Raw genomic sequence first — 55,698 nt, 5'->3', positions numbered from 1 at the left:
CCCACGCGCCCCGTTCCAACCGCGTTCCTATGGGCGTTACGGTGACGCTTACAGTGTGCCGGGGTTTGGGTTGTTTGATGGGTCCGGTGCCGAGTTCTGGCCTCCGGGGTTTTGCCGATGCCTTGCGGCCCGGCCCGTCTTTTTTGAGCTGCTTATTGCGTGGTGACATATTGTCAGACATCACCCCGCGTTTCCGTGGCTTGCACTGTGCCTGCCAGTCGCCGCATTGGTGAATGCTGGCGACTTCACCACGCCTCTACTTGCTTGGCGAAGGCGGGGCTATTTGATTCAAATCAGCCGGGGCTTGATTTTTCAAGATCAGCGCCCGCGAGGGTGTTCTTTGCAGCGGTGTCTTTTGTCGTGTTTCGCTTTCTACTGACAGCCTGATTCCACAGATAGTCTAGGCGCTGCTTCTGCTTCCAGTGTGGCAAATAGAAACGCTCGTAAAAGTCCCGCGCCAGTTGGAAGCCTGCCCCCTCCATGTGTGTCTTGTGCTTCAAATCGCCAAACTTTTTGACGAATGAACCGCAAGCCAGCTTGATCTCTTTATCGTGAGACCACTCCTCCTGAAGAACGTCGTATAGCGATAATTGCCAGCAATCATTAAAGTTAGTCAGTTGTGCCAAATTTAAGCCATGCGTGCAGAAAGGATGTTTTTCGAGTTCATCCAAAAACTCACCCCAGGAGCCAGAGCGGTTTGGATGTGCGTTGCGCTCCTGAATGAAGAAGCTGTTCCATGACTCCTTGATGTCTCCCATTGGCAGGCGAACGAAGTGATGAACACCGCGTGAATCACGGTCGTCACGATGGAAGAATTTCTTCAGTTCAAAAGTTGAAGCCACTTCAACCGCTTTCTTCCATCGCTCAATGTGCTTCATCATTTTTCGATTCACCCAATGAATCAACTCCTTGGCTGGTGGCTTCTTTGCACCCCATGGGAATGGTATGATTCCCCGCTTAAACTCCTCATTCGCCTCTGAAAGCGAGTCTGCTTTGCTATTCAGCCTTGCTTCGTGATATAGCACCCCAAGCACTCGCCCTGCCTCGCGTTTATGATTTGGGTTTTCTGCCTTGTAGGCCAGTTCATGCAGCCACTTCCAAAGCAGTTCAATGGTCCAGGTGCATGAGTGCATGAGGCCATCAACATCGGAGGAATGATCGCCGAGTTTATGCTCGATCAGTCTCTGCATTCTAGCTTCCCAATCCTCGGGATCAGAGGGGAAGTTGTGAAGCTGCCAATAGTGTTCTGGTGGCATGTCCCAATACTTTGCTTCGTCCCTTACCCGAAAACCTGCTTCGATCACTTGCTTAGCCTGCTCATAGTCCTCTGCTGATTCAGCTTCGATTTTGGCGATTGCGCGCCCCTGATAATGTATCCAGCCATTCTTGTGCTTCGGTTTCGCTGGTTCCTTTGTGCTCGCCGTTGCTTCGGTGCATTGTGGAAAATTTTCCGCTGCTGAATCCATCTTATCAGGGGTCGCTGGCTTTGATGCCTTACCCCCGCCCCCCGGCCTCTTGTTCGTTGGCTTCTTCATCGTGTGGCCTCCTTGGTTTTTGTCGTTCGCTTGATGGTATGCAGTCTGGATTTCCCCGGCATCAGCGCCCACCATGCCCGCGCCGCCTCCGGCTTCACCGATTCCCGATAGTGCCGGAAGAGCATCGCCGTGGATGTGTGGCCTAGCTGCAAGGCCGTCTCATTGATGTCTCGATGCAGCGCCAGATGGTAGGAGGCGAAGCTATGGCGCAAGACATCGTTCGGCCATCGCTCAATGCCCGCCGCCTTCATCGCCATCTGTCTTTTATAGCGGTCCTCCATCCCCTTTGGGCAACTGACCACCCGGCCCGTCTTGCCCGCGTAAGGCTCCAGCCATGCCCGCAGGTTTTTCGAGATCGCCACCAGCCGCCGCCGCTGCCCGCCCTTGGCCTTCCGGGCCGTCACCTCGACAAAGCCCGTATCCAGATGGATTTCCTTCCACTCCAAGCGCCCGATCTCATCGGGCCGCAGTCCGGCAAAGCCAGCGATGGCAAGTGCGGGAAGCCAGTCAGGATGAGCCGCATTCAGCAGCGCCGCCATTTGCTCCGGCGTGAACACCTCCACACTGTCCTTGGCCTCCACGCGGGGTTTCTTCACCTTGCGGAAAGGGTTCTCGCCAATCAGTCCACGGTGGACCGCATAGGCAAAAACTGCGCCCACAGTCCGATGGTAATTCCCCTTTGAGAGATCGCCCACCGCCAGCCCAGCCAGCCAGTTCCGAATCAGTTTCGGGGACACATCACAAGCCAGCGAGTCAGGCCCGAAATGATCTTCAAAAGGTCGCCAGCGTCGTTTGAGATCGTGGCGGTATGCCTCGGATAGCTTGGCGGTTTCCGCGTCCGCCTGGAACTCCTGCCAGATGGCCGCGAGAGTCAGCGCCGCCCGCCTCGATTCAAAAAGCGCTGCCGCCTCCCGTGCCACGGTCACAAAGTCCAGCCCGGTGCCATCCAGCGCCTTCCGGCAGTCCACCCAATCCCGCGCCGCATCCAGCAGCGTGACGCCGTAAGGGGCCAGCAAATCCACCGCCCGGCCCGCGTCTGCCGCTACCTCCGGGTCACGGGCGATACGTTCGGCCAGTGTCCCCGTGTTCGTCCTCGCCGTCGTCAGCATTTGCAGCCGACGCCTGGCCGCGTCCAAATCCGTGAAGTATTCCCGACTGCGCTTCCCATCGACATAATGCCCGGCCAGCATCCAGCGAACTTTGCCCGAAGTCGTGAGCTGCTCCAGCAGATGCGGGCAGGAAAGCCGCTTCTTGCGCTTGATTGGCGGCAGGTGTCCGGTAGTGTCCTTTTCTGGCGTTCCCATGCGCCCAGAATACCTTAACTGTCCCTTATCTGTCCACGTTTTCTATTCTCAATAAGAACGTTTTCACATAAAACGTTGAGGTTCAAGCACTTGCTCCTGTAGCTCAACGGTTAGAGCAGGGGACTCATAATCCCTTGGTTCTCGGTTCGAATCCGGGCGGGAGCACAGGCTTCTAGGCGCTGCGGGACAACCACTGACTCCCCCAACCATGCCCATTCATCTCGGTGTTAATATCGACCACGTCGCCACGCTTCGGCAGGCGCGTTATCGGACCATGCTCGGCGCGCACAATGTCGAGCCCTCCATCCTTCAGGCCGCGCTGGAAGCCGAGGCTGCCGGGGCGCACTCGATCACCATTCATCTGCGCGCGGATCGCCGCCACATCGTGGATGAAGATGTCTATCTGCTGCGCCGTGAGATCGGCACGATGATGAATCTGGAGATGGGCAACACTCCCGAGATCCTCGGCATCGCCCTGAAAGTGAAACCGCACTTCGTCTGCATGGTGCCGGAGAATCGCGAGGAGGTCACCACCGAGGGTGGACTGGATGTCGTCGGGCAAAAGACGGCGCTGAAAGCCAGCGTGAGCCAGCTCGAAGCCAATGGCACGCGCGTGAGCATGTTCATCGACCCGGATCTCGATCAGGTGCGGGCCTCGGCGGAGATCGGCGCGAGCATGATTGAGCTGCACACGGGCACCTTTGCCAATGAACTCGGCGAGAAACGCACGGCTGAAGCGCTGCGACTGAAAGCAGCGGCTGAGCTGGCGCACAGCCTCGGTCTCCAAGTGAATGCAGGTCACGGTCTGACGACGAAGAATCTGCCAGAGCTTTTCATCGTGCCGCATCTCGCGGAACTGAACATCGGCCACACCATTGTGGCGCGTTCGGTCTTTGTCGGACTGCGTGCTGCCATTCAAGAGATGCTGGAAGTGATGAAGGGCTATCCATCAGCATGACACCTCTCGGCCTCGGCATTGATCTCGTGGAAGTGGGACGCATCCGCGACCTGCTTACGCGACATGGCGAGCGCTTCAAAGAGAAGACATTCACCGCTGGCGAGATCTCCTACTGCGACTCCTGCGCTGATCCGGCGATGCATTATGCGGCACGCTTTGCCGTGAAGGAAGCGGCGGCAAAGGCCATCGGCACCGGACTTTGGGCGCAGGGCGTGGACTGGAAGGACATCGAGGTGCTGCGCGAGGAGTCGGGCAAACCAACGCTGGCTCTACATGGCGGCGCAAAGGCTCATGCGGCGCGCATGGGCAGCTCGGGCAGCCTGATTTCCATCACGCACACGAGCGAGCTTGCGATGGCGCAGGTGATCCTGGTTTAATCAGTGATTATGTCAGACATCCCACAGGTCGCCGTGCTCGTGGACACCTCGCGTTCTTATGGGCGCGACATCGTGCGCGGCATCCGGCGCTATGTCGCGGAGCAGGGGCCGTGGTCGCTCTATCTGGAGCCGCGTGATCTACGCTCCAGCTTCCCGGACTGGCTGAAAAAATGGCCGGGCGATGGAATCCTCGCGCGCACCGCAGACTCCGCGCTGCTCCGCCAACTGAAGGCGACGAAGCTCCCCGTGATCGAGTTGCGCACGACCGTGCTGAAGCATCCGTTCCCCTACATTGGGATGGACAACCCCGTCATCGGCGAGCGGGTGGCACGGCATTTCCTGGATCGCGGTTTCCGGCGTTTCGCCTGCTATTTGGACACTGGCGAACTCTTCTTTCGCCAGCGCTGCGAGAGCTTTCTCAAGACGCTGAAGGGGCAGGGGATGCAGTGCTCCGTCTTCGAGGCCAAGGCGGCGGGGCTGCGTTGGGATCAGCATCAGCGTCAACTGGCGGAGTGGCTCACCTCGCTGGAGAAGCCTTGCGGACTCTTTGCCACCAATGATCAACTCGGCTTCTGGGCGCTGGATGCGGCACGGCGTGCGGGCATCTCCGTTCCGGAGCAGATCGCCGTCATCGGCGCGGAGAATGACAAGACCCTGTGTGAGACCGCGTGGCCGCCGCTTTCCAGTGTGCAGCTTCGTGGACAGACGGTGGGATTCACGGCGGCAAAGATGCTGGATGAATGGATGAAAAAGAAGGTCATGCCGCCAAAGGAAACCTTTCTGCCTCCGGGTGACATCGTGGTGCGCCAGTCCTCCGACATCGTGGCCGTGGAGGATGAACGCATCGCGAAGGCATTGCGCTACATCCGCCAACGTGCAGCGAATGGCATTGGAGTCGATGACGTGGCCCGTGAGGTGGCGCTGTCACGCAGTGCGCTGGAGCGGCGGATGAAGACGATGATCGGCCGTAGTCCTGGCGAAGAGTTGATCCGCATTCGCTTCAGCCAGGTCGAGCGACTGCTCGCGCAAACCGATCTCACGCTGGATGCCATCGCTGAGCGTGCAGGCTTCAAGCATCCGCAATACATGGCCGAGGCTTTTCATAAGCGGGCAGGGATGACGCCGGGTGAGTATCGGCGGCGGAATCGGGTTTAGTGGCTCAAGTCATCTGCTGCTCGTGAGATCATCGTCCTTCCCAAGACGTCAGGAATTCTGAGCCTCGGAGAGGCGGCAGGCAATAGCCCACCGCTTCAGCGGTGGGTCAAAAGAAGGCTGGCCATCTCAGAGACAGAGTCCCGGCAGGGACGAAAGAGCTGCTCGGCTGCCCCCTGGGCTTCTCCTGGCCCACCCCATCTCCGGCAGGCGGTGGGGAAGATCGGGATGCGCGCGCGAGTCACGAGTTCTTTCGTCCCTGCCGGGACTAGTGGTGATGGAGGGACGCGTTCACATCCCGACCCACGGATGAATCCGTGGGCTATTGTCTGCCGCCTCTCCGAGGCTCCAAGACAAGAGGGGCGCACGCCAGAATGTTGTGCGGAACACATCTGCAGAGTGCCAGGGCTGCCGATGATTATGCTGCTGACAAAACAATGGGTATGACTACAAATAACGCGTTCGGATAAAAGCAAAGCACCCCATGGCATGAACAAGAGCGCCCACTTCATTGCAGTAGCTGGCATGGCTTCACAGGTTCTGATTCCTGCTGGCTTCGGAGTCTCTCTGTTGCGTCTTCACTCCGCCGTTTCAGAGGTCAATCTGAACCAGACAACGGATGTGCAGCAAATCACGGCGAGCATTGGCACGGCAACGAGCGAGATGGGGAGCGCTTTTGAGCCGCTGCTCTGGGCCTTCAGTTTTGCAATGGCTGGGTTGATTCTGTTCATCATCGCCGTCACTCGATTTCGATACAGACGCCGGTGGGCTTTCTGGTTCTCCTGCATCTATGGAGCTTGTTTGCCATGCCTTTTTCCGCTCGGGTTACCTTTCGGACTATTCCTGTTGATCTACGCTTTGATTCATCGTCATGAGTTTGTGTCAACAAACTCAGCGCCTGCCATGACGCTGGCATGAAACGGCCTCCTCGCAACGGCATGGTCAGCACGCCGCAGCCAAGCCCAAGATGCCTGAGTTCAGTCGCAGGCAGATGAGACTGTGACCGTTTACGCGGAACTTTTCGCCGCCGTGGATGGGGATGATGTCAGCGGCGAAAGACGGATTCGTGGAGGTGTCGAAGACGAGGCTCCAGGTGCAGGCTTTCGTGCCGGGCAGCACAAAGTCTGTGGCGAGTTCTCCTCGGTTGAAAAGAAGTACCATGGGCGGCTTTCCTGAAATCAGGGCGCCGAAGGTCGTGCGGGAGGAGTCGTGCCACTCGTCGTGGCAGAGCAGGCTGCCGTTGCCCTCCAGCCAGGCGACATCGGGCAGGCCGGTGACGGGGCTCCATTGGCCATCAAAGAAATCGGTGCGGCGGAACTCGGGATGCTCGCGACGCAGGGCGAGGATGCTGCGTGTGAAGTTGAGCATCTCGGTGTCGCAGGTGCTCCAGTCCATCCAACTGAGTTCGTTGTCCTGGCAGTAGGCGTTGTTATTGCCTTTTTGAGTTCGGCCACGCTCGTCGCCAGCAGTGATGAAGGGGACGCCGATGGAGGTGACGAGTGTGCCGATGAGGCTGCGCCGGAGCCGGGCGCGGAGTTTGTTCACGCGGGCATCGCTGGTTGGGCCTTCGACGCCGCAACTGATGCTGTGATTCTGGTTGTCGCCATCGCGGTTGTCCTCGCCGTTGGCTTCGTTGTGCTTGCTGGCATAGCTGACGAGGTCCAGCAGCGTGAAGCCATCGTGACTCGTGATGAAATTGACGCTGCTCAAAGCCGGGCGCTGGGCTCCGCCGTAGATGTCCTGGCTGCCGCAGAAGCGCTTGGCGAACTCGGCGGTGCTGCCTTCATCGCCCGCCCAGAATCGGCGGATGGTGTCGCGATACTTGCCATTCAGCTCGCGCCAGGGCTCGGGGAATCCACCGACCTGGTAGCTGTCGAAACGCATGATGTCCCAGGGCTCGGCGATGAGTTTGACCTGTGAGAGGACGGGGTCCTGGGACACTGCCGCGAGGAACTGACACTGCGCGTTGAACTGGTCATGCTCATCACGCGCGACGGTGACGGCGAGGTCGAAGCGGAAGCCATCGACATGCATCTCGGTGACCCAGTAGCGGAGGCTGTCGAGGATGAGGCGGAGCGCGGGCGGGCTGGCGGAGTCCACCGCATTGCCGCAGCCGGTCATGTTGATGTAGTTCGAGCCGTGCTCGTCGAAGTCGTGGCGGTAGTAGAGACGGTCATCGAGACCTCGGAAGGAGACCGTGGCTCCGCGTTCATCGCCTTCGCAGGTATGATTGTACACGACATCGAGGATGACCTCCAAGCCGGCGGCATGGAGTGCTTTGACCATGTCTTTAAACTCACGGATCTGCGCCTCGGGATCGTGGGCGGCGGCGAATTCGTTGTGCGGGGCAAAGAAGCCGACGGCGTTGTAGCCCCAGTAGTTCGTGAGGCCGCGTTCGAGAAGGAATTGATCGTCGAGATGCTGGTGGATGGGCAGCAGCTGCAGCGCGGTGATGCCGAGATCTTTGAGGTAGGCGATCACGCTCGGGTGAGCGAGTCCTGCATAGGTGCCACGCAGCTTCTTCGGCACGTCGGGGTGCATTTGCGTGAAGCCTTTGACGTGCAGTTCATAGAGCACGGTGTCGCGCCAGGCGGTGTGCGGAGGCTTGTCACCGCTCCAGTCGTAGCTGCCATCGATGACGGCGGCCTTCAGGGCTTCGGGGCCGTTGTCATGCGCGCCGGGGAAAAAGCCCGGACCTTGCGGGCCGAGCATGGAGGCGCGGCCTTCGGGTTTGCCGACGATGGCGCGTGCGTAGGGATCGAGGAGGAGCTTGTTCGCGTTGTAGCGCAGGGCGCTTTTCGGCATCCAGGGACCGTGGGCGCGGTAGCCGTAGAGGGCGCCTTTTTTCAGGCCGGGGACAAAGACGTGCCAGAGGTCGCGCTCGCCACGCGTCAGGCGGGCACGGGCGGTTTCGTGGGTTGGCTGAGCGGGGTCGTAGAGACAGAGGTCCAGCGCCGTCGCGTGCCGTGAGAACACGGTGAAATGTACACCTCCGGGCGTGAGGTGGGTGCCCGGCGTGGAGGCAAAGCTGGCTGGATCGGGAGACATGCGGTCTTTCTCCATGAAGCAGGAGACACGCCGATGCACGAACGATTTCAGAGCGCGGCTTGTTCTGTCCTCCGCAGCCGTGAGCTGCTGGCCTCCAGGGATTGCTCAAAGCTGATCAGGCGGCATCAGACTTTGTGAAAGCCGTCGGCTTCTTCCTCGGGGATGTTGAACTTCACGGCGGTCTTGCCGACGTAGAGATTGATCTTGCTCGGGGCGCCGCTAGCCTCAGAATCCATGGAAATGCGTTCCACATTCCTTTTCGCGATGCTACTCATTCTAGCTCAGGGAGAAAGTGTTAGAGCAGACAGTCCCGGCTCGAATTCCGAACATAAAACTGCCTCTCCCGATGGCAATCACCTCATAGTGATGACGCCAAGAGACTTTCGTGGAGATGCTGGTATGGGCAAGGTTTACAAAAGTGGACTGGAAGAGGAAACTCCATTGTGGACAGTCCCGTGGTTCGCCCAGCAGGTGATGCTTTCAAACACTGGGAATGAACTTGTACGCTTTGGTCCATGGGCCAGTGATCAAGAGAAGCACACGGATCTGGCAGTGGCTTTTTATTTCAAAGGAAAGCTTCTAAAGCAGTATCAAGTGAGGGATTTGATAAAGGATTCTGAACGGCTGGACTACTCGGTTAGCCATTATGCATGGAAGGCGTCCCAAAGTACTCAACCGACAGGCTTTTCTCAGGATGGTCGGATGTTTCATCTCGTCCTTTGTGACCGCACGGCATACGACTTCGATGCCAGATCGGGTATGATCGCGAAGACTTCCATCGATCATGAAGCCAAGTCGATGCACGATTTGTGGCAGGAAGAGCGTGATGCGGAGAAACTGCTCGGGACGAGTATATTCGAGAAGAGTCCTCTAATGGCACTCTACGAGCCGCACTTCGAGGTTCAGGGTATGAGCGCTGGGGCTGGCAAGAGCTGCTTTGATTTTAAAGAGAGCGAATGGACCTGCCGAATGACACCCAAAAAGGCCATGTCCATGGAGGTGGAGATCTCGGTGATCTACCCACGCCGAAAAGACAATTCGCTCGCCATGATCATGTCCCCTCAACCGATTCTCTCTGCCGTTGAGGCTGCACTGGCTCATCCGTATGTGATTCGCGCGGCCAAAGCCGATAAGAATGCTTCATTATTGATGCAAGTCAGCGCTGATCATCTTTACCACGAGCGGAGGGATATTGAAGAGCTGATTACCGCTTTTAAGTTTGATGCCCCTGATCTTAAAGATCCCGATGTCTGGGCTGAGTTCTTCCTGAGGACTTCGGATAGCGGAACCTTCTGGCTTAATTTGAAGAATCGCTGGGTGGTAAGGCAAGGTTCAAGCAACGGCTCCTGGCCTTGGCCCCTGTATTTGATGAACGAACGTGGGGATGCCCTCAAAAACACGAACGATGGTAAAACCACAGCGGACCCCGATACAAGTGATCCCTTCGGAGCAGCTCCCAAATCTTTAAAATAGCCATCGTTCATCAGTCTGGCAGGATGAGAACGAAGTGGGTCACGCCGCCACAGGCGCTTCAAACCATCTGCCGTGCTCTTTGATCAGATCGACGAGGCGCTCGACGGCTTCTTCCTCGGGGATGTTGAACTTCACGGCGGTCTTGCCGACGTAGAGATTGATCTTGCTCGGGGCTCCGCCGACGTAGCCGAAGTCCGCGTCGGCCATCTCGCCGGGGCCGTTCACGATGCAGCCCATGACGGCGATGCGGACGCCTTTGAGGTGGCCGGTGGCTTCGCGGATCTTTTGCGTGGTATTTTGCAGGTTGAAGAGCGTGCGGCCACAGCTCGGGCAGGCGACGTAGTCGGTCTTGAAGATGCGGACACCGGCGGCTTGCAGGATGTTGTAGCTGACACGCAGGCTCTGGCCGGGGGCGGACTCGCCCTGAACGATCACCGCATCGCCGATGCCATCGCAGAGCAGGGAGCCGATGTTCGTGGCGGCGCGGAGCAGGTTATTGAGGAAGTCTTCGTTGCCCGTCGAATCGAAGGTGTCTTTGAGCAGGATGGGATGCTTGGCCTCAAGCTTCGCTGCGAGCAGACGATAGGCGTGGATAGGATGCAGCGCGGTGCCATCGGCGATGGTGACGAGCTTCGCTTCAGCGGAAGCATTTACGGATTGCACGGCGGCATCGTCGCGTGGGTCGAGGGCGATGATCGGTGTGTCTTCGATAACGAGCTCGGGCTTGTAGTCGCCGAGCTTGTCCATCTTATGCGCGACGGCGTCCCACTTCGCACGCGAGGTGAAAACGGGAACGGTGGCACCTTGCCCACAGTCGATGCCATTCACGACCAAACGATCCGTGGCGCGGCGGCTGTAGCTGAAGGGATCATAGCTGATCGGCGGCGGCTGGCTGATCACTGAGGACTGTGCACTGAGGACTTGGCTTTGGACCGAAGCGACCAACGCCCGAGCCACGGGGATCTCGTGGATGGCGTCTTCGGTCAAAGAAACGCGGATCGTGTCGCCGATGCCATCGGCGAGCAGTGAGCCGATGCCGATGGCGCTCTTGATGCGGCCATCTTCGCCGTCGCCAGCTTCGGTGACGCCGAGGTGGATCGGATAGTTCCAGTCGCTGCCGAGTGCGTTCAGATGCGCGACGAGCAATCGGTAGGCCTCGATCATGACCTTCGGATTGCTGGCCTTCATCGAGAAGAGGAAGTTATGGAAGTCATGCGCGCGGGCGATGCGGGCAAACTCCAGGGCACTCTCCACCATGCCGTGCGGCGTGTCGCCATGGCGGTTCATGATGCGGTCGCTGAGCGAGCCGTGATTTGTGCCGATGCGCATGGCGCGGTTCAGCGCTTTGCACTGCTGCACGAGAGGGACGAACTGCTCCTCCATGTAGGCGACTTCCTCGGCGTATTCGGTGTCGGTGTATTCCTTCACCGCGAACTTCTTCTTGTCGGCATAGTTGCCGGGATTCACGCGGACTTTCTCCACCCACTTCACGGCTTCCATGGCAGCGTCAGGTTTGAAATGGATGTCAGCGACGAGCGGGACATCACACCCGGCGGCGCGGATGCCATCGCGGATGTGCTGGAGGTTCTCGGCGATGACGCGCGTCTGCGCCGTGACACGGACGATCTCACAACCGACGGCAGCGAGTTCGAGCGCTTCCTTCACACAGGCCTCGGCATCGCGAGTATCGCTCGTTAGCATCGACTGCACACGGATGGGATTGCTGCCGCCGATGCCGACATTCCCGACCATGCAGACCCGCGTCTCGCGGCGCTGGTAATGATAGAGGTCGGGGCAGTAACGGAGGGCTTGAGTGGAGGTCATCGGAGAGGCGCTATGAAACCCGAATGCAGGCGTGGTGCAATGGCGAAGGCGGATTTGGAGGCTTGTCAGAGCCGGGGGAGTCCTTTAATCTGGAGCCATGATCGAGTTGCTCACCAAGCCCAGCATGCAAAAGCGCGCTCTGCCGCTCTCGGTAGCGGCGTGGCATGAAATGATCTCGAAGGGACTGGCACCTGAGCGCGCGGAACTCATCCGGGGGGTAATCATTGAGAAAATGTCGAAATCATACCTGCACGTCCTCATCCTGGATGCCTTGATTGATTCTTTGAAAGCAGTCCTCGCCGGGCGCTTTTGGGTGCGACAGGAGGCTCCGTTGACGCTCGCGGATTCTGAACCAGAACCTGATGTTTCCGTGGTCGAGCTTTCGCTTCGTCGTCCCGGGCCGCATCCCTCGTCAGCTAAACTGGTGGTGGAGATTTCCGTTTCGACTCTCTCCGATGACCGCGACATGGCGCTGCTCTACGCGCAGGCTGGCGTCGAGGAATACTGGGTCATCAATGCCAAGGGCAGGTGTCTGGAAGTGTATGCCCAGCTTCAGAATGGTGGCTACAGCCTCCAGCGCAGCATTCCAGAAGGTGAAGTCTGGCATTGCACCTCGTTGCCGGACTTGAGTCTGGATGTGGCGGCGCTTTTTGCCGGCCTGACGGAAGCCAAGTAACTTACTTTGCCTCAGCGCGCTTCTCTTTCGGCAGCCACTCGAATTCAGTGACGCCGCCAGCTTTCTTGCCACCACCGCCACCGAGGAAGATATCGCCGGTGTCTTTGAGGGTGACGAAGATCATGAAGCCGAAGAGGATGAGCACGCAGGCGGTCTGGAAGACTTCGAGGAAGCGGCCCTGGAGCGGGCGGCGGCGGATGGCCTCGCCAATGGCCATGACGATGTGCCCACCATCCAGCACGGGGAAGGGCAGCATGTTCATGATGGCGAGGTTCACGTTCAGGACGACGCTGAACCAGAGGATCTGAAGCAGCGCGGCGGGGTCCTGGAGGAGATTGTAATACACGCGGCCAATGCCCACGGGGCCGCTCATGTGGGCTGGGCTGATGTCGGAGTTCGAATAGACGAGCTTCTGCACCATGCTGACGAGGGATTTCGCGGCACCTGAGACCTGCTCCCAGACGCCGGGATGGGCGAGCTTCCGCGCGCCGGTGGCGTGCCAGACGATGCCGACCATGGGCTGTGTCCAGTCGGCGGGATGTTTGTCCGGCAGGCGTGGGGTGAGGGTGACGGTGCTCTCCGCGTTATCGCGGCGGATGGTGAGCTGGATGGGCTTGCCTTCACGAGTCTTGATGTAGTCGGAAAGCTGGAGGCGATGCGTGATCGGCAGGTTGTCGGCCTTCAGGAGTTCGTCGTTCGGCTTCAAGCCAGCTTCTTCAGCAGGGCTGTGGGGCTGGAGGGCGCCGACCATGGGCGTTTCTTTGCCGACGATGCCGACTTCACGAAGAGGTGGGCGCTTGAAGATGGCATCACGAGCCGAACCGAGGACAGATTGGGCTTTGGCCTCTTCTTCCTCGGGCCATTCGGAGGCGACGGCGATGGTGGGGATGGCTTTGCCTTCACGTTCGACATCGAACTTGATGGTCTTGTCTTCACTGGAGATCACGGTCCAGCGGACGGTGTCCGTGGTCATGCCTTCGAAGCGATGGATCTCCTGGCCGTCGATGCGGAGGATCTTGTCACCTCCTTTGAGGCCCGCTTTGTCAGCCGGGCTGTCTTTGGCGACATAGCCGATGGTGGTGGTGACGAAGGGCTCCGTCTGGGGTTTGCCCAGCCAGCTCACGAGCAAAGCAAAAACGCAGGCGAGGAGGAAGCTGAAGAGCGGTCCGGCGAAGGCGACGATGATTTTGTCCAGCGGCGAGATCGGGGGCAGGGGCTCGGTGCTGTTGCTTTCGCCTTCGATGGCATCCATCGGGGCCATCTGGGGGAGCTTCACAAAGCCGCCCGCCGGGATGCTGCCGAGGCCGTATTCCACGCCGTTGATGGTTTTCTTCCAGAGTGGCTTTCCGAACCAGATGTAGAAAGCCTCCACACGGAGCCCACGCCAGCGAGCGGCGAGGAAATGACCCCACTCGTGGACGAGGATCATGAGGTTGAAGACGAGCAGAACTTCGAAAACAAGGATGGCGATGCGGAGTGCTTCGCCGACGGGACCGAGAGAGGAGAGCCAGGACATGAAAGGGTGGAAAGGGTCAGATGAGAAACGCGCGGCAGGCGCAGAAGGGCGCAAAGCTACCACCCGGCTCAAACTCGGCAATGGGGGAGATGCCTACTGACAATTTTCTCACGAGCTCGGTTGGGTCACCACACGCACCACCTCGGCGGCGAGGGCGAAGCCGAAGGTGCCGGTGACAAACGTCGCTGCGCCGAAGCCGGCGGAGCAGTCGAGGCGGAGACCGGGCTCGGTGGTTTCGGCGCGGTTGGCGGCGCAGGTGCCGTCGGGCTGGGGGTAGATGGCTTTTTCGGTGGAGAAGACGCAGGGCACGTCCCAGTGCATGGGGCGTCCTTCGGGGCTTTTCGGGAAGCTGTGTGCTTCGCGGAGGCGGCGTCGGACCTGCTGGAGCAGGGGATCTGCCCCGGCCTGGCCGAGGTCGGCGACTTTGACCTGAGTCGGGTCACGCCTGCCACCGGCGCTGCCGGAAACGATGACGGGGATGCCGAGGGCGCGGGCCTTGGCGATGATGAAGGCCTTGATGTTCGTGCTATCGACAGCATCGACGATGACATCGAAACCGGGCGCGAGGAGTCGGTCGGCACTTCTTTCGAGGAAAAACTCGGGCTGGGCGGTGATGCCGCACTCCGGGGCGATCTGGCGGACACGCTCCGCCAGGACTTCGACCTTGGTTTTGCCGAGGGTGCCGGTCAAAGCAGGGAGCTGGCGATTCGTGTTCGTGATGCAGACATCGTCCATGTCGATCAGCGTCAGCGTGCCGATGCCGCTGCGGGCGAGTGCCTCGACGACCCAGGAGCCGACGCCGCCGACACCGATCACGGCCACGCGGGCGGCGTGCAGCCGGGGCAGGGCGGCACTGCCGTAAAGCCGGGCGATGCCGCCGAAGCGCTGGAGGTAGTCTTGTGTCATGAGTTCGGATAGCCGCACCGAGCGCAAAGAGCACAAAGTTTTTACTGACAGAAAACTCTTTGTGCTCCCTGCGCTCTCTGGGGTTAATGGGAGCTTCATGTCGGACTTCTCACTCACCTTTCTGGGCACCGGCACCTCGGTCGGGGTGCCGATGATCGGCTGTGACTGCGAGGTGTGCCGGAGCACGGACCCGCGAGACAAGCGCTTCCGCTCCAGTGTTTGGATCCGCACGCCGGAAATGGCCTGGGTGGTGGACACGGGGCCGGATTTCCGCTCGCAGTGTCTGCGCGCAGGCATCCGGCATCTGGATGCGGCGATCTTCACGCATCCGCACATGGATCACCTCACGGGGTTCGATGAACTCCGCCGCTTCACCATTCCGGCGGATGTTTTCATTCCGGTGTATGCGCTGCCATCCTGCCTGGAGGTGTTGGAGCGAATGTTCCTCTACGCTTTTAATGGAGAGAACCGTTACCGTGGCTACCTGAAGCCTTTTCCGAAGCCGATTCACGGGCCTTTTCACCTCGGTGAGACGCTGGTGACGCCGCTGCCGGTCACGCATGGGAAGGTGGAGTGCATCGGCTACCTCTTCACGCGCCATGGGCGCAAACTGTGCGCCTACATCCCGGATGCGAAGGTGATCTGGCCGGAGTCTCTGGCGCTGATGAAGGGCGTGGACACGCTGATCATCGATGCGCTCCGCCACACGGAGCATCCGACACACATGAATTTCGAGGAGGCACTGGCGGTGCATGAGCAGGTCAAACCGAGGCGCACTTTCTTCACACACATCCAGTGTGAGATCATGCACTCGCGCGAGGAGCCGAAGCTGCCCCCAGGGGCGCGCATCGCCTATGACGAGATGGAACTGAACTGGGAGGTGGAATGACGAAACCCGAATGACGAATGACGAATTTCAGATTCTAAGGTCGCGGCGATGGTTCTTCATCGTGCTGGCTTGCTGCTCGTCATTCGTCATTCAGATTTCGTCATTTGCCCAAGAGCCCCAGGCCTCGCTCGACCTGCCAGGCGAGACGGTCGTCGTCTTCAATTCCGACTATGCACAGTCGCGCGAGCTGGCGGAGTATTACGCCGAGAAGCGCGGCATCCCGAAGGACCGGCTCATCGGTCTGGCGCTGCCGATGGAGGACAGCATCTCGCGGGAGCAGTATGACAAACTGATCCGCAAACCCTTGTTCGAGACCTTTGTCCGCCACGGCTGGTGGAAGCTGGCGCAGGCGGAGGTGACGGACCCGGACACCTCCAAGCCGACCCAGGCCATGATCGTCGGCGAGTCAGGAGTTCGTGTCGTGTGTCTCATGCGCGGCGTGCCTTTTCAGATCCGGCGGGAGCAGGAAAAGCCGATCACCTCCAAAGAGGATGAGGCCAGCGTGGACAGCGAGCTTTGTACGCTCGGGATGCCCCGCGCGGCGCTGGCGGGAGCGGTGCGCAATCCGTATTTCGATCAGGCGGTGCGCTTTCAGATTTACCAGGGCGCGCCAGGGATGCTGCTCGTCGGCAGGCTGGACGCGCCCGATGCGGACACGGTGAAGCGGATGATCGACGATGCCCTTCATGTCGAACAAGAAGGCCTGCGCGGGCGTGCCGTGATCGACTTGGCGTTGAAGACTGGCGCTTATCAGGAAGGGGAGGTCTGGCTCACCCGCAGCGCCATCCTTTTCCGCGAGCACGGCGTGCCCGTCTTTATCGACAAAGAAGAGCCGCTGATCGCCGATCACTGGCCGCTGCCGGACACCGCCTTCTATTTTGGCTGGTACACCGCCACGGTGAGCGGTGCGGTAGGCAGTCCTTCGTTCAAGTTCATGCCTGGAGCCATCGCCTGCCATCTGCACAGCTTCAGCGCTGCGGCCCTGCGTTCGCCGGATCGTCACTGGGTCGGGCCGCTCCTCAAACAGGGCGCTGCGGTGGCCCTCGGCAATGTTTTCGAGCCCTACCTCAGCCTCACGGTTCACTTTGATGTGCTGAACAAACGTTTATTGGAAGGCTACACGGTGGGTGAAGCCGCCTGGTGTGCCACCCCGGTTCTTTCGTGGATGAATGTCGTGTGCGGGGACCCGCTTTACCGACCTTATGCCCGTGGTCCTGGCACCAGTCTGGGCGAGGATGGCCGGGGGCGTGATTATGCACTTTATCAGGGCATCGCCATGAAGCATCAGGATCAGGGCAGTCTGGCGCTCAAGCGGGCGCTCACGGATCTGGCCGAGTCACGCAGCAAGCCGCATCTGCTGGAACTGACGGCACTGCTCTCCGCCAGCGAGGGGAAGAACACCGAGGCCATCGATCTCCTGGAGCACGCCGAGTCTCTTTATGTCATCAACACGGACAAGGCCCGTGCCATGCTTTACCTGACGGAACTTTATCGGAAGGAAGGCCAGCCCGAGCATGCGAAGAAGCTCCTCCAGCGCCTCCTGAATGACAACGCCTTCGCCAATGTGCCAGGCATTCTGGCGGCGAAGGCGTTGCTGGAGAAGTGACCTTTAGAGCAATCTGGCGGCGGCTTCGGCCAGCGGACTGCGCTCTCCTTTGCTGAGTGGCACATGGGCGGCGAAGGGCTGGCCACGCATCCGCTGCCGGGTGTAAACGAGGCCGTTGCTGCGGCTGTCCACATACGGGTTGTCGATCTGCGCGGGATCGCCCACGAGCACGAGCTTGGAGCCGCGTGACATGCGGGTGACCACAGTCTTCGCCTCCAGCGGCGTGAGCTGCTGGGCTTCATCCAGGATGAAGAAGCGATCCGGGATGCTGCGACCACGGATGTAGCACAGCGCCTCGATCTCGATCACGCCCTGCTGGATCAGTGGATCATACGGCGCGGCGACCTCCTGCGTGGCGGGTTTGTCCGGCAGGAAGCGGTTCTTCTTCCGCTGCGGCCCTTGTTGGTTATCCACCGGGCGCATGAGCAGGTCGAGCGCGTCATAGACGGGCTGGAGCCAGGGGCGCATTTTCTCCTGAAGCGACCCCGGCAGGAAGCCCACGGTCTGGCCCATCGCCACGATGGGACGGCTGACGGTGAGCCCATTGTAGGTTCGGCCAAAGACCTGGGAGAGACCCGCCGCCACGGCGAGCAGTGTCTTGCCCGTGCCCGCCTGACCGTAGCAGGTCACCAGGCTGATCTCGGGATCGAGCAGCGCATCCAGGAAGCAGGTCTGGCCGAGGTTCATCGGCTTCACCGCACGTCCCTGGCCCACCTTGATGGACTCGGGTGTGTGCAGCAGCCGGACGAGCTCCCCCTGCGCATTCATCTTGGCGGGCATGGACGCCTTTTCACCCGCGGTGAGCAGGACGTAATCATTCGTCATGAGGTCGCCCAGGCGGTTGGCAGACAGGGTGAGCCGTCCGCTGCTGGCGTAGCGCTGCAACTCGTGCGCACTGACATTGATGCGCGCGATGTCGAAGTTCGACACCTCACGAGGCTCCACCTTGTCGTTGAGGTAGTCCTCGCACTCCAGACCCACGGCGCGGGCCTTGAGCTGCATGTTGATGTCCTTGCTGACGAGGATGACCGGCGGCTGCACGACCTCACGCTGATGCAGCGCGCAGGCGATGATGCGGTGGTCAGTCTTTTCACTGCCGGGAAAGATGCGCTCAAACTCACGCACGCTGGCGTTTTCACGTGCCGCTTCAGGATCGTAGGCCACGAGGCGCAGTTTGCCGCCGCCGGGGGTTTTCACGCCGTCCATCACCGAGGCGTCGGGCGCGGAAAAGATCTTCATCAGCGTGCGATGCACCTCGCGGGCGTTCGCGCCGCGTTCGGTCATCTCGTTTTTGAAGCGGTCCAGCTCGCTCAGCACATCCACCGGGATGCAGACGTTGTGCTCGGCGAACTTGTTGATGCAGCCCGGGTCATGGAGCAGGACGTTCGTGTCTAAAATAAAGGACTTCGTGCCGACGGGGGTGGGAGATTGGCGGTGACTGGTCACGGACTTTCGTTTTCGAGGGGCGGAGGCGGCGCGTATGACAGGAGAGGAACCAATTTCGAGGGGATTGAAAAGCGTGGTGGCTGTGGCGGAGGTGTGGTCGTCTCGGTCCATGGTTGGGTTGGGTGTGTTGATGATGGGGCCGTGGTTGGGCTTTTGATCCGTGACCTGAGGAGGCCTTCCCTCGCTTGGCGCTGATGGCGTGCCAAGTGTGCCGTTCCACGTTCTGATTTTTGTGATGGGCTCACGGATTTGTTAAAGGCTGTCAAAAACATGAGCAGCCGACAAGCCATTTATTCACAATCTTTAACTGTTATGAACAAATTCGCCGTGACGATGCCGACACCCGGCCCTTTCCGTCTTCTCCTGCTCAGAGCTGGTGCATCACCTGGGAAGTTGACCCCTTGATCGAAGATGACCGGGTGCCCTTCAAGCCGGGCATCAGTGCTCATGATTTTCCGTGCTTCATCGTGTTTGCCCCCTGCTCGCTGCTTTGAAAGACTGGGCTAAACGCCAGAGAGTGCTTTCACCACGCTGAGGAGCGGCTCCAGCAGCGAGGTTGTGATCAAATGCGTGCAGGCGATCAGGCAGAGCAAAGTGAAGAGGCCTGCGGTACCCGCCTGAAGCGAACTCCGGCTCTTCAGAATCCCCAATAGAGCGATGCCGGTCAAAGCCCACAGACCGCCCATGATCTGCATGGGGGACTCGAACAGGAATCTCGTGAAGGCAGGCACCTTGGACAAATCTCCCAGCATGTCGGCATAAATGCTCTCGAAGTTCGCCGCCAGTAGAAGGATGCGTGAGACATAAAACAAGCTCACCACCACCAGCACGACCAAGAAACCACGGACGGTCTGGTCCAGGGCTTTGACGTCTCGGCGCAAGTCCGCCAGTTGTTCGGTGAGGTCCGGGTCACTGTTCATGGAAGCCATTATTGGATGGCCGCCACCGACGTGTCACGGACATTCAGTGTGGCAGAGTTTGCCGCAGATTCAGGGAAGACATGGATTTGGATTCCAACTTAGGCCCTCTGTGGCTTTCCTGAATCTGCGGGACCAGTCGGATTATCACAAAAGCTGATCGCGCGAAATGTCGCTCAAGGACTGCTTTCATTCCACCGTCTCCGCCGGGTGCAGGCGGCGTTGCAGGAGCTTCCGGTGCTTCGTCACCCGCCCGGACACCCGCTTCCGCCACAGGCGGAAGCTGGGAGGCTTCAACTCACGGCGCATCACTGTGATCACCTCCTTCTCCGTCAGTCTCGTCCGTTCCTCGATCTCTTCAAAGGTGGTCCGGTCCTCCCAGGCTAGGCGGATGATCAGAGATGGGTCGGTGATTTGCATGATGAAGCCTACGTCTGAGCGAGCTTTCGGAGACAAAAAGGGTTGGCCCGGTGAGCCCTCATCGCTACCGACCTCCTGCCCCGAGTGGCGTCCGGGATAGACACGGGCAGCCTGGGGATCACTGGCGGGCGTATCACGGTCATGAAAAAGATATTTACCTTCATTGCCGTGTCGTTGGTCATCGCCTTCTGCGTCGTTGCCTGCGCCACGTCCCGGGCGGGCTATGAATCGGCACCCTACAAAGTCATCCGCACAGATGGCGACTTCGAGATCCGCGAGTATCCCGAACTGAAGATCGCCACCACGGCACGGCAGGGAGACGACTCGAGCTTCATGAAGCTGTTTCGTTACATCGATGGCGGCAACGTGGCGAAGGAGAAGATCGCCATGACCACACCTGTCTTCATGGTGGACGGAAAAATGGCCTTTGTGGTGCCCGAGAAACACAAGGCCGCCACGCCAGTTCCGGCATCCCCCCAGGTCGTGGTGGATACCATGAAAGCTCAGCGCGTGGCAGTTTATCGCTTCAGCGGCTCACGAACGAAGGACAGCGAACCGCAGGCCCTAACTAAACTGAGAACCTGGCTCCAGCAGAGCAAGCTCCAAGAAGTCGGCGCCCCCTTCAGCGCCTACTACGACCCGCCATGGACTCCGGGTTTCATGCGCCGCAATGAAGTGCTGGTTCCGGTGGAAACGGCCCCCTGAGCCGCATCAGGGCCGGAGGAGAGGTGGACGATGGAGAGGGTGGAAAGGACACGCCGCGCCGGGGGGGGTGGACGGCTTTGGCCTGCCGGCGTGAGCTCGCGGCCACTATTTTTCACAATCGGCGCAAGTTCCGGCCGGGAGTGCATCCAGCAGATGAGATCAGGCACGATGCCAGTCTCTCCACTCATCTGAAACCCACCCCATATCCTCCGCTCATGAAAACCATCCTTCACACCGCCATCGCCGTCGCCGCTTTCGCGCTGGCACTCGTCCCTTCCATCGGAAGCGCCCAAATCTTCAACGGCGACAACAACAACAACTTCGTGCAGCAAAACAGCGGCGATCAGTCCGTCCGTGATTTCACCTTCAACTTTTTGGGCGGCAACGACCGGCTCATTCTCCTGCGCAATGACGACCTCGCCGGTCTGAACAGCGGCTTCGCCAACATGGGAGACGGACGCGACGTCGTCCTCACCTCGTTCAATATGTCCGGCACCTTCAATCTCGGCACCGGCAACGACTTTTTCCTTTCGGAAGGCGATGTGAATTTCAATGCCAATGGTCCTGACATCCTCGTGCAGGCTGGTCTGGGCAATGATCTCATCCTCGTCACCACGGACTTCTGCATCTACCGCGGTGAGCAGGGCAACGACATCTTTGTCAGCGACGGCAGCAGGAACACCTTTGACGGCGGCGCAGACAACGACACCTACAGCGCCGAGGCCGCAGAACTCGCTGCCCACATTGACCTCGGTCAGGGTTTCGCGCAGGCCCGTTTCACCACTGGGGAAAGCCTCATCAGCATCGAAAACGCCCGTGGATCGGCCTTCAACGACACCTTGTTCGGCGACAACAACGCCAACCGCCTCGACGGGCTCGCGGGGAATGACGGCATCGACGGCGATCCAGGCAACGACACCATCTCCGGCGGCACAGGCACCAACATCCTCGAGGGCAATACCGGCACCGACACCTTGGTGGTTCAGGGTAGCATCACCTCAAAGAGGCGTATCTCTGCAAGCGTCATCCAGGTGAAAGGCATATTCAACGGGCTCGCCTTTGATCACACCGCCTCCAACTTTGAGCAGGTGCTCGAGAACGATGTGCTCAAGTCCATCACTTCCTTCATGGGAGAAGGCGGCAGCATCGCTGTGCAGCAAACCCAGATCCCCGAATCACCGGTCGAGGCCGCGATCAATGGCTTCATCTCCGGTCAGACGCTCAACGGCACCGCCGCTGGGAACGTCATCAGCGGTGCTGCTGGCTTTGACGACATCGCTGGTCTCGCCGGGAACGACACCCTCAATGGCAACGACGGCGACGATGCTCTCTTCGGTGGCGCTGGCGTTGACACGATCAATGGCGGCAATGGCAGCGACACCCTGGACGGCGGCACCCAAAACGACACGCTCAACGGCGGCCTGGGCAAGGACATCCTGACAGGTGGTGCCAACAACGACATCTTTGCTTTCACCACCGCCCTGGCTGGAAACGCGGACACCATCACCGACTACAATGTAGCTCAGGACACCATCCACATCACCCGCAGCCTGGTTGGCAATCTGCCCGCTGGAGCCCTGGCCGCCATCCGCTTCAAGAGAACGTCGCTGGGAGCCATCGATGCCGATGACCGCATCATCTACAACAGTGCCAACGGCCAACTCCTCTTCGACAGCGACGGTTCTGGACCTGCAGCCGGTGTGCTCATCGCCACCTTGCCTGCGAATCTCGCCATGGTGGCCGGCGAAATCGTCCTCCGCTAAAGAGGGCATGGCGGCGAAGGTGGGGTGGAGTGTGGCAGGAGGAAGCCCGGTGCCGACGGGGGCACCGGGAGGGGGATAAGGTCTGAAAATGCGGCCCGCTCCTAAGTTGGGAAGGTCGGGCGAGGGGGCGTATCGAAAGTGCTCACGAGGACTTCGCCCGACTTCCCGACTTGGGCGGCGTCCACGGGCTGCCAACGCCTCCAAACCGTCGGGAAGTTTGGCGAAGTGATGGGCTCGTGTTGGCGATGCGTTCGACGCCCAACCTTCCCAACCTACGACCGGCCAGTCGCCTGAATACGACGACAGGAAGCTGGCAAAAGCTCGGAAGAGCCGGGAAGACCGGGCTAGGAGCTGCAAAAACCATCGCCGGAAATGAAAAAACAGGCCCCTGTCTTTGCAAAACCTTCGGCGGAAATAGAAAAACCATCCCCTGTTTTTACAGAACCTTCGGCGGAAACGAAAAAACCTTCCCCGGTTCTAACAAAACCTTCCCCTGTTTTTACAGAACCCTCGGCGGAAACGAAAAAACCTTCCCCGGTTCTAAAAATACCCTCCCCTGTTTTTGCAGAACCCTCGGCGGAAATGGAAAAACCTTCCCTTGTTCTGAAAATACCTTCCCCTGTTTTTTCAAAACCTTCGGCGGAAATGCCAATGCCTTCCCCGGTTTTGAAATTTCCGGCGATCTTTTCCCGCGCGGGTTCGGGAGTTGTTTGAAGTGGAGGCGGAGTGCGGTGGGAACCTGCTCTGGAGACGCGTTTTCCTGTCCGCCTTTTCAGAGAAATCCCGCCCTTGGGCCCCAGAACGGCCCCTGAAACCCAAGACCCATCCACCCTACGTCTGAGCGTTCCCCGGCGGCAAGGCAGGCAGGGTAGTCATCAGCGTCATGTGAGCGTCCTATCAGCGGCAGGCATCTGCCTTCATCGGCGACGGGAGTCATCGCATGAAAATGTCTTGAGGTCGGTGAGGCAGGCGGGTGATGATGCCTCACCCTTGATGAAAAGACTCTTCCTCCTCCTCGCCGTGTTTGGCGTCTGTTCAGCCGCCATCCAGGCTGAACCTGTGGCAGATCTCAAAAACGAACTCAAAGCCAGGCAAAAGGTGGTGGATGACTGGTTTAAGGCGGGACTCATTAAAATCGCTCAGCGGGCGAAAACCGATGAGGAGCGTCAGAAGGTCCTCACGGCTTGTGACTGGATCTGGGACGCGGGAGATGCAGGGGTCACCTCGATCACCTTGAAGGAAGGCGGCAGCGGCATTCACCACTACCAGGGTTCGGCCTTCGCCTGGACCCACGAGGGATGGGTGGTGAAAATCGTCAACTCGACGGGTGCCATCGCGAACCTCAAATTTGATCCCGACACCCTCAAATACTCGGGCAAAGACTTCGACGGCCAACGAACGATCAAGGGAAGCCTGAAGCTCACGCCGTAACGGAGTTCACGCCGGGAAGGAACTCAGCGAGACGCCAACGAGGTTTGGCAACGGCTTGAAGGTGGAAGCCGGTGTGACTTCCGTCGCATGTGGGTGTCTCACAAACACGGCGGCGCAGCCTGACTGTTGATTTTTGTAGCCTGACCCCGTTCTCCTCTGTTCATCCTGCGAATCATGTAAATCCTGTCATTGAGGTCATGATCTACCATCAGCTCCCGATTTGATGCGTAAGCTCTGGTGAGACTTCCGTCGCGGCAGCGTCCTGGAGTGCTCCAGTCCTCTGGAGCTTTCGGGCGTCGTTTGGCCCACGCAAGCGCCGGGATAGAATGCCAGGCATCAGCCTTTCCATCGATTTTGAACCGCTGATGAGACGCTGATAAGACGCTAATGGCCCAGGATGAGCGTCGCGTCAGCGTGCTATCAGCGGCTGGAGTGTTCAGAAGAAACCTGAATGATCTGGGAAGTGCTGCCGGGCAGGCGTTGGCAGGGCTGGAGGCCAAATCCCATTCTCCAGGGGATTCATCCTTTTTCCCAGAGTACGGTCACTTTTCCGTGGAGTACAGTAACTCTGCCGCAGAGTACGGTAACTTTTTCGTGGAGTACGATAACTCTACCGCAGAGTATGGTCACTTTTTCGTGGAGTACTATAACTCTGCTGCGGAGTACGGTAACTTTTCCGTGGAGTACAATAACTCTGCCGCAGAGTACGGTAACTTTTCCGTGGAGTACGATAACTCTGCTGCGGAGTACGGTAACTTTTCCGTGGAGTACGATAACTCTGCCGCAGAGTACGGTAACTTTTCCGTGGAGCACAATAACTCTGCCGCGGAGTACGGTAACTTTTTCGTGGAGTATCCATACTTTGGGAAAATGTATTCCGGGTTTTGAGCCTGGAAGAGGTGGTGCTGGAAATGGTCCTGGAAGCCAAGGCGGCGAGGAAGGAAGTTCAGGCGTGGGCTGACAGCCGATGGGGGCAGAAAAAGGGGAGCTTGGGAGGGGCTGCCCTCCTTTTTCGGTCAGCAGGGTGAGCAGGCATCTGCGCCTCGCTGCCGCCCTTTCTTGGGTCGAAGGATGGCGGGTCAAAGGAGGGGGCAGCAGAGGGGCTTGGACATCTTTGACCCTCCATCATTTTACCCGAGTTCGAGGTCAGCAGGTGCGTGTCTCACAAAAACACGGCGGCACAGGCTGCCTGTTGATTTTTGTACCCTGAACCCATTCTCTCGATGTATCGGTGAGGGTATGGACACAAATGCAGCAGAGCCGCGAATGATCACCAACATGCATTTCAAGATCATGTCAGCGGTTCATGGCAATCATGCAATCCCTGAGGGAAAAGGTGTCGTGCATACAATGACGCAGGCAGGCTTTATTCAGTTGGATAGCCAGTGGGACACTTGGGTGCCCTTGGAGGACGAAAATCTCCATGATCAAGTTTTACGAGTGTCATTCACACAGCAATTCTTGGAGCGCAGAGAGAGAAGGCGGCAAGAGCAAATCGCTCTCTACATGCAGATTGATATATGGCGCGCGCGCTGGGAGAAAAACCCTCGATATTTTGATAACTGGGAGCCTCCTGGAGTATGGTGGATGGACGATGAATGATTTCTGCAGCTGTAGAGGGACAGGCACTTGTACCTCACACACGAGCAGGTGAGTGTCTCAAAAACACGGCGGCACAACCTGCCTGTTGATTTTTTCACCCTGACGTCGCTCTCCCTCTTTTATGCTTCGCCGTTCGATTCTTCTAATTCACGGCGAGTGACACGCAGTGGCATAGCCCACAATAAAATAACACCTACCGAAACGAAGCTGATACCGATCAATATTAAGATCAATCGCAAAACCATCGTAATGATCGGAGACCAACTAATTTGAGAGATGAAAAGAGTAAATGTGCCTTTGGATGGTTGCGCAAATTTGTACTCTTTGGGGTTACTGGAAAAGTAAACCACAGGTCGCTTACTTCCAATTGCTGCCAACTCGTTCACGACTGCCGTGTGTTCGTCGAAACTCCAAACAGAACGCGGTTCTTCAACAAGCTTTACCCTGCCGCGTTTTCCGGAGCTGTGGCTAACTCTCACGTAATATTGTTTCGTCAATATAGCCTCGGAATGAACTCCTTCTGCAGCAAGCTTTTGAAGTAAGCCGACTTCTTGAGCTATCATAGATCCAGAGAACCAGCACAGAGCTAGGCCTATTCCGAATACGCCAACTAAAAACGCAACTGCGCCTGCGCTAATTACTTTCTGCGATTGCGAACGACGTTGGAGGCGCAGTTTAAGAAGGATTTTTCTGCGCTCTGACTTGTCCATAGGAATATGCAGATGATCTGCAGTGCTAAGTTGTCTGCGATTTCATTCTCAATATATTCCCATCAGGATCAGAAGCTCTTATCTCATTATTAGCTACACACTCAAAGTGAATTTTCTTGTCCACTAAGTGGCGTTTGAAAGCTTCGATATTCGTCAATTTAAAGTCGATTACTTGAGTAATTTGGATGTCGTCACGGTTGGCTCTTTCAAGAGTGAATTCTGCGCCATAACCAGAAAACCACGAAATTTGCACATCATGGCCGCCGGCCTCAGCCATGACTAACTTGTTTAAGTAGAAAAACCTGAGGGCATCCCAATTATGAGTTTGGATAGTCTGCGACATACTGATGTGCGTTAATGCCAATTCACTGACAAGCCTCGCACGTCCCACCATTCCGCATCGCTTCGATGCTGCAGGCTTGGGCTTCTTCGGCGGTGAACTCGCGTTTGGCGGCGATGGTTTGGCCGACGATGCCGCGCATTTCTTTTTCCACTTCGGCGGTGCTCTTTTCGATGTTGGAGGCGCTGCGGGTGCGGAGGTAGTAGGTGGTTTTGAGGCCTTTTCTCCAGGCTCCGCGATACATGTGGCTGAGGGTGCTCATTTCGGTGCCGCCGAAGAAGAGGTTCACGCTCTGGCTCTGATCAATCCACTTCTGACGACGGGCGGCGGCATCCACCAGCCAGGCCCAGTCGATGCTGAAGGCGGTGGCGTAGCGGCGCTTGAGATCGACGGGGATCTCTTCGATGGCGTCGATCTCGCCGTCCATGTACTTGAGCTTGTTTTGGATCTCGTCGGTCCACAGGCCGCGCTTTTTGAGGTCGCGGATGAGGTAGGGATTGAGGACCATGAAGTCGCCGGAGAGGTTGGACTTCACGAGCATGTTGCTCATGAGAGGCTCGATGCAGGGGCTGGAGCCCATGATGTTGGAAATGGTGGCGGTGGGGGCGATGGCGATGACGTTGCTGTTTCTCATGCCTTGTTTGGCGATCTTGGCGCGAAGGCCGGACCAGTCCATTTTGCCACCGCGGGGGACGTCGATCTCGAGGCCGCGCTCCTGGGCGAGGAGGTCGAGGGTGTCCTGGGGGAGGAGGCCGCGATCCCATTTGCTGCCTTTATAAGTGGAGTAGGTGCCACGCTCGGCGGCGAGGTCGGAGGAGGCCTCGTAGGCGTAGTAGGCGACGGCTTCCATGATCTCGTCATTGAACTCGACGGCTTCCTTGGACGCGAAGGCGATGCCTTTGCGGTAGAGGGCGTATTGGAGCCCCATGACGCCGAGGCCGATGGGGCGGTGACGGCTGTTGGCGGTCTTGGCGGCGTCGGTGGGGTAGAAGTTGATGTCGATGACGTTGTCCAACATGCGGACGGCGACGCGGATGGTCTCGCGGAGCTTGGCGTGATCAATGCCGCCGGAGTCGTCGAGGTGGCTGTCGATGAGGATGGAGCCGAGATTGCAGACGGCGGTTTCGTCAGCGGAGGTGTTCAGGGTGATCTCGGTGCAGAGATTGGAGCTGTGGATGACGCCGACGTGGTCCTGCGGGCTGCGGACGTTGCAGGGATCTTTGAAGGTGACCCAGGGATGACCGGTCTCGAAGATGGACTTGAGCATCTTTTTCCAGAGGTCGATGGCGGGGATCTCGCGGCCGAAGATTTTGCCGGTCTTGGCGAGGGCTTCGTACTCGACGTAGCGCTTTTCAAAGGCGGAGCCGTAGAGCTCGTGGAGGTCGGCGACTTCGTTGGCGCGGAAGAGGGTCCAGCCTTCGCGGGACTCCATGCGCTTCATGAAGAGGTCGGGAATCCAGTTGGCGGTATTGAGGTCGTGGGTGCGGCGGCGTTCGTCGCCGGTGTTCACGCGGAGCTGGAGGAAGTCTTCGATGTCGTTGTGCCAGACTTCGAGGTAGGCGCAGCCGGAGCCACGGCGTTTGCCGCCCTGATTGACGGCGATGAGCTGGTCATTGTGCAGCTTCAGGAAGGGGATGACGCCCTGGGATTCGCCATTGGTGCCTTTGATGTAACCGCCGGTGCCGCGGACGCTGGTCCAGGAGCCGCCGAGGCCGCCCGCCCATTTGGAAAGGAAGGCATTTTCGGCGATGCCACGGATCATGATGGACTCGATGCTGTCGTCCACTTTGTAGAGGTAGCAGGAGGAGAGCTGGCTGTGATGGGTGCCGCTATTAAAGAGAGTGGGCGTGCTGGAGCAGAAGCGGCGGCCTTTGTACATCTTATAGATGCCGATGATCTTGTCTTCGGGGTTGCCGTCTTTTTCGCCGACATTGAGGCCCATGGCGACGCGCATCCAGAAGAGCTGGGGTGTTTCGAGGCGCTTGGCGGGTTTGACCTTCTTATCGACGATGAGGTAGCGGTCGTAGAGGGTCTGGATGCCGAGGAAGTCGAAGTCCATGTCGGCGGCGGGATCGAGAGCGTCGGCGAGTTTGTCGAGGTCGAATTCGAGGAGGCGGGGATTGTAGCGGTCGATCTCGACACCACGGGTGAGATTGCGGCGGAAGGCGCGGCGGTGGAAGTCGCGGAGGGCTTCGATGCCGTCGCGGACGATGTCCCAGCCGAGGACTTCTTCATAAATGTAGCTGAGGCGGATGCGGGCGGCGAACTTGGCGAAGTCGGCGTCCTTTTGCATGAGGGTCTTCGCATTCAGAATGACGGTCTGGCGGAGGTTCTCGATGCTGATGTCGCTGTTCAAAGAGCGGCGGAGTTCCATCTCGATCTCATTGCGAGGGATGCAGAGGTCGAGGCCGAGGATGGCGAAGTCGATGCGCTTTTTGAGGTCGGCACCATCCCAGAGGAAGGATTTGCCGTCGGGAGTTTTGACGAGGATGAGGGCCTGCTGCTGCTCGCTGTCCTGCTCATTCATGATGGCGGCCTGCTCTTCTTCGGCCTCGCGCATTTTGGAACGGAGGGCGCGGTACTGGATGTAGGCGCGGGCGACTTTGAAGAAGCCCTGCTTCATGAGTTCCTCTTCGACGAGGTTCTGGACGTCTTCGATGTGAACGAACTGTTTGTTTTCGGAAACGATGGCGCTGCTGACGGTCTCGGCGACCTGGACGGCGGGGGAGGAATCAAGTTCGAGGGAGAGGAAGGCCTTGCGGACGGCGATCTCGATCTTGTTGTGGTTCCAGGGGACGAGCTGGCCGCTGCGGCGGATGACTTTGGTATTCACGATAAGGGGCTGCGGGGTGGCGCTGTCGGCAAAGGGGTCGTATTCGGCGTTGTGTTTGCGCTTTTCAGCGAGGGTGCGGGCGACGTCGTGGGCGTTGTTTTTTACCAAGGCACGCTCGATGCAATGATGGATGTCCCGCGCGCTGAGGGCGGCTGCTTTGCCACTCCCGTCGGCAAGCTGCGTGGTGCGCTGGTGGAGTTCCTCGGCGACGGCGCGCGCGATGGTCTGCACGAGCTGGCGGTTGGTGTCATTGTAGATGTCGCCTTCCTTTTTGCGGGCCAGGAAGAGGTCGGTCAGGGTGCTGCCGATGGTGTCGGCGATCTCACCCATGTCGAAGTCACGCTCGGCGCCGCCGACGTTGACTTTGATGGCGCTGGGGGTGGGAGTGGTGGTGACTCCGGCGGCCTGGGCGCTCCAGTCGAAACGGGGCTTTTGGTCTTTCGGAGTTTTAGTGACGGTGCGGAGGACTTTGTCTTCTTGGAGAAGGTTGGCGATCATGGCGGGAGCGGGCTTGGGAGTGACGTTAATTAACGGATGCGGGGTATTTTAGAGGATAGAAAACCCGCACCGCTGGGGGGAGCGTCGGCGCAGACTTTCGGGAGCGGAAATTTACAGGTCGTCGTCGGAGCTTTGGACGAGGGCGGAAGACTTTTGGTAATCCGTGACCTTGCCCTCGAAGAAATTCTGTTCCTTGCGGAGATCCATCATCTCGGCCAGCCAGGGGAGCGGATTGGTGGCACCAGGACTCAGAGCAGGCAGACCACAGCCGGCGAGGCGGCGGTCGGCGATGAAGTCGATGTATTGGCAGAATTCATCGGCGCTGAGGCCGACGGCATTCACGGGCAGGCAGTCGCGGATGAACTCTTTTTCCAGCGTGACGGCCTCGCGCATGGTGTTGACGAGTTCTTCACGGAACTCCGGGGTCCAGAGGTCGGGGTTTTCCTCGACGAGGTCCATGAAGAGATTGCGGAAGACTTCGATGTGATTGGATTCGTCCCGCAGGGTGTAGCGGAACATCTGGCCGATGCCGGGGAACTTGTTCTGGCGATAGAGGGCCAGGATCATGCCGAAGAGTCCGTAGAACTGGGTGCCCTCCATGCACTGGCCGAACATGAAGATGTTGCGGGCGAGGAGCTGCTTGTTTTCCAGCTTCGTGAGATCGAGGTCGCGGCGCATGTTGCCGGAGATGCCGGTGACGAACTCGTTCTTCTTCACGATGGTCGGGATCTGCTCGAACATGGCCTCGCACTCATGCGGGTTGATTCCCAAAGATGAGATCATGTAGAGCAACGAGTCCGCATGGATGTTTTCTTCGTGCGCATGGCGTCCGAGGACGAGTTTCAGCTCAGGAGCGGTGACGAGCTCGCGGACGACGTGCTGGATGTTGTCCCCGACGATGCCTTCCGCCGCGCTGAAATAACCGATGCCCATCATGATGATCCAGCGCTCGTTCTGGCTGATCTCGTTGGAGCGCCACTGCTCCACGTCCTTTTGCATCTGGATGTCCTCAGGCTCCCAATGGTTGGCCTTCATCGTGCGATAGAGATCGTAGGCCCACTGATATTTGAGCGGCAGCAGATTGAAGCACATGCTCTTGCGTCCATTGATGACCATCTTGGAGGAGAAGGCGGCTTCAGCTTTGTCTTGATCGAGCGGGAACTCGCGGTTGCCAATCTTGTAGGTCTTTTCCATGTCGTTCGGGAGAGCAGTTTTTGAGCGATGTTTCGAGAAAGTTAATGGTTCGTTCAAATTGGTAATAAACACCATATGTTGCGCGAGCCGGTCGTGAGGATGCACAATATCTTGTGTGTGGTCGAGATGTTTTTACCCTACCCATTGTGTCGGGAACGTTTCACATCGCATTCACGGGTGTTCCACGGCCAAAACTTTTTTTGGAGGCCAAAGTGGCAGTTCTTGGCTATAATTTTGAGAATGGTTTCAACTCTGAGGGAAGTAGTTCAAAACCAGCGGTTTGTGAATAAAGGGGGCATTTATTGGCCTTACCGAGCCAGATATGCGGAAAAATATCAGACTTGTTCACAAAAAGCCGAGTTGCTGCACTTGTGCTGATATTCGGCGAATAATCCCGAAAATACCCCTCCAAGGCGTTTTTTCGCACTTGTAGAACATTTTATCAGCCGGTGGAGATAATCAGCGCTGTTTTAACCAATGTTGGGCTGCCAACCAAAGCAGAACAGGCACGACAGCACTCAACAAGATCGCGGTTGTAGGGCTGGTTTTTCCTAGCGCGCCAATGGCGGCAAAGGCGAAGCCCACGGGCAGCGAACCACAAGCGAGTGAGATGAGGTAGGTGCGGAGGTTCATTTTCACCAAACCCGCGAGGCAGGCGATGGCCTCCGGCAGCACAGGCATCCAGCGTGAGAGTGCCACCAGCCAGCCGCCACGCCGGGCGAAAAGCTCCTCACCGCGACGAAGCCCCTTCTCACCTGCGAGCCAGAGTGCGGCGGGCCGTCCTAACCAACGGCAGGCAAAGTAGGCGGTGAGACCCGCCAAAAACGAGCCCAACGAAGCGAGCAGACCGCCAATGAACCAGCCATACATCAAGCCGAGAGCAGACATGATGATGGTGCTGGGCACCGGCAATAGAATGTCGCTAACGAGCAGCAAGATCCCAGCGAGCCAGGCCCATTCACCGTGGGCAGACATCCAAGTCCGAGATCCTTCCAGACTCAGGACGGCATCAAAGCGCTCACCCCAAACAGCAAAGGGCACCAAGATCCCGGCAAGAATCAGAGCGATGGCAATAATGAGGACACGAGGCATGAGCGGCAAAGAGTCGGCAGTTCCTGACCGGAGTCAAAGGGCACCAAGTCCGCTTCCGCACCATGCACCAACCATGAAGGGCACTAAAGGGTCTGCTCAATTGACTCCAAAATGGGCAGGGCAGGCCCAAATCGCGCATCAAATGCCGCCGATATTCCATTTTCCACAAAATTCATGCTTTCCTAAATGCTCGCCGCCTGTACTCTCCGCCCCGTGATTTCTCAACGCATGTATCTCAGTATCTGGTTTGGCATCCTCATGGGCAGCGCTGGCTGCTCCTCTACCGACAAGCAGCCCTCGGCAGCCGAACTCGCAGCGGCCAGGCGGGCCACGCCTGCCGAAGATGCTGTGCTTCAGGACAATCCGCTCTCGAAGCGTCTGAACAAACCCTCCTCCATGCCGAGCGTACCGCCGGCCGGGGCGCGCATCAGCTACTCGTCCGTGAATATCACCCAGCCAGTGGTGGCGATGACCTTCGATGACGGCCCGCATCCTTCCCTGACTCCGAAGCTGCTCGACATCCTCAAGGAGCGGAACATCAAATGTACCTTTTTCCTCATCGGGCAGAATGTGAAGGCCTACCCGCAGATCGTCCGGCGTATCATCGCCGAAGGGCATGAGATCGGAGCCCACACCTACACCCACTGCAGCCTCACCAGCCGCAGCGATGCGCAGATCCGCTCCGAGCTTCAGCGCAGCGAAGAGGTCTTGATGACTGCGGCCAACTACCGCCCCCAGCTCATCCGCCCCCCCTACGGAGCCATCAATACCCGCATCAAGCAGCTCATGTTCTCCGAGTTCGGTTACAGCACCATCATGTGGTCTGTTGATCCGCAGGACTGGCGCCGCCCTGGCGTCTCCGTCGTCACCAGCCGCCTCGTCAGCGGTGCCCGCCCCGGTGCCATCATGCTGGCTCATGACATCCACCCGCCGACGATCCAGGCCGTGCCCGCCATGTTTGATCAATTGCTCGCCAAAGGCTACCAGTTCGTCACCGTCAGTCAGCTCATGAACATGGAAAAGGCCAACATGCCCGTCGGCGTCGTCATCCGCCCCGCTGTGCCGCTTGGCGAAAAAGACCCCACACCGCTCCCGCAGTGAGCTTGGCGGGCCGGGCATGAGCCGGGCAGGGATCGGAGATACCAGATCCCACAGGTTGAGTCAGCAAGCACCCACGATCTCTGCTAGTGATTTGAGGCTCGTCATGTTTTCGTCATTCGTGCTTACCCATTCGTCATTCCTGAAATGATCGGCGACTCCTATTTCCGCCTCCGCAGCCAGCTTGATGCCAGGCTGCAGTCAATGGGCACCGTCCTGCGCGAGCTGGGAGGTGACGCAGAATCCGTGGCGATTTCCGACAATCTCGCCGCCAGTCTGAAGGAGCCTTTCGTCTTCGTCGTCGTCGGTGAAGTAAATGTGGGCAAGTCCACCTTCCTCAATGCCCTCTTCGGCCAGGACTTTTCCCGTACGGGCATCATGCCCACCACGGACAAGATCCTCTTTTTCAAGCACGGGCCACAGCATCTCGTCGCGCCCATCACCCCCACCCTGGATGAAGTCCAGGTTCCCGCTGAATTCCTGCGCGATTTCCACATCGTCGATACCCCCGGCACGAACAGCATCGAAAACGAGCATCAGGAGATCACCGAGCGCTTCGTGCCCATCGCCGACCTCGTCATTTTCGTCTTCAGCGCCATGAATCCCTGGGGCGCCAGCGCCTGGCAGTTCCTCGACAAAGTTCACAAGCACTGGATGCGCAATGTCATCTTCGTCATCCAACAGTGTGACCTGCGCACTCCCGAGGAGATGACCGTCATCATCGACTACATGGGCCAGCTCGTGCGTCAGCGCTATGGACGCGACTTCCCCATCTTCCCCGTCTCCGCGAAGAAAGCCTACCTCGCGCGCAGTTCCGGCATCGACCGCGAAGCACTCATGGAGCAAAGCGGCTTCCATGCCCTGGAGACCTACATTTCCCAGCTCGTCGGGCAAAACGCCACCCGCCTGAACAAGCTGGTCAACTCCACCCGCATCTCGCGCCAGATGCTCGGCCAGCTCAATGACCGCCTCAGCGCCATCGCCGATCACGCCCAGCGTGCCGCCGCCCTCGTGCAGGAACTTCAGACCGAGCGCGAACTCCAGATCGATCGCACATTAAAGAAGGTCCTTCCCGCCCTCGATGCCACCGGGCGCGATTATCAAGAGTCCTGCCTCCGTGTCGCCGGACTCGCCGAAGACGCCCTGACGACGAAGCACGCTTTTGAAAAAATCGATATCGAGGATGTGTCCCTCTCCAACTATGGCAACAAGGCCCAGAGTCTCGACCACCGCCTCTTTCAGGATCTCCAGCAGCGCACCGGTGACCGCTGGCGTCAGGTCGGTATCATCCTCGAAGAAGACTGCCTCCAATACGAGCGCTACCTGCACGCTCAGGGGCGCGGCAGCCTCTTTCCCGCCGATGACCGTCTGCCCACCGAGGGCGACCCTGAAATCCGCCGACTCTTCAGCGCCCACATCGACTCCACCATCCGCCGTTTCGTTCTCAGCCTGAAGCTTGATGAGGCCATCGAGCCCGGCCTGAACGCCGCGCGCCGTCGTGCCCGCTGGGTGCCGTGGCTGACCCTCCCCGCACTGCTCAGCATCACCGCTGCCTGGTATTTCGAAGGCCCCCTCGGAGCCGCCATCGCCTTCAGTGGCGGGTTGTTGCTCGTCGGAGCCGCTGTCCTCATCACCCATGCCGCATTGAATACTGCCCGCCGCACTCTCATTGACCGCTTGGAGCAGTCCTCCGCAGCTTTGCGACAGATGTTGACCGAGCAGGTCCAGCTAGATGTCGAGACACTTTTTGGACGTTTCCATGAGATGCTCCAGCCAGCCCGCGAAAAAGCGAACCAGCGCGAAAATCAAATGCACACGCAAACGGAGCGCCTGCGTGTGCTGATCGGAGAATTCGAAAGCTTGGAAGCTGAAATTGTGACCTCCGGCAGATAGTTGCCGGATTTAGATCAATGCTCCTGCAGCCACTTCATGGTGCGGGGATTGAAGTCGCTCAGGCACTCCCAGTGGAAGGCGTGGCCCGCGTTATCATACAGATGAAGCTCCGCACCAGGAATGGCGGCAGCCACTTCCTCGCCCATCCACTTCGGCGTGAAGGTGTCGTTCTTGCCGCCGATCACGAGGGTGGGGCATTTCACGTTCTTCAGCTCGCTGATCGTGTTGTGGCTGATGGCGGCGGCGCTCTGCGCTTCCGTGGCGTGCAACGGCTGAGGCGCGGGGTTGATGGCTGCATCCTTCAGGCCCTGCTGCATGTTGTTCCAGCAGTCATCGTTATCGAACCAGGGCTTCGTGAAGATAAGCATCTGAATCCACTGCATGAAGTCCTCGGGCCGCATGTCCGCCTTCGCCTTCATCAGATGCTGCCAGGTGTAGAGGCCGAAGCGATCCTGCCGTGCCCAGGTACACATGAGGATCATGCTCTTCACCTTCTCCGGGTGACGCAAAGCCAACTGCTGGGCAATGACGGAGCCGAGGGAGCAGCCGACGACTCGGGCCTGCTTGATGCCGAGCTGATCCATCAACCCCGCGTAGTCATCCGCCATCATCGCCGTAGTGTAGGGGCCTTCGGGTTTGTCCGTCTGCCCCACGCCGCGGTTGTCACCCAGGATGCAGCGGAAGCCCTTCGACCACTCCGCCGCGTGTGCTTCCCAGACTCCGCCGGGAGCAGTGACCCCCATGATGCAGACCAGCGGTTCGCCGCTGCCGCGTTCTTCATAATACATCTGGATTCCGTTGGTGCTGACGTGGGGCATGGTCTTGGTGGGTTGGGTTTGGGTAAAAAACGAAGGCCGTCAGAGCTAGCCAAGTGCGCCGTTTTTGCCAAGTAAAATGACACAGCTCAGTTGGATCTAAATCTGAGGATCGATCTACGGGTGTTGCTTCTGACTTCGGGAGGTTAGATGCGGCCAGACGTGTGGGGGAAACCATCCCGGCCAGCTCGTTTTCATCACTTTAAGAACAGAAATGGCGACTTTGCCTAGTCAGGTTGTGGAAAAGCCGGTTGCCAGTGCAACGCCACCCGCTAGAATCGGCGGCCCCATTTCCGACCCAACCAACCGCCTCGTTTCCCTCTCGTGAATTCGCACTTCCTTCTCACCCAAGGCATTCCCACCTCCCTCGTCCTCGCCATCGTAGGGCTGGCTTTTGCCCTGCTCCTGATCCGAGTGATCATGAAATGCTCCCCTGGAAATGAAAGGATGGCCGAGATCGGCGATGCCATCCAGCAGGGAGCCAAGGCCTATCTGAACCGCCAGATCCGCGCTATCTCCATCATCGCCTTTGTGATCTTCATCGCTGTCTGGTACACGCGCGGTGGTGTCTCCAGCATTGGCTTCGTCGTCGGTGCGGTTTGCTCACTGCTCGCGGGTTACATCGGCATGAACGTCGCGGTGCGTGCAAACGTCCGCACGGCCTGGGCGGCCAGTGTCGGCGCGCATCCGGCGCTGAAGGTGGCCTTCAACGGTGGTGCGGTCACTGGACTTCTCGTCGTCGTGCTCGGCCTGCTCTCCGTGGGTGTGTTCTTCATCGTGGCTGATAAAATGTATGGCACCAAGGTCGCCATCGACTCGCTCATCGGCCTCGCACTTGGCAGCTCGCTGATCTCCGTCTTCGCCCGTCTCGGCGGTGGTATTTATACCAAGGCAGCAGACGTGGGCGCTGACCTCGTCGGTAAAATCGAGCAAAACCTCAACGAAGACGATCCACGCAACCCAGCCACCATTGCCGACAACGTGGGCGACAACGTGGGTGACTGCGCAGGCATGGCAGCGGACGTTTTTGAAACCTATGCCGTGAGCCTCATCGGTGCCCTGCTCGTGGGTCACCTCACCGCTCCTGGCAATCATGAAGTGCTCGTCTATCCCTTCGTGCTCTGCGGTCTGGCCATCCTGGCTTCCCTGCTCGGCATCGGCTTTGTGAACTTCATCAAGCTCAAGGCCACGCCTGCCCTCGTCGGCGGTGTCGCCGTCTCCGGTCTTGCCGCTGCGGCTCTCTTCAAATGGGCCACCGCAGCGATCTTCACCGCCCCGGTCGTCATGGCGGGCAAGACCATCACGCCGACAGACATCTTCTACTGCTCGCTCATCGGCCTCGCGCTCACCTTCGCCGTCGTCTGGATCACGAACTACTTCACCAGCACCGCCCACAACCCGGTGCGCCGCATTGCCAAGGCTTCGGAAACCGGCCACGCCACGAACATCATCGCTGGCATCAGCGTCGGCCACCACGCCACCCTTCTTCCTGTGCTCAGCATCGCGGCTTCCATCTGGTTTAGCTGGGATCTCGGCGGCCTCTACGGCATCGCCATCGCCGTTGTTTCCATGCTCAGCCTCAGCGGCATCATCGTCTCCCTCGACGCCTTCGGCCCGATCACCGACAACGCGGGCGGCATCGCCGTCATGTCCGGTCTGCCTGAAGAAGTCCGCAAGATCACCGACGAACTCGATGCCGTGGGCAACACCATGAAAGCCGTGACCAAAGGTTACGCCATCGCCTCCGCCGGACTCGCCGCCATGGTGCTCTTCGGCAGTTATGTGGAGGAAGTGAAAGCCTTCCTGCACCTCGACAAGCTCGTCTTCGACCTCATGGATCCACGGGTCATCATCGGCATGTTCATCGGTGGCCTTCTGCCCTACCTCTTCACCGCCTTTGGCATGGACGCCGTGGGCAATGCCGCCGGCGCGGTCGTGCGTGAAGTGCGCCGCCAGATCGCGCTCAAGCCAGGCATCCTCACCGGCCAGGACGTTCCTGAATACGGCCAGTGCGTGGACATCGTGACGAAGGCCGCCCTCCGCCAGATGATCGTTCCCGCCCTGCTCCCCATCGTCTTCGTCATCGGCGTGGCTTTCCTGGGTAAAGAAGCCCTCGGCGGCCTGCTCATCGGCACCATCATCACCGGCCTCTTCGTTGGCATCGCCATGACCAGCTCCGGTGGAGCCTGGGACAACGCCAAGAAGTACGTCGAAGAAGGCAACCACGGTGGCAAAGGCAGCTTCGCCCACGCAGCAGCCGTGACCGGTGACACTGTCGGTGATCCTTATAAAGACACCTCCGGCCCCGCCGTGAACCCGATGATCAAAGTGGTGAACGTGCTGGCGATCCTCGTGATCCCGCTCTTCTTCAAATAAGCCCCGCGCTTCCCAATCCAAGGCACCGACTCTTCAAAGGTCGGTGCCTTTTTCTTGCTCCGCTACTCCGCCAGACTGCGCACATACTCGCGCAACGCGTCACCGATGTCCTCGCGCTGGAGCCCGAAGTGCAGGTTCGCCTTGATGAAGTCGAGCTTGTTCCCGATGTCATGGCGCTGGCCGTCGTAGCGCAGGCCGTGCAGCGGCTCGGCATTCATCAGCGAGGCCATGGCATCCGTCAGTTGAAGCTCACCGCCCTTGCCCTTCGGTGTCTTTTCCAGATGCTCGAAGATGAGCGGAGATAAAACATAACGCGCACTGACGGCGAGCCGCGATGGCGCGGCCTCGGGTTTCGGCTTCTCCACAAACTGCCGTGCGCGGATCAGCCCTGGCGCGATCTCCTCGCCGCCGAGGATGCCGTAGCGGCTGACCTTCTCCGCCGAAACTTCCTGGAGCGCGACAGCCGAGCCGCCATGCTGCTCCACCACATCGGCGAGCTGACGTGTGACCGGGCGCGCGGCATCCCGCGTCGTCACCACGGTGTCACCGAGCAGCACCGCGAAGGGCTCATCGCCCACATGATCACGCGCATAGAGGATGGCATCGCCGAGGCCGCCCATCTTGGGTTGCCAGATGAAATGAATGCGCGCCATGCTTTGCAGGCGGCGCAGGGATTCCAGATCCTCCGTGCGGCCCTTGGCCTCCAGCTCGCTTTCCAGCTCGAAGATCGGATGGAAGTGCTCCTCGATGGCGCGCTTGCTGCGGCTGATGACGATGAGGATGTCCGTGATGCCCGAGTCCACGGCCTCTTCCACGACATATTGAATGACCGGCTTGTCCACGAGGGGCAGCATCTCCTTCGGCACAGCCTTGGAGATGGGCAGGAAGCGGGTGCCGAAACCGGCGGCGGGAATGACAGCTTTACGAACTTTGAGCGACATGGGCGCAGAGGCTAGACGATGCCTCCGCGCTGGCAAGCCGTCCGTTCACTTCGCCGCCGTCTTCTTCACCGTCTTCCTGGCCGCGCGCTTTTTCACGGGCAGATCATCATCGAGTTCCTTCTGAAGCTCCATCGCACGCTGTTCCAGCGCAGCGATCTTCTTTTCCTTCTCCGCACGCTTTTCCAGAATGCGTCCGAGGCGCTTCCAGTATTTGCGATCGACGATGTAGCCCACGCAGTTCGGCTTCCCGCAGCGGCAGGGATGATCCTCCCAGGTGTCGAGCTCGAAGCCGTAGTTGTAGGTCAGCTCCTCGCCCTTCTTGATCTCACGCAGCGAGTAGATCCAGATGCGGCCCTTCATGATGTAGGCCTCGCAGTTGGCATCGCAGGAGTGATTGATCAGACGGGCCGGGTTGCCAGGGTAGCCGCCGTCGATGTCGTAGCGGGCATTCAGGGTGAAAATGTACACGGCTGCACCACCAGTCTTCTTCGCCTTCGCCTCCAGGGCCAGACCACGGCGGGTGCTTTCCGCCTTGGTGATCTTCTCGCCGACATATTCGATGATGGGCACATCATTGGGCACATCGATGCGGGCAAAGATGCCACGGTTGTGAATGGTGGAGCCGCGGACGACCCAGTACTTTTTCTCGGGAGCTTCAGGCATGAGGGGAAGGGGAGCGGATGTCATGCCGTCAGCCGCTGCAAAGTCAAGGCAACCCCCATTTTCATTTCAGGGCCATGCCTCGGCTCTTGACCCACCCGCGCCCCCTGCGCACACTCGCGGCCCATTCCTCCAACCCTGAACCTAGAACCCTGAACACTTGTTTATGAGCCGGAAAATTCGTTATGGCATGATCGGCGGCGGACGCGGAGCCTTCATCGGCGGCGTTCATCGCATCGCAGCGGCAATCGACCAGCAGATCGAGCTCGTCTGCGGCGCTTTCTCCTCCAACCCGCAAAAGTCCAAGGACAGCGGCGCCGATTTCTTCCTGCCAGCGGATCGCTGCTACGGCACCTTTGAAGAGATGATCAAAGCAGAGGCCGCGCTGCCTGCGGACAAGCGCATGGACTTCGTCTCCATCGTCACGCCGAACCACATGCATTTCCCGGCGGCAAAGCTCGCGTTGGAGAGCGGCTTCCACGTGCTCTCTGACAAGCCAGCCACCTTCAATCTCGCCCAGGCCAAGGAGCTGGCGGAGATCGTGAAGAAGTCCGGCAAGCTCTATGGCGTGACTTATAATTACACCGGCTATCCTTTGATGCGTCAGGCCCGCCAGATGATCGAGCAGGGCAAGCTGGGTGAGATCCGCAAAGTCGTCGTCGAGTATCCGCAGGGCTGGCTCGCCACCATGCTGGAAAACACCGGGCAGAAGCAGGCCTCCTGGCGCGTCGATCCCGCTATCTGCGGAGCCGCCGGTTGCATGGGCGACATCGGCACCCACGCCATCAACCTCGCCGAATACGTCACCGGCCTGCACATCAAGGAACTCGCCGCTGACCTCACCATCTTCCTCGGCAAAGAAGGCCGCCGCCTTGAAGACGATGGCAACGTGCTGCTGCGCTTCACCAACGGCGCGAAGGGCGTCCTGCACTCCAGCCAGATCAGCGTCGGCTGCGAAAACAACCTCAGCCTCCGCGTCTATGGCGAGCTGGGTGGCATCGAATGGAGCCAGCTCGATCCAAACACCATGATCGTCACCTGGCTCGACCAGCCGAAACAAATCTATCGCACCAGCATGGGTTACCTCGGCAGTGCTGCCGCAGCGGCCACCCGCACGCCTGCCGGTCATCCCGAAGGTTACCTCGAAGGCTTCGCGAACCTCTACAAAAACTTCACCAACCACATCCGCGCCATCGAAGCCGGCACCACGCCGAACCCGCTCGACATGGATTACCCGTCGATCGAGGAAGGCGTCGCCGGCATGGCCTTCATCGAAGCCGTGGTGGCCTCCTCCGCGAACAACGCCGCTTGGACCCCGCTCGACTTCACGCCGACCACACGCGCCAAGTATGGCGATGCTTCGCTGAACTCGGATCGCGGTGGCCTCAGTTAGTCATTGGGGATCACAGACGGGAGGACAGGCGAAAGCCTGTTCTCCCACATCCAGATTGGGGCACATTGGTGCGTCCGTAAAAAATGCAAAACCAGGCATGAATGGCACTCGGTTAAGCTGGGAGATCGTCCCAGAAGCGAGAGCGCCGCGCCGGTCGTAGGTTGGGAAGGTTTGGCGTCGGACGCGCTGCCTGCACGAGCCCATCTCTCCGCCAAACCAGAGCGCGGCGTTTTTTAAACCCTCCTTGCCAGCGGGCCATCACCGCCTAGCCTCCGCGCCCTCTTCTTTTCCTATGCTCGACATCCGCCTCATCCGTGAGAACCCCGATCTGGTCAAACAGCGCCTCGCCCATCGCGGCGGGGATCACTCTGCCACCGTGGATGAGATCCTCTCCATCGACACCGCCCGCCGCGCCGCCGAGACTGAGCGCCAGAAGCTCCAGGGCGACCGCAACCGCCTGAGCAAAGACATCGGCATCGGCAAAAAGAACGGCCAGGACACCAGCGCCATCGAAGCCGAGGTGAAGGGCATCAATGCCCGCATCGAAGAGATCGGCCGCGAAGCCGATGACGCCGATGTCCGCCAGCGTGACCTGATGCTCGGCATCCCGAACCTGCCGCACGAGGCCTGCCCCGTGGGCCACAGCGCGGAGGAAAACCCCGAGGTCCGCGTCTGGGGCGAGGTGCCGAAGTATGACTTCGAACCGAAGGACCACACGATTCTCGGCACGAGCCTGGGCATCCTGGACTTTGAAGCTGGCACGCGCATCACGGGGAGCGCCTTCACCGTGTATCGCGGTGCGGGTGCCCGACTGGAGCGCGCTCTGATCAATTTCCTGCTCGACCTGCACAGCACCCAGCACGGCTACACGGAAGTGAACGTGCCGCATTTGGTGAAAGCGGAGTGTCTCGTCGGCACCGGCCAGCTGCCGAAGTTCGGCGATCAGGTGTATCACAGCCCCACGGACGACCTTTACCTCATCCCGACGGCCGAGGTGCCAGTGACGAATCTGCACCGCGAGGAGATCGTGAAGCTGGAGCAACTGCCCATCAACTACGTCGGCTACACGCCCTGCTTCCGCCGCGAGGCAGGCAGCGCCGGGCTGGGCACGCGCGGGCTCATCCGCATGCATCAGTTTGATAAAGTGGAGCTGGTGAAGATCACCACGCCCGAGACGAGCATGTCGGAGCTGGAAAGCCTGACCGGCAATGCCGAGAAGGTGCTACAACTCCTCGGCCTGCACTACCGCGTGATCGAACTCTGCACGGGCGACATCGGTTTTGGTTCGGCCAAGACCTACGACATCGAAGTCTGGGCTCCTGGACAAGGCAGCTACCTGGAAGTGTCGAGCTGCTCGAACTTTGGCGACTATCAGGCCCGCCGCATGAACCTCCGCTTCAAGGGCGAGGACGGCAAAAACCGCTTCTGCCACACCCTGAACGGCTCCGGCACCGCACTCGCCCGCCTCTTCGTCGCCCTCGTGGAAACCTACCAGCAGGCCGATGGCACCATCGTCATTCCCGAGGCCCTTCGCGGGCATTTTGGTTCGGCGAAGATTGGGTGAAGGGAAGGAGTGCTCAGTTCGCAGTGCTCAGAAACTGAGAACTGAGAACTGAGAACTTTCCCCCTACCCCACCATCTCCAAAAAGATCTCCTCCAGATTAAGCCCCTGCTTTTCCTGGGCGGCGCGGAGTTCAGCCAGGGTGCCGACGAAGAGGAGCTTGCCGTGATGCAGGATGCCGATGCGGTCGGCGACCTCTTCGGCGATGTTCAGCAGGTGGGTGCTCATCAGTACGGTGGCTCCAGCGCGGCTCTGGCGCTTGAGTTCGGCTTTGACGATGCGGGCATGGATGGGGTCTAGCCCGACCATGGGTTCGTCGATCACGAAGACCTTTGGCTCATGCAGCAGCGCGCTGGCGATGCCGAGCCGCTGGCGGGTGCCGTGGCTGAGGTTTTCGATGCGCTGGGAGCAGTGCTCGTGCAGTCCGAATTGGGTGAACAGCGCCTCCGTCCGCTCCGCCGCGTGCGCCGGGTTCATCTCGAAAAGCTCGGAGATGAAGTGCATGAACTCGGGAGCGGTGAGCTTTTCATAAAACACGGCCACGTCCGGCACATAGCCGAGCAGGGCCTTGGCCTTCAGTGGTTCCACCTGCATGTCGATCCCGCAGAGCTTCACGCTGCCCTGCATGGGTTTCATGAGGCCGGTGAGCAGCTTGATCGCCGTCGTTTTGCCAGCTCCATTGGGCCCGAGAAAGGCGAAGAGTTCCCCAGGCTGAATTTTCAGCGACAGTCCGTCGAGCGCCTTCAGCGCGCCGTAATGCATGGTCAGGTTCTCGATCTCGATCATTGCGGCGATCTTGGCGTGAAAAGCGCAGGCCAAAAGCAGAAAGCAGAATTTCAGCTTGCCCGTGCTGCGGTCTGCGCCCTTTGCTTTTCGCCTCATGGTCCTCGCCGCTGCTGAACTTCCACCCCTTTTCATCCTGCTCGCGCTGATGCTGGTGGGCGTGGTGCTGATCTCGCTGCTGCTGCTGCGGCTCCAGCAGTCGCTGCTCGCGGGGTATTTTATTTGTGGGGTGGTGATCGCGAACAGCGGAATCATCGAGGCGCTCGGAGGCGGCAGCACACATGCAGCGATCTCCCAGATGTCGGAGTTCGGGGTGATGCTGCTGATGTTTACCCTGGGGCTGGAGTTTTCCCTGAGTGATCTGAAATACGTCCGCCGTCTGGCCTTTGTGGGCGGGGGCTGGCAGATGGGGCTCTGTGCGCTGGTGGCCGGTGCGGCGGCCTCGCTGTCTGGCATGGGCGGCACGGCGGCGATCCTGGTGGCGGTGGCGCTGGCGATGAGCTCGACGGCGGTGAGCCTGAAGTCGTTTCAGGATCTCGGGCACGAGTCCAGCCCCGGCGCGCGCATGGCCCTGGCGGTGGCGATTTTTCAGGACCTCTTCATCATCCTTTTCTTCCTCGTGCTGCCTCTGCTGCTGCCTGATGGCAAAGAAACGGGCAGCCTGCTGGCGCGGCTCGGGTCGCTGGCCGGACGTGGCGGGCTCTTTGTGGTGCTGGCGGGCGTCTGTGCGCGCTTGCTGATCCCGATGCTGCTGAATGCGGTGACGAAGACGCGCAACCGGGAGCTTTTCACCCTGAGTGTCGTCGGCTGCTGCATCGGCCTGGCTTTCATCGGCGGGATGCTGGAACTGGGGCTGGCGTTGGGAGCCTTCGTGGCCGGGCTGGCGGTGAGTGAGTCGATCTACAAGCCGCGCATCCTGGCAGATGTGATGCCCATCAAGGATCTCTTTTTGACTCTCTTCTTCGTCTCTGTGGGCCTGATGGTGGATGTGCGTCTGGCGGCGCAGCACTGGCAGGCGGTGCTCGGGCTGACCGTGGCGCTGATGCTGCTCAAAGCGGTGATCATCACCACCATCGCCCGTCGGCTCGGGCTGGTGCATCGTCAGGCGCTGATGGCGGGCATCGGCCTGAGCAGTGCAGGGGAGTTCTCCCTCGTGCTGCTGCAAAAGGCCGGCCCTGCCGGAGTCTGGAGTGCGGACACTCAGCAGATCCTCATCGGCAGCGCGGCGCTGAGCATGGGCCTGCTGCCAGCGCTGATGCGTGCGGGCGAGCCGCTGGGAGCCTGGATGGAAAAACGCGGCTGGGGCAGGGGAAAGCCACGTCTGCCGGACTCGGACATCCTGCGGCAGCGGATCAAAGGGCTGTCCGATCACGCCATCATCGTGGGGCACGGCCCGGTGGGCGAGAAGCTGAACAAGGCGCTGCTAGATCAAGGAATTGCGACCCTCGTGATCGACCTGAACGCCGAAACGGTGCGCACGCTGAAACGGCACGGGCAGCCGGTGCTCTTCGCCGATGCCGGGCATGAGGAAACCTGGGCGCTCTCTCGATTGAGCGAGGCCCGCCTCGTGGCCTTCACCTTTCCAGATGCGCCGATCATCGCCGAGGGGCTCTCGCTGGTGCGCCATCAGCGGAAAGACATCCCCATCCTCGCCCGAGCCCGCTTTGCCTCCGATGTGGAGCGCCTGAAGCGTCTCGGAGCCACCGTGGTGGTGAATGACGAGCTCGAAGCCGGGCGCTCCATCGTGGAGCAGGCGCTGGTGATGCAGGGCTAAAGAGCGGTCTCCTGATAGACATCCCTTCGCGGTGCCGTATCTCCAACCCCCCCAAATTCCTGCCCGCCGCTGCCACCAACCCCGCAGACGGCACGGCCTTTATCCATCTCATCTCTCGAACCATGCCTTGCCCTCGTCATTACCGCTCAGTCCTGCCCTTGGTCGCGCTGAGTGTGGTTCTGGCGGGTTGCACCCAGGGCTTTTACAAGAAGTGGGCCGACAAGGAAGTCTTCGGCATTTTGAAGAAGAAGTCCGCCGTCGTGTCCGGGGCGGATGACGATGTGCTTCAGAACATCACCCCACCGCCGCCGGTAGATCTGGCCACGCTAACGAAACAGGCGGAAACCACTGATTTCCTGGGTGAGCGCGCCTTCATCGAAAAAGGTGCACGTGTTGTGACTCTGCCAGATGCTCTGAATTTCGCCGTGCATCGGAATCGCATTTACCTCGGAAGGAAAGAGCGCGTCTATCTGAGTGCCCTCACGCTCACGGAGACCCGGCAGCAGTTCGGTCCTATTGTTGGAGGCGCTGGAGCTTCCACCATCCGTGAGACTCAGGTTCACAATCGGGTGAATGACTTTGTCCGCACCTCATCGCTAAACACGGATGGCATTCTTGGACTTGATCTCCTGATGAAAACGGGCGCGCGGCTTGCCATGGATCTCACCACGGACTTCACCCGTTTTTTCACAGGAGGAGTCCGGAGTGTCAGTGACTCACGAGCCGCAGTCGCCCTTAGCCAACCGCTCTTGCGTGGCGCTGGCGTACTTGTCGCCGCCGAGCCGCTGCGCCAGGACGAGCGTGATGTGCTCTACGAGATCCGCGATTTCACTCAGTTCAGGAAGATCTTTGCGGTGGACGTGACCCGCCAGTATCTGCGTGCGATCCAGGCCCGTGAGCAGGTGCGCAACCGCTTCATCGCCTACAAAGCATCACTCGACTCATTGGAAAGAGATCGTGCCCTTGCCGAGGCCAATTTGCGCTCCCAATCCCAGCTCAAGCAGATCGAGCAGGGGGGTATCACCTATGAGCGCCAGTGGATTACAGCCATCCGCACGTATGAAGAGGCATTGGATGATCTGAAGATCGTCCTCGGACTGCCGGTCACGGAAAAAATCATGCTCGACAACAACGAGATGAAGAAGCTCGAAGTGATCGATCCTAAGGGCACTGTGGAGCAGATGATCGACACCGCTTTGATCACCCGGCTGGACCTCTTTAACCAGCGTGATCGAGTTTATGACAACGAGCGCCAGGTGAAGATCGCCCACCAGAGCACCCTGCCCACGGTCAATGCCCTGGCGGGGTATAATATCGGCACACCGACGGGTGGAAGCACGACGGGCATCGGTGTGAATCACCGCCAGCGCCAGACATTTGCTGGACTCGACTTTGATCTGAACCTGAACACACTTCCCGAACGCAACGACCTCCGTGCTGCTCAGATTTCCGAGCAGGCGGCCCGCCGAACCTTGGAACTCGTCGAGGAGGAGCTGCGCAGCACCATCCGCACGGACTGGCGCGCTTTGCAGGTGGCCCGCCGCCAATATGACCTCGCCGTGAAAGGCCTGGAGCTTTCCCAAAAGCGACTCGAGATCGAGGAAGCGCTCATGGCCGAGGGCCAGGGCACCGCGCGTGACATCGTGGAGTCTCAGGACCGTCTGATCACCGCCCGCGACCTTGTCATTTCCACCTTGATCGACCACAACCTCGCCCGCCTCCAGCTCTGGACGGACATGGGCGTGCTGTTCATTCGGAAAGATGCCCGCTGGGCAGACGTATTGAAACAAGAGAAGCCCCAAGGAGACTCATGATGAAGAAGACGGCCAATTGGAAAACATGGACTTTGATCGGCACTGCCTTTGCAGGCACGGCTGGTTGGTTCATTCTGTCTCCCGGAGGCGAGGAGACCGCCGCCGTGCCCACCTTTTCTGCCACTCGTGGCCCGCTCCAGGTGGCGGTGCTCCAGGGCGGTGAGATCCGCGCTTTGCAGAACTACGAGGTCAAATCTGAGATCGAGACCCCGACAAAAATCCTCAGCATCATCCCCGAAGGCTACCTCATCACTGAGGAAGATGTGAAGGAGGGCAAAGTGCTCATCGAACTCGACAGCACGGACATCAAGACACGCATCCAAACACACGAGATCGAGTTTCAGACCACCGTCTCAAACTACATCGATGCCGATGAAGGCCGCGAGATCCAGCGCAGTGAAAACCAAAGCCTCGTCCGCGACATGAAGGAGGCCAGCACCTTCGCCCTCATGGACTTCGAGAAATATCTCGGACGCGACCTCACCACCAAGATCCTCGACGATGCCAGCCTGCCGAGCACGGTGGCTGCTCTCGACAAATACGTCGTCATGCTCGACACCCAGGCCAATACGCCAGTCGATCCAGCCGTCGCCAAAGCCACATCCGTGGGCGGCAAGCCTGTCGCGCCACCCGCCGCGAAAAAGATCACCGCCAAGCCAGTTCAGAGTCGCATCGACTTTTCCCCCTTCCTCGAAGGATCCGCCAGTGGAGACGGCGAAGCGCAGCAGAAGCTACGTCAGCTCGAAGACAAGATGCTGCTTAGCAAATCCGAACTCGCCGTGGCCAAACAGAAGGTCGAATCCTCCGAGCGTCTCGCCGCCCGCAGCTTCATCTCGAAGACGCAGCTCGAAAATGATCAGGTGACCTATGAAAAAGTCACCCTCGCCGTGAAGACGGCCACCACGGAGCTCGACCTTTTCAAGAAATACGAGTTCTCCAAGCAGTGTGCCCTTCTCCTCTCCGCCTACCGCGAAAGCCTCACACGCCTAGAGCGCACCGTCCGTGCGAACCGCTCCAAGATGGCCACCGCCGAAACTCGCTTTACGACCTCAAAGCGCCGTTACGAGATGGAACTTGCCCAGCGTGAAGATTTGGAGCGCCAGCTAAAGGCCTGCAACATCAAGGCTGTGCAGCCCGGCCTCGTCGCCTATGGTGATCTCGATGCAGGTGCCTCCTACAACTACAGCAACAGCATCGAAGAAGGGGCCACTGTCCGTCTCCGCCAGACCTTGCTCACCATTCCTGACATGTCGCAGATGGGAGTGAACGTGAAGGTCCATGAATCCCAGGTGAAGAAGGTGAAGATAGGCCAGACCGCCCTCATCAGAGTCGATGCCGAGCCCGGCATCGTCCTCGAAGGCCGCGTCGCCGAACTGGCCCTCATGCCAGACTCCTCCAGCAGCCGCTACACGCCGAACCTCAAGGTCTATCCCTCGAACATCCACATCACCGGCACGCATCCTTGGCTCCGTCCAGGCATGAATGCCAAGGTCGAGATCGTCGTCGATCAGCTCTCCGATGTCGTCTTCGTCCCCGTCCAGTCCGTTGAGGTCGAGCAGGATCAGCACTACTGCTACATCCGCAGCGGAGCCAAGCTGGAGCGCCGCTTCATCAAGACCGGCGTCTTCAATGACGAGTTCATCGAGGTCCGTGATGGCGTTCGTGCGGGTGAAGAGGTCGCACTTGCCCTGCCGAAGAAAGCCAACACCGAAGACGCCACCAAGCCTGCCTCTGGCACTCCTGACCAGCTGACCAAACCCAAAGGCAAGACCAAGGACAAAGCCAAAGACGTGGCCGCCATTCCCGCTGACAAGACATCCGCCAACTGATTTTGCCGATGCCCGAGCCGCTCATCAGCTTGAGGGACATTCGCAAGTCCTACCAGATGGGAGACGTCGTCAGTCAGGTGCTTCAGGGCATCTCGTTCGACATCTTCCCCGGCGAATACGTCTGCATCATGGGCCCCTCCGGCTGTGGTAAGTCCACGCTGCTGAACCTCCTCGGCTGTCTCGATCAGCCCACTTCGGGTGACTACTTCCTCGGCGGGCAAAACGTCGCTACCCTGGATGACGACGACCTCTCCGAGGCCCGCAATCGCAATCTCGGGTTCATCTTCCAGAGCTACAATCTGATCCAGCAGCTCACCGTCATGGAAAACATCGCCGTCCCCATGTACTATGGCGGAGCCGAGGACAGCAAGATGCGCGAAGTCGCCGAAAAGCTCGCCAACCAGGTCGGACTCGGTCATCGCCTTGGCCACAAGCCCAACGAACTCTCAGGCGGCCAGCAGCAGCGCGTCGCCATTGCCCGCGCGTTGTCAAACAACCCCATCGTCATCCTCGCCGACGAAGCCACTGGCAATCTCGACAGCAAGTCCGGCCAGGAAATCCTCGGCCTCTTCGACGATCTCAACGCTCAGGGCCGCACCCTCATCTTCGTGACCCACGACGAACGCATGGTCGAGCGCTGCACCCGCATCATCCGCCTCCGCGATGGATTCCTCGACCGTGACGAGCCCGGTGCCCGCGCGAAGAAGTGATCAAAACTCCCCGCGAAACACGCAGCGCGCGCTCGGGGTTTCGTAGATCGTGATCTCCGCCAGGCCGGGGAGCTGCGGCGCCAGCTTCTTCCACAGCCAGGCCGCCATGTATTCGATGGTCGGGTTCTCCAGGCCTTCGATCTCGTTCAGGTAGCTGTGATCCAGCAGCTCCAGCAGCGGCTTCATCGCCCGGCTGATCTCGGCGTGATCATAGACCCAGCCGATGGCGGGATTCACCTCCCCATCGACCGCGATCTCCACCTTGAAGCTGTGCCCGTGCATCTTCGTGCATTTGTGCGTTTCGGGGAGATTCGGCAGCGTTTGAGCGGCTTCAAAACGGAAGTCTTTGATGATGCGGGCGCGCATGGGGAGGCGGGATTAATTCGTGGCGGGCAGTGGCTTGGCGATCTGCTCTTTCGGCGGGAGGATGGTGACGCGCAAGCGATGAACCACGCCATCAAACGGCGTGCTGTTCGGGTACTCCTTCGGGCTCAGCGGACCGAAGCTCTGGCCCACGGTCAGCCCGGCTTTCGGCTGTTCCGGGAACCCGGCGGCGTAGGGCGCATTCGCCAGCATCTCGCTGCGGCTGGGGACGGCCAGAGACATCAGCCCATCGGCATCCATGCCTGCGCGGACATGGCAGGGACCGGCCTGGAGGCCATCACCGACGACCGTGGTGGCCACGCCGTCCTTGAACACACTCAGCGTCGGTTTCCCCGCCACGAGATGGAGCGCATAGCCGACCCTGGCATCGCCCTGGCTCACCAGACTGCTGTCCGCATCCACACGCGGATCATAGTCAAAAGAGGTCTCGATGAAGATGCCACGCCCAGTGATCTCCGGTGCCTCGGCGGCATTCAGCTCATCTCCCGGCTGGAGTTTGAGATGAATGGACCCGTCCGGGCTGGGGGCGATGGCGATGTCGTCCACCGGGCGTGCCGCACGCTGAAAATCCTCGGGGAAGAATTTCGCGATGTCCTTCTTCAGCAGCTCGTTCGTCGGAACTGCCGCCACATTCGTCCACTCATTTGGATCAGTTTGATGATCGTACAGCTCCTCGCTGCCATCCGCGTAGCGGATGTAGCGCCACTGCTCCGTGCGCGCCGCATAGCTCACCTCCGCACCGCCGCCCATGACCGTGATGGCCGGGCGCGGGCTCTTCGCCGCAGGATCACGCAGCAGCGGGACGAGACTGGTGCCGTCCAGATGCTCGGGAGACTTCGTCTTCGTTAGCTCGCACAGCGTGGGGTAGAGATCGATCAGCGAGACCGGCTGCGAGCTCACCGTGTCCGGCTGCGTCACGCCGGGAGCCAGGATGCTCAGGGGCACGCGCGTGGTTTCCTCCCAAAGCTTGCCTTTGTGCCACAGGTGCTTCTCTCCGAGATACCAGCCATGGTCGGAGGTGAAGACCACGATCGTGTTCTTCGCGTTTGGCCCCGCCTCCAGCGCCTCGATCACGCGCCCCAGCATGGCATCGCAAAAGGCCACGTTGGCCAGATACGCCTGCACCGCCTCCTTCCACTTGCCGCGCTTCACGATCTCATCGTGATGGCTGCCCGGCTTGTCGTGGCTTTTGGCAAAGGCGGGCACATCCGCCAGATCATCCGCCTTCACCTCCGGGAGCTGGATGGTCTCGATGGGAAACATATCGAAGTAAGCCTTCGGCACATACCAGGGCGGGTGCGGGCGGTAGAGCCCCACGGCCAGAAAGAAAGGCTTGCTGCTCTTCTTGCGCAGTTGATCCGAGGCCCAGGACACCACCGCGCCGTCATCCGTCAGCTCGTCCGGCACATCGATCTGGCCCCAGTCCCAGTGCCAGATGTCCAGGCCGTTAAAATTCTGCCCCGTATGCACCGGCAGATCCGGGATCTGCGTGCCCGCCTCCGGGAAGCGCACGTCCCAGGCCGCATCCTGCTCAAAGCCGCGCCGCCCGCCATGCCAGCCCGCCAGTTTGCCCTCAGGCCCGCCGTGGTTCGCGTGGAAGATCTTCCCCCCCGCCGCCGTCGCATAGCCCAGCCCCTTGAAGTGCTCCGGCAGCGTCGCTTTCCCCGCGATCTGCAGACTCCGCCGCCAGTCCTGCTCATTGCCGAAAACGCCGCTGCTGGAGGGCATCATCCCCGTCAGCAGAGATGTGCGGGAGGGATTGCACAGCGCGTAATTGCAGTGCGCATTCGTGAAGCGCATCCCCAGCTTCGCCAGCCGGTCCATGTTTGGCGTCTGCGCCTGCGGATGCCCGCCCATCCAGCCCACATAGTCCCGCAGATCATCCGCGATGATGAAGAGCACGTTCGGCTTCCCCGAGGCGCTGGAGCTGCGTTTCTTCGAGGACTTCGTGGCCGCATGGAGCGGCGCAGTCAGCAGACAGAGAAGCAGGAGAGGAATAAAACAGCGCGGGGGAGGCATCACCTGTACTGGAGCATCCGCCTGCCTTCCGTGCAAACTTTGAAAACAAGGGAGCTTGGGGGGGGGTTAACCATAATCTAAAGTTTTCTCGTAACGTTTGGGGGCCAAACCGGTAAATAAGGGTTGGATGTGTCGTGCGCGTCCTCCTTGCAGTCCTTGATGCCATGTCTCTCACTCTGCCATCTGACCTCGCCGGACAGGAGCCCGACCCGCTCGCCCTGGCCCTGCATCCCGGTAAAACCGCTGCCCACCTTGGCAAAGTGGCGGCCCACCTCAGCAAAGTGGGTGCTCACCTTTGGAATATCCCCGCCCAACTTTGGAAAGTGGGTGCTCACCCCGAAAAAGTCCCCTCCCACCTTCCAAAAGTGGGCGCCCACCTTTCAAAGTTCCCTGCCCACCTCGGCAAAGTGGGCGCTCACTTTTCAAAGTTCCCCACCCACCTTTCAAAAGTGGGTGCCCACTTTTGGAATATTCCCGCCCACCTTTTCAAGGTGACAGCCCACTTTTGGAAAGTGGGCGGCCATTTCGGTGGGGTGAGACTGCCCTTTCTCCGCCTCGCCGCCGCTCCCCAGCCTTTCGCCCGGAGGTTCCCCTAGATGGCTAGATTCGATCAACCGGGCGTCACCTACGACAGCCACATTTTTTATGACCAGCCAGATCCAGCCCCAAATCCACCCATCAAACCCCGCAAAACCATGAAACGTCAGGACTACTTCCCCCTCCGCATCGGCGACCAGGTCATCTGGCTGCGTAATTTTAAACTCAAGCTCCCTCTCCACGTCGCCTCCCTCGGCCTCGTGCCCGCAGACGTCACCGACGTCCTCCTGGAGGTCGATAATGCCATCTACGGCCTCGATGACTTCCGGGGTGCCCTGGAGACCGCCACCGCCGCCGGGTACACCTGCATCGACAAAGCGCTCTACGACGAAGCCATCCCCGGCAACATCGCCTAGATGGGCTTTACCCCGCCTGCCGGAGCTCCCGCCGCCGTTGCCCACGGCTGCCTGAAGCGTGTCTTCACCTACATCGCCGACAAGATCAAAAAATCTACCGGCTACAACGACGTCATCGGCGCTGACCTCGGCACCGAAGGCCCTGAAGAGGCTGCGCCCAGCCCCACCATCACCCCTGAGTTCACCCTGCGCGCCACCAGCGGCGGCAAGCTCGAAGTCGTTTGGGTTAAAAAAGAGTTTTATGGCATTAAACTTGCGTTTGATCTCGGCACCGTCGGCATGCAGACCGATACCGACCTCCGCCCCCACTACACCCTAAACTGGCTGCCCGGCCCCGGCCAGAGCGCCGTCATCAAAGTTCGTATTCGTTACCTTTACAAAGGCGAAGAATTCGGCAACTGGAGCGAGTGGCACACTTGGACCCTCACCGGGGCCTGATGATCTGCGCTCCCCGCCCGCTTCGCTCCCGTCTCCTGTCTCTCCTCCGCTAGCACTCCCATGAAAACACCCTCCCTCATCAAGACGACGCTGCTAATCCTGTCAGCCTTGATCATAGCCCCCTTGACACAAGCCGCCGTCATCCCCGGCCCTGCTTTTGCTTATAATCTGAGTGGCTGGGGCAACTCCGGTCTGCAAATCACCGCGGTGCAGAACACGAAACTCGTCAGTGTCGTGTTCAATAGCCAGGGGCAGGCGGACACCGTGCAAGTCCTGGACAATGCCAATTCCATCATCGCCAGCGTCTCCGTTCCCGCAGGTGGTCCTGCCGCCCAGCCATCACCCTGAACGCCCCCCTTCAGTCCGGCATGACCTACCGGCTCATCAATGTCACTGCATCCAATGGCCGCTGGGTTGATTTCACCAGCTTCCCCGTCGCCAATGCCGACATCCGCGTGGACGGTGCCTGGGGAAATGGCGTCAGCGTGCTGGCAATTGGCATACTAGAGCCCACCTATTGGTTCACCTACACCAACCTCACCACGGAAAGTCAGATCAAAGTCGCCGTGATTGGCCAAGGAGCGGGGTGGGATAACACAGGCTATCAGGCCATTGTGGACCAATTGAACAACGACACCTTTTACAATTTCACGGCGACACTGGTCGATCCGACGGATGTCGATACCGTGGGTGAACTAAATGCCTACAATGCCGTCGTCATCGGCAATAACGGCAATGGCGGCTCAACAGACACGATCTATGCAGCGGCGTTGAAGACCTGGGTGCAGGCCGGGGGCGGTGTGGTCATGACGGGCTGGGGTATCTATGGTTCTGATGCCACGGAGATCAATGACATCATTCCGGTCAACACGCAGGCTACCTATGACTATACTGTTAGTGGCACGCTGACTCTCAATGGCACCGTCCATCCTGTGACAACGGGGGTCTCCAACTTCCCAGTAAGCTCCTTCATTGAGTTTTCGTTCGGCGGCGTGGCGGACAGCGGATCGACCGTGCTGGCTGCCAACGCCAGTGTGGTCGTGGCTTCCAGCGGCAGTGGCAAAGCCGCCTACCTCGGTCCTATTTATTCGGGCAACACTGGCTATGGTAACAGTGATCTCCGGTCGGGCAATGCAGATCGCTTGCTCGAGCAAGCTGTGGCCTGGGTGGCAAGTGGGGCCTCCGCCCCTCCCGCCGTCCCTGAGATCGCCATCGCCGACTCGCTGGCGGTGAACATCCCGGATGCGGGCAGCAAGGCTTTTGGCACCACGGAGGTGGGCCTGAATCTCTCGCAGACCTTCACGGTGAACAACACGGGCACGGGCGCCCTGAGCGTCGGCGCGATCTCCTTTGATGGCACCAATCCGGGTGACTTCACCGTCACCACCTCCCCGGCGGCCTCGGTGGCGGCGGCGGGTAACACGACTCTTACCGTGAGGTTTGCTCCCCTGGGCGCTGGCGCGCGCTCGGCCGTGATGCACATCGTCAATGGTGACGCGGATGAGAATCCCTTCGACATCACCCTCTCCGGCACGGGCCTGGCTCCTGAGGTCGTCGTCCACAATGGCAGCCACAGCCTGGCTCCTGAGTTGAGCGACGGGCAAGTTACGGCGGTGAGCTTTGGTGGCACGGCTCAGAATGTGGCCAGCATCCGCAACTTCCTGGTGCGCAACACGGGTGACGCGCCGCTGGACATCACCACGATCACGGTTCCCTCCGGCTACACCACCAATGGTGCCGCTGCGGTGATAGCCCCCGGTGCTGACTACGGCTTCCAGGTGTCTCTGGAAAGCGCCACCCCGAACACCTACGCGGGCAGCATCACCATCAATAGCGATGACCTCAACGAGGCTGCCTTTGACTTCCCTGTGACGGGCTCCGTCGTCGCTCCAGGCAGTTCGCCTGTCGTCAATGTGGGTGGTGACATCGCCGTCCAGGGCACCACGGGCAGCGCCGTGCTCGGCGGCCCGGTCGGCTCCACGCTTTACAGCTTCATAGGCTCCCCTGCGCTGAACTCTAGCGGCGTGCTCGCCAGTGCGGTG

At 59.7% G+C, this 55,698-nt stretch carries 47 protein-coding genes and 1 tRNA gene; 28 read left to right on the top strand and 20 right to left on the bottom strand.

The window, feature by feature from the left end; genetic code table 11:
- Positions 1-293 precede the first annotated feature (293 nt).
- Together AC6FTP_RS07240 and AC6FTP_RS07235 are read right to left on the bottom strand one after the other, a co-directional pair.
- The gene (locus AC6FTP_RS07240; protein ID WP_497206240.1) at positions 294-1,535 is read right to left on the bottom strand and encodes a hypothetical protein; all 1,242 of its coding nucleotides are present in this window, start codon (positions 1,533-1,535) and stop codon (positions 294-296) included.
- The gene (locus tag AC6FTP_RS07235; protein ID WP_497206239.1) at positions 1,532-2,839 is read right to left on the bottom strand and encodes a tyrosine-type recombinase/integrase; all 1,308 of its coding nucleotides are present in this window, start codon (positions 2,837-2,839) and stop codon (positions 1,532-1,534) included. The genes AC6FTP_RS07240 and AC6FTP_RS07235 overlap by 4 nt, the downstream gene beginning before the upstream one ends.
- 92 nt (positions 2,840-2,931) lie before the next feature.
- Here AC6FTP_RS07235 and AC6FTP_RS07230 point away from each other — a divergent pair.
- The 5 genes from AC6FTP_RS07230 to AC6FTP_RS07210 all read left to right on the top strand — a co-directional run bounded on the left by AC6FTP_RS07230 (position 2,932) and on the right by AC6FTP_RS07210 (position 6,244).
- Positions 2,932-3,004: transfer RNA gene (locus AC6FTP_RS07230), tRNA-Ile, on the top strand.
- A gap of 43 nt (positions 3,005-3,047) precedes the next feature.
- Positions 3,048-3,797 (top strand): pyridoxine 5'-phosphate synthase, encoded by a 750-nt coding sequence (locus AC6FTP_RS07225; RefSeq protein ID WP_497206238.1) that lies wholly within the window; start codon positions 3,048-3,050, stop codon positions 3,795-3,797.
- Positions 3,794-4,174 carry a holo-ACP synthase gene (gene acpS, locus AC6FTP_RS07220; protein ID WP_497206237.1) on the top strand — a complete coding sequence of 127 codons (381 nt, stop codon included), beginning with the start codon at positions 3,794-3,796 and terminating at the stop codon, positions 4,172-4,174. The genes AC6FTP_RS07225 and acpS overlap by 4 nt, the downstream gene beginning before the upstream one ends.
- A 9-nt stretch (positions 4,175-4,183) precedes the next feature.
- Positions 4,184-5,329, top strand: a complete 1,146-nt coding sequence (locus AC6FTP_RS07215; protein WP_497206236.1) for a XylR family transcriptional regulator — start codon at positions 4,184-4,186, stop codon at positions 5,327-5,329.
- Positions 5,330-5,815: 486 nt separating this feature from the next.
- Positions 5,816-6,244 carry a hypothetical protein gene (locus AC6FTP_RS07210; RefSeq protein WP_497206235.1) on the top strand — a complete coding sequence of 143 codons (429 nt, stop codon included), beginning with the start codon at positions 5,816-5,818 and terminating at the stop codon, positions 6,242-6,244.
- Positions 6,245-6,268: 24 nt separating this feature from the next.
- Here the strand turns inward: AC6FTP_RS07210 and glgX are convergent, their stop codons facing one another.
- Complete coding sequence (gene glgX, locus AC6FTP_RS07205; protein WP_497206234.1) at positions 6,269-8,374, bottom strand: glycogen debranching protein GlgX; 2,106 nt, start codon at positions 8,372-8,374, stop codon at positions 6,269-6,271.
- A 240-nt stretch (positions 8,375-8,614) separates the two neighbouring features.
- Here glgX and AC6FTP_RS07200 point away from each other — a divergent pair, with 240 nt between their 5' ends.
- Entirely contained in the window at positions 8,615-9,847 is a 1,233-nt protein-coding gene (locus tag AC6FTP_RS07200; protein WP_497206233.1) for a hypothetical protein, read from the top strand.
- Between the two features lie 39 nt (positions 9,848-9,886).
- Here AC6FTP_RS07200 and ispG read toward each other — a convergent pair whose 3' ends face one another.
- A complete protein-coding gene (ispG, locus tag AC6FTP_RS07195; RefSeq protein WP_497206232.1) occupies positions 9,887-11,671 on the bottom strand; it encodes a (E)-4-hydroxy-3-methylbut-2-enyl-diphosphate synthase in 1,785 nt (594 codons plus the stop codon).
- Between the two features lie 97 nt (positions 11,672-11,768).
- Between ispG and AC6FTP_RS07190 the strand changes: the two genes are divergently transcribed.
- Positions 11,769-12,347: a Uma2 family endonuclease gene (locus tag AC6FTP_RS07190; RefSeq protein ID WP_497206231.1), complete on the top strand. Its 579-nt coding sequence runs from the start codon at positions 11,769-11,771 to the stop codon at positions 12,345-12,347.
- A 1-nt stretch (position 12,348) separates the two neighbouring features.
- Here AC6FTP_RS07190 and rseP read toward each other — a convergent pair whose 3' ends face one another.
- Positions 12,349-13,863, bottom strand: a complete 1,515-nt coding sequence (gene rseP, locus AC6FTP_RS07185; protein ID WP_497206230.1) for an RIP metalloprotease RseP — start codon at positions 13,861-13,863, stop codon at positions 12,349-12,351.
- A 108-nt stretch (positions 13,864-13,971) separates the two neighbouring features.
- A complete protein-coding gene (locus AC6FTP_RS07180) occupies positions 13,972-14,769 on the bottom strand; it encodes a tRNA threonylcarbamoyladenosine dehydratase (protein ID WP_497206229.1) in 798 nt (265 codons plus the stop codon).
- Between the two features lie 97 nt (positions 14,770-14,866).
- On the opposite strand from AC6FTP_RS07180, the gene AC6FTP_RS07175 reads away from it, so the two are divergent.
- Both AC6FTP_RS07175 and AC6FTP_RS07170 read left to right on the top strand, forming a co-directional pair.
- A complete protein-coding gene (locus AC6FTP_RS07175) occupies positions 14,867-15,658 on the top strand; it encodes an MBL fold metallo-hydrolase (protein WP_497206228.1) in 792 nt (263 codons plus the stop codon).
- A 10-nt stretch (positions 15,659-15,668) separates the two neighbouring features.
- Entirely contained in the window at positions 15,669-17,264 is a 1,596-nt protein-coding gene (locus AC6FTP_RS07170) for a TIGR03790 family protein (protein WP_497206227.1), read from the top strand.
- Positions 17,265-17,267: 3 nt separating this feature from the next.
- On the opposite strand, the gene AC6FTP_RS07165 is transcribed toward AC6FTP_RS07170, so the two are convergent.
- The 3 genes from AC6FTP_RS07165 to AC6FTP_RS07155 all read right to left on the bottom strand — a co-directional run bounded on the left by AC6FTP_RS07165 (position 17,268) and on the right by AC6FTP_RS07155 (position 20,047).
- Positions 17,268-18,821, bottom strand: coding sequence for a PhoH family protein (locus AC6FTP_RS07165; RefSeq protein ID WP_497206226.1), 1,554 nt, complete (start codon positions 18,819-18,821; stop codon positions 17,268-17,270).
- Between the two features lie 392 nt (positions 18,822-19,213).
- Positions 19,214-19,630 (bottom strand): hypothetical protein, encoded by a 417-nt coding sequence (locus AC6FTP_RS07160; protein WP_497206225.1) that lies wholly within the window; start codon positions 19,628-19,630, stop codon positions 19,214-19,216.
- 186 nt (positions 19,631-19,816) lie between these two features.
- A complete protein-coding gene (locus AC6FTP_RS07155) occupies positions 19,817-20,047 on the bottom strand; it encodes a TIGR03643 family protein (protein ID WP_497206224.1) in 231 nt (76 codons plus the stop codon).
- Positions 20,048-20,188: 141 nt separating this feature from the next.
- Here AC6FTP_RS07155 and AC6FTP_RS07150 point away from each other — a divergent pair, with 141 nt between their 5' ends.
- The 6 genes from AC6FTP_RS07150 to AC6FTP_RS07125 all read left to right on the top strand — a co-directional run bounded on the left by AC6FTP_RS07150 (position 20,189) and on the right by AC6FTP_RS07125 (position 25,548).
- Positions 20,189-20,752, top strand: coding sequence for an SOUL family heme-binding protein (locus AC6FTP_RS07150; protein WP_497206223.1), 564 nt, complete (start codon positions 20,189-20,191; stop codon positions 20,750-20,752).
- A gap of 215 nt (positions 20,753-20,967) precedes the next feature.
- Positions 20,968-22,515, top strand: coding sequence for a calcium-binding protein (locus AC6FTP_RS07145; protein WP_497206222.1), 1,548 nt, complete (start codon positions 20,968-20,970; stop codon positions 22,513-22,515).
- Between the two features lie 372 nt (positions 22,516-22,887).
- Positions 22,888-23,229, top strand: coding sequence for a hypothetical protein (locus AC6FTP_RS07140; RefSeq protein ID WP_497206221.1), 342 nt, complete (start codon positions 22,888-22,890; stop codon positions 23,227-23,229).
- Between the two features lie 279 nt (positions 23,230-23,508).
- A complete protein-coding gene (locus AC6FTP_RS07135; protein WP_497206220.1) occupies positions 23,509-23,946 on the top strand; it encodes a hypothetical protein in 438 nt (145 codons plus the stop codon).
- 387 nt (positions 23,947-24,333) lie between these two features.
- Positions 24,334-24,834: a hypothetical protein gene (locus AC6FTP_RS07130; protein ID WP_497206219.1), complete on the top strand. Its 501-nt coding sequence runs from the start codon at positions 24,334-24,336 to the stop codon at positions 24,832-24,834.
- Positions 24,835-25,224: 390 nt separating this feature from the next.
- Complete coding sequence (locus AC6FTP_RS07125) at positions 25,225-25,548, top strand: hypothetical protein (RefSeq protein WP_497206218.1); 324 nt, start codon at positions 25,225-25,227, stop codon at positions 25,546-25,548.
- A 119-nt stretch (positions 25,549-25,667) separates the two neighbouring features.
- Here the strand turns inward: AC6FTP_RS07125 and AC6FTP_RS07120 are convergent, their stop codons facing one another.
- The 5 genes from AC6FTP_RS07120 to AC6FTP_RS07100 all read right to left on the bottom strand — a co-directional run bounded on the left by AC6FTP_RS07120 (position 25,668) and on the right by AC6FTP_RS07100 (position 32,215).
- Positions 25,668-26,258, bottom strand: coding sequence for a hypothetical protein (locus tag AC6FTP_RS07120; protein WP_497206217.1), 591 nt, complete (start codon positions 26,256-26,258; stop codon positions 25,668-25,670).
- A 25-nt stretch (positions 26,259-26,283) separates the two neighbouring features.
- The gene (locus AC6FTP_RS07115; RefSeq protein WP_497206216.1) at positions 26,284-26,601 is read right to left on the bottom strand and encodes a hypothetical protein; all 318 of its coding nucleotides are present in this window, start codon (positions 26,599-26,601) and stop codon (positions 26,284-26,286) included.
- A 22-nt stretch (positions 26,602-26,623) separates the two neighbouring features.
- Positions 26,624-29,929 carry a ribonucleoside-diphosphate reductase subunit alpha gene (locus tag AC6FTP_RS07110; protein WP_497206215.1) on the bottom strand — a complete coding sequence of 1,102 codons (3,306 nt, stop codon included), beginning with the start codon at positions 29,927-29,929 and terminating at the stop codon, positions 26,624-26,626.
- A gap of 111 nt (positions 29,930-30,040) precedes the next feature.
- On the bottom strand, positions 30,041-31,123 hold the full coding sequence (locus tag AC6FTP_RS07105; protein ID WP_497206214.1) for a ribonucleotide-diphosphate reductase subunit beta: 1,083 nt from the start codon (positions 31,121-31,123) through the stop codon (positions 30,041-30,043).
- Positions 31,124-31,582: 459 nt separating this feature from the next.
- A complete protein-coding gene (locus tag AC6FTP_RS07100; RefSeq protein WP_497206213.1) occupies positions 31,583-32,215 on the bottom strand; it encodes a TVP38/TMEM64 family protein in 633 nt (210 codons plus the stop codon).
- 213 nt (positions 32,216-32,428) lie between these two features.
- Between AC6FTP_RS07100 and AC6FTP_RS07095 the strand changes: the two genes are divergently transcribed.
- Both AC6FTP_RS07095 and AC6FTP_RS07090 read left to right on the top strand, forming a co-directional pair.
- A complete protein-coding gene (locus tag AC6FTP_RS07095; protein WP_497206212.1) occupies positions 32,429-33,316 on the top strand; it encodes a polysaccharide deacetylase family protein in 888 nt (295 codons plus the stop codon).
- 144 nt (positions 33,317-33,460) lie between these two features.
- Complete coding sequence (locus tag AC6FTP_RS07090) at positions 33,461-35,206, top strand: dynamin family protein (protein ID WP_497206211.1); 1,746 nt, start codon at positions 33,461-33,463, stop codon at positions 35,204-35,206.
- 14 nt (positions 35,207-35,220) lie between these two features.
- On the opposite strand, the gene AC6FTP_RS07085 is transcribed toward AC6FTP_RS07090, so the two are convergent.
- On the bottom strand, positions 35,221-36,024 hold the full coding sequence (locus AC6FTP_RS07085) for an alpha/beta fold hydrolase (protein WP_497206210.1): 804 nt from the start codon (positions 36,022-36,024) through the stop codon (positions 35,221-35,223).
- Positions 36,025-36,345: 321 nt separating this feature from the next.
- Here AC6FTP_RS07085 and AC6FTP_RS07080 point away from each other — a divergent pair, with 321 nt between their 5' ends.
- Complete coding sequence (locus AC6FTP_RS07080) at positions 36,346-38,397, top strand: sodium-translocating pyrophosphatase (protein ID WP_497206209.1); 2,052 nt, start codon at positions 36,346-36,348, stop codon at positions 38,395-38,397.
- A 62-nt stretch (positions 38,398-38,459) separates the two neighbouring features.
- Here AC6FTP_RS07080 and galU read toward each other — a convergent pair whose 3' ends face one another.
- Both galU and AC6FTP_RS07070 read right to left on the bottom strand, forming a co-directional pair.
- Positions 38,460-39,338, bottom strand: coding sequence for a UTP--glucose-1-phosphate uridylyltransferase GalU (gene galU, locus AC6FTP_RS07075; protein WP_497206208.1), 879 nt, complete (start codon positions 39,336-39,338; stop codon positions 38,460-38,462).
- Positions 39,339-39,383: 45 nt separating this feature from the next.
- Positions 39,384-40,001 (bottom strand): SET domain-containing protein, encoded by a 618-nt coding sequence (locus AC6FTP_RS07070; protein WP_497206207.1) that lies wholly within the window; start codon positions 39,999-40,001, stop codon positions 39,384-39,386.
- 163 nt (positions 40,002-40,164) lie between these two features.
- Between AC6FTP_RS07070 and AC6FTP_RS07065 the strand changes: the two genes are divergently transcribed.
- Positions 40,165-41,391, top strand: a complete 1,227-nt coding sequence (locus AC6FTP_RS07065; protein ID WP_497206206.1) for a Gfo/Idh/MocA family protein — start codon at positions 40,165-40,167, stop codon at positions 41,389-41,391.
- Between the two features lie 292 nt (positions 41,392-41,683).
- The gene (serS, locus tag AC6FTP_RS07060; RefSeq protein ID WP_497206205.1) at positions 41,684-42,955 is read left to right on the top strand and encodes a serine--tRNA ligase; all 1,272 of its coding nucleotides are present in this window, start codon (positions 41,684-41,686) and stop codon (positions 42,953-42,955) included.
- A 63-nt stretch (positions 42,956-43,018) separates the two neighbouring features.
- Here serS and AC6FTP_RS07055 read toward each other — a convergent pair whose 3' ends face one another.
- A complete protein-coding gene (locus AC6FTP_RS07055) occupies positions 43,019-43,834 on the bottom strand; it encodes an ABC transporter ATP-binding protein (protein ID WP_497206204.1) in 816 nt (271 codons plus the stop codon).
- On the opposite strand from AC6FTP_RS07055, the gene AC6FTP_RS07050 reads away from it, so the two are divergent.
- From AC6FTP_RS07050 to AC6FTP_RS07035, 4 genes are all read left to right on the top strand, one after another.
- A complete protein-coding gene (locus tag AC6FTP_RS07050; RefSeq protein WP_497206203.1) occupies positions 43,833-45,509 on the top strand; it encodes a cation:proton antiporter domain-containing protein in 1,677 nt (558 codons plus the stop codon). The two genes, AC6FTP_RS07055 and AC6FTP_RS07050, sit on opposite strands and share 2 nt — an antisense overlap.
- A gap of 122 nt (positions 45,510-45,631) precedes the next feature.
- Complete coding sequence (locus AC6FTP_RS07045; RefSeq protein ID WP_497206202.1) at positions 45,632-47,323, top strand: TolC family protein; 1,692 nt, start codon at positions 45,632-45,634, stop codon at positions 47,321-47,323.
- Positions 47,320-49,152: an efflux RND transporter periplasmic adaptor subunit gene (locus AC6FTP_RS07040; protein WP_497206201.1), complete on the top strand. Its 1,833-nt coding sequence runs from the start codon at positions 47,320-47,322 to the stop codon at positions 49,150-49,152. The genes AC6FTP_RS07045 and AC6FTP_RS07040 overlap by 4 nt, the downstream gene beginning before the upstream one ends.
- Before the next feature lie 8 nt (positions 49,153-49,160).
- Positions 49,161-49,862 carry an ABC transporter ATP-binding protein gene (locus tag AC6FTP_RS07035; RefSeq protein ID WP_497206200.1) on the top strand — a complete coding sequence of 234 codons (702 nt, stop codon included), beginning with the start codon at positions 49,161-49,163 and terminating at the stop codon, positions 49,860-49,862.
- On the opposite strand, the gene queD is transcribed toward AC6FTP_RS07035, so the two are convergent.
- The gene (queD, locus tag AC6FTP_RS07030) at positions 49,863-50,228 is read right to left on the bottom strand and encodes a 6-carboxytetrahydropterin synthase QueD (protein WP_497206199.1); all 366 of its coding nucleotides are present in this window, start codon (positions 50,226-50,228) and stop codon (positions 49,863-49,865) included.
- Between the two features lie 12 nt (positions 50,229-50,240).
- Positions 50,241-52,265 carry a sulfatase gene (locus AC6FTP_RS07025; protein ID WP_497206198.1) on the bottom strand — a complete coding sequence of 675 codons (2,025 nt, stop codon included), beginning with the start codon at positions 52,263-52,265 and terminating at the stop codon, positions 50,241-50,243.
- Positions 52,266-52,960: 695 nt separating this feature from the next.
- On the opposite strand from AC6FTP_RS07025, the gene AC6FTP_RS07020 reads away from it, so the two are divergent.
- From AC6FTP_RS07020 to AC6FTP_RS07005, 4 genes are all read left to right on the top strand, one after another.
- Positions 52,961-53,218, top strand: a complete 258-nt coding sequence (locus AC6FTP_RS07020) for a hypothetical protein (protein ID WP_497206197.1) — start codon at positions 52,961-52,963, stop codon at positions 53,216-53,218.
- Positions 53,219-53,656, top strand: a complete 438-nt coding sequence (locus AC6FTP_RS07015) for a hypothetical protein (RefSeq protein ID WP_497206196.1) — start codon at positions 53,219-53,221, stop codon at positions 53,654-53,656.
- A 60-nt stretch (positions 53,657-53,716) separates the two neighbouring features.
- A complete protein-coding gene (locus tag AC6FTP_RS07010) occupies positions 53,717-54,004 on the top strand; it encodes a hypothetical protein (RefSeq protein ID WP_497206195.1) in 288 nt (95 codons plus the stop codon).
- A 20-nt stretch (positions 54,005-54,024) separates the two neighbouring features.
- The coding region (locus AC6FTP_RS07005) for a choice-of-anchor D domain-containing protein (protein ID WP_497206194.1) at positions 54,025-55,698 on the top strand (1,674 nt) is incomplete at its 3' end.

Origin of the sequence: Prosthecobacter sp. (assembly GCF_044378005.1) — a bacterium.
Taxonomy (GTDB): Bacteria; Verrucomicrobiota; Verrucomicrobiia; order Verrucomicrobiales; family Verrucomicrobiaceae; genus Prosthecobacter.
Note: the sequence above shows the minus strand (reverse complement) of the source record. Positions and strands in the feature narration are given on the sequence as shown.

Bases quoted from the DNA above. Each gene is read 5' to 3' on its own strand.
- AC6FTP_RS07240 (WP_497206240.1), bottom strand. From the start codon at position 1,535: ATGAAGAAGCCAACGAACAAGAGGCCGGGGGGCGGGGGTAAGGCATCA.
- AC6FTP_RS07235 (WP_497206239.1), bottom strand. From the start codon at position 2,839: ATGGGAACGCCAGAAAAGGACACTACCGGACACCTGCCGCCAATCAAG.
- AC6FTP_RS07225 (WP_497206238.1), top strand. From the start codon at position 3,048: ATGCCCATTCATCTCGGTGTTAATATCGACCACGTCGCCACGCTTCGG.
- acpS (WP_497206237.1), top strand. From the start codon at position 3,794: ATGACACCTCTCGGCCTCGGCATTGATCTCGTGGAAGTGGGACGCATC.
- AC6FTP_RS07215 (WP_497206236.1), top strand. From the start codon at position 4,184: ATGTCAGACATCCCACAGGTCGCCGTGCTCGTGGACACCTCGCGTTCT.
- AC6FTP_RS07210 (WP_497206235.1), top strand. From the start codon at position 5,816: ATGAACAAGAGCGCCCACTTCATTGCAGTAGCTGGCATGGCTTCACAG.
- glgX (WP_497206234.1), bottom strand. From the start codon at position 8,374: ATGTCTCCCGATCCAGCCAGCTTTGCCTCCACGCCGGGCACCCACCTC.
- AC6FTP_RS07200 (WP_497206233.1), top strand. From the start codon at position 8,615: ATGCGTTCCACATTCCTTTTCGCGATGCTACTCATTCTAGCTCAGGGA.
- ispG (WP_497206232.1), bottom strand. From the start codon at position 11,671: ATGACCTCCACTCAAGCCCTCCGTTACTGCCCCGACCTCTATCATTAC.
- AC6FTP_RS07190 (WP_497206231.1), top strand. From the start codon at position 11,769: ATGATCGAGTTGCTCACCAAGCCCAGCATGCAAAAGCGCGCTCTGCCG.
- rseP (WP_497206230.1), bottom strand. From the start codon at position 13,863: ATGTCCTGGCTCTCCTCTCTCGGTCCCGTCGGCGAAGCACTCCGCATC.
- AC6FTP_RS07180 (WP_497206229.1), bottom strand. From the start codon at position 14,769: ATGACACAAGACTACCTCCAGCGCTTCGGCGGCATCGCCCGGCTTTAC.
- AC6FTP_RS07175 (WP_497206228.1), top strand. From the start codon at position 14,867: ATGTCGGACTTCTCACTCACCTTTCTGGGCACCGGCACCTCGGTCGGG.
- AC6FTP_RS07170 (WP_497206227.1), top strand. From the start codon at position 15,669: ATGACGAATGACGAATTTCAGATTCTAAGGTCGCGGCGATGGTTCTTC.
- AC6FTP_RS07165 (WP_497206226.1), bottom strand. From the start codon at position 18,821: ATGGACCGAGACGACCACACCTCCGCCACAGCCACCACGCTTTTCAAT.
- AC6FTP_RS07160 (WP_497206225.1), bottom strand. From the start codon at position 19,630: ATGAACAGTGACCCGGACCTCACCGAACAACTGGCGGACTTGCGCCGA.
- AC6FTP_RS07155 (WP_497206224.1), bottom strand. From the start codon at position 20,047: ATGCAAATCACCGACCCATCTCTGATCATCCGCCTAGCCTGGGAGGAC.
- AC6FTP_RS07150 (WP_497206223.1), top strand. From the start codon at position 20,189: ATGAAAAAGATATTTACCTTCATTGCCGTGTCGTTGGTCATCGCCTTC.
- AC6FTP_RS07145 (WP_497206222.1), top strand. From the start codon at position 20,968: ATGAAAACCATCCTTCACACCGCCATCGCCGTCGCCGCTTTCGCGCTG.
- AC6FTP_RS07140 (WP_497206221.1), top strand. From the start codon at position 22,888: ATGAAAAAACAGGCCCCTGTCTTTGCAAAACCTTCGGCGGAAATAGAA.
- AC6FTP_RS07135 (WP_497206220.1), top strand. From the start codon at position 23,509: ATGAAAAGACTCTTCCTCCTCCTCGCCGTGTTTGGCGTCTGTTCAGCC.
- AC6FTP_RS07130 (WP_497206219.1), top strand. From the start codon at position 24,334: ATGGCCCAGGATGAGCGTCGCGTCAGCGTGCTATCAGCGGCTGGAGTG.
- AC6FTP_RS07125 (WP_497206218.1), top strand. From the start codon at position 25,225: ATGCATTTCAAGATCATGTCAGCGGTTCATGGCAATCATGCAATCCCT.
- AC6FTP_RS07120 (WP_497206217.1), bottom strand. From the start codon at position 26,258: ATGGACAAGTCAGAGCGCAGAAAAATCCTTCTTAAACTGCGCCTCCAA.
- AC6FTP_RS07115 (WP_497206216.1), bottom strand. From the start codon at position 26,601: ATGTCGCAGACTATCCAAACTCATAATTGGGATGCCCTCAGGTTTTTC.
- AC6FTP_RS07110 (WP_497206215.1), bottom strand. From the start codon at position 29,929: ATGATCGCCAACCTTCTCCAAGAAGACAAAGTCCTCCGCACCGTCACT.
- AC6FTP_RS07105 (WP_497206214.1), bottom strand. From the start codon at position 31,123: ATGGAAAAGACCTACAAGATTGGCAACCGCGAGTTCCCGCTCGATCAA.
- AC6FTP_RS07100 (WP_497206213.1), bottom strand. From the start codon at position 32,215: ATGCCTCGTGTCCTCATTATTGCCATCGCTCTGATTCTTGCCGGGATC.
- AC6FTP_RS07090 (WP_497206211.1), top strand. From the start codon at position 33,461: ATGATCGGCGACTCCTATTTCCGCCTCCGCAGCCAGCTTGATGCCAGG.
- AC6FTP_RS07085 (WP_497206210.1), bottom strand. From the start codon at position 36,024: ATGCCCCACGTCAGCACCAACGGAATCCAGATGTATTATGAAGAACGC.
- galU (WP_497206208.1), bottom strand. From the start codon at position 39,338: ATGTCGCTCAAAGTTCGTAAAGCTGTCATTCCCGCCGCCGGTTTCGGC.
- AC6FTP_RS07070 (WP_497206207.1), bottom strand. From the start codon at position 40,001: ATGCCTGAAGCTCCCGAGAAAAAGTACTGGGTCGTCCGCGGCTCCACC.
- AC6FTP_RS07065 (WP_497206206.1), top strand. From the start codon at position 40,165: ATGAGCCGGAAAATTCGTTATGGCATGATCGGCGGCGGACGCGGAGCC.
- serS (WP_497206205.1), top strand. From the start codon at position 41,684: ATGCTCGACATCCGCCTCATCCGTGAGAACCCCGATCTGGTCAAACAG.
- AC6FTP_RS07050 (WP_497206203.1), top strand. From the start codon at position 43,833: ATGGTCCTCGCCGCTGCTGAACTTCCACCCCTTTTCATCCTGCTCGCG.
- AC6FTP_RS07055 (WP_497206204.1), bottom strand. From the start codon at position 43,834: ATGAGGCGAAAAGCAAAGGGCGCAGACCGCAGCACGGGCAAGCTGAAA.
- AC6FTP_RS07045 (WP_497206202.1), top strand. From the start codon at position 45,632: ATGCCTTGCCCTCGTCATTACCGCTCAGTCCTGCCCTTGGTCGCGCTG.
- AC6FTP_RS07040 (WP_497206201.1), top strand. From the start codon at position 47,320: ATGATGAAGAAGACGGCCAATTGGAAAACATGGACTTTGATCGGCACT.
- AC6FTP_RS07035 (WP_497206200.1), top strand. From the start codon at position 49,161: ATGCCCGAGCCGCTCATCAGCTTGAGGGACATTCGCAAGTCCTACCAG.
- queD (WP_497206199.1), bottom strand. From the start codon at position 50,228: ATGCGCGCCCGCATCATCAAAGACTTCCGTTTTGAAGCCGCTCAAACG.
- AC6FTP_RS07025 (WP_497206198.1), bottom strand. From the start codon at position 52,265: ATGCCTCCCCCGCGCTGTTTTATTCCTCTCCTGCTTCTCTGTCTGCTG.
- AC6FTP_RS07020 (WP_497206197.1), top strand. From the start codon at position 52,961: ATGAAACGTCAGGACTACTTCCCCCTCCGCATCGGCGACCAGGTCATC.
- AC6FTP_RS07015 (WP_497206196.1), top strand. From the start codon at position 53,219: ATGGGCTTTACCCCGCCTGCCGGAGCTCCCGCCGCCGTTGCCCACGGC.
- AC6FTP_RS07010 (WP_497206195.1), top strand. From the start codon at position 53,717: ATGAAAACACCCTCCCTCATCAAGACGACGCTGCTAATCCTGTCAGCC.